52 protein-coding genes and 2 pseudogenes are annotated in these 44,370 nt (G+C 67.9%); 16 read left to right on the top strand and 38 right to left on the bottom strand.

Annotation, left to right across the window (positions count from 1 at the left end):
• Positions 1 to 155: 155 nt before the first annotated feature.
• The 12 genes from UK23_RS50535 to UK23_RS23810 all read right to left on the bottom strand — a co-directional run bounded on the left by UK23_RS50535 (position 156) and on the right by UK23_RS23810 (position 7,891).
• The gene (locus tag UK23_RS50535) at positions 156 to 350 is read right to left on the bottom strand and encodes an HNH endonuclease (RefSeq protein ID WP_231114639.1); all 195 of its coding nucleotides are present in this window, start codon (positions 348 to 350) and stop codon (positions 156 to 158) included.
• 295 nt (positions 351 to 645) lie between these two features.
• The gene (locus UK23_RS23855) at positions 646 to 1,239 is read right to left on the bottom strand and encodes a hypothetical protein (RefSeq protein WP_045313831.1); all 594 of its coding nucleotides are present in this window, start codon (positions 1,237 to 1,239) and stop codon (positions 646 to 648) included.
• Between the two features lie 79 nt (positions 1,240 to 1,318).
• The gene (locus UK23_RS23850) at positions 1,319 to 2,128 is read right to left on the bottom strand and encodes a DUF2786 domain-containing protein (protein WP_045313830.1); all 810 of its coding nucleotides are present in this window, start codon (positions 2,126 to 2,128) and stop codon (positions 1,319 to 1,321) included.
• Between the two features lie 178 nt (positions 2,129 to 2,306).
• Complete coding sequence (locus UK23_RS23845) at positions 2,307 to 2,777, bottom strand: hypothetical protein (RefSeq protein WP_045313829.1); 471 nt, start codon at positions 2,775 to 2,777, stop codon at positions 2,307 to 2,309.
• 78 nt (positions 2,778 to 2,855) lie between these two features.
• Positions 2,856 to 3,131, bottom strand: coding sequence for a hypothetical protein (locus UK23_RS51870; RefSeq protein WP_156213339.1), 276 nt, complete (start codon positions 3,129 to 3,131; stop codon positions 2,856 to 2,858).
• A gap of 116 nt (positions 3,132 to 3,247) precedes the next feature.
• Positions 3,248 to 3,706, bottom strand: coding sequence for a hypothetical protein (locus UK23_RS23840; protein WP_045313828.1), 459 nt, complete (start codon positions 3,704 to 3,706; stop codon positions 3,248 to 3,250).
• 225 nt (positions 3,707 to 3,931) lie between these two features.
• Entirely contained in the window at positions 3,932 to 4,924 is a 993-nt protein-coding gene (locus UK23_RS23835; protein WP_045313827.1) for a hypothetical protein, read from the bottom strand.
• On the bottom strand, positions 4,921 to 5,505 hold the full coding sequence (locus UK23_RS23830) for a hypothetical protein (protein ID WP_045313826.1): 585 nt from the start codon (positions 5,503 to 5,505) through the stop codon (positions 4,921 to 4,923). Before UK23_RS23830 ends, UK23_RS23835 begins: the two co-directional genes overlap by 4 nt.
• Complete coding sequence (locus UK23_RS48875; RefSeq protein WP_052684975.1) at positions 5,502 to 6,722, bottom strand: hypothetical protein; 1,221 nt, start codon at positions 6,720 to 6,722, stop codon at positions 5,502 to 5,504. The genes UK23_RS23830 and UK23_RS48875 overlap by 4 nt, the downstream gene beginning before the upstream one ends.
• The gene (locus tag UK23_RS23820; RefSeq protein ID WP_045313825.1) at positions 6,712 to 6,954 is read right to left on the bottom strand and encodes a hypothetical protein; all 243 of its coding nucleotides are present in this window, start codon (positions 6,952 to 6,954) and stop codon (positions 6,712 to 6,714) included. The genes UK23_RS48875 and UK23_RS23820 overlap by 11 nt, the downstream gene beginning before the upstream one ends.
• Positions 6,951 to 7,553, bottom strand: a complete 603-nt coding sequence (locus tag UK23_RS23815) for a hypothetical protein (RefSeq protein WP_045313824.1) — start codon at positions 7,551 to 7,553, stop codon at positions 6,951 to 6,953. Before UK23_RS23815 ends, UK23_RS23820 begins: the two co-directional genes overlap by 4 nt.
• Positions 7,550 to 7,891: a hypothetical protein gene (locus UK23_RS23810; protein ID WP_045313823.1), complete on the bottom strand. Its 342-nt coding sequence runs from the start codon at positions 7,889 to 7,891 to the stop codon at positions 7,550 to 7,552. Before UK23_RS23810 ends, UK23_RS23815 begins: the two co-directional genes overlap by 4 nt.
• Positions 7,892 to 8,360: 469 nt before the next feature.
• Between UK23_RS23810 and UK23_RS23805 the strand changes: the two genes are divergently transcribed.
• From UK23_RS23805 to UK23_RS23795, 3 genes are all read left to right on the top strand, one after another.
• Positions 8,361 to 8,834 carry a hypothetical protein gene (locus UK23_RS23805; protein ID WP_156213338.1) on the top strand — a complete coding sequence of 158 codons (474 nt, stop codon included), beginning with the start codon at positions 8,361 to 8,363 and terminating at the stop codon, positions 8,832 to 8,834.
• A gap of 281 nt (positions 8,835 to 9,115) precedes the next feature.
• Positions 9,116 to 9,346: a hypothetical protein gene (locus UK23_RS23800; RefSeq protein ID WP_045313821.1), complete on the top strand. Its 231-nt coding sequence runs from the start codon at positions 9,116 to 9,118 to the stop codon at positions 9,344 to 9,346.
• 100 nt (positions 9,347 to 9,446) lie between these two features.
• The gene (locus UK23_RS23795; RefSeq protein ID WP_045313839.1) at positions 9,447 to 10,502 is read left to right on the top strand and encodes an NAD-dependent epimerase/dehydratase family protein; all 1,056 of its coding nucleotides are present in this window, start codon (positions 9,447 to 9,449) and stop codon (positions 10,500 to 10,502) included.
• Here UK23_RS23795 and UK23_RS23790 read toward each other — a convergent pair.
• Positions 10,466 to 11,773: a hypothetical protein gene (locus UK23_RS23790; RefSeq protein WP_156213337.1), complete on the bottom strand. Its 1,308-nt coding sequence runs from the start codon at positions 11,771 to 11,773 to the stop codon at positions 10,466 to 10,468. The two genes, UK23_RS23795 and UK23_RS23790, sit on opposite strands and share 37 nt — an antisense overlap.
• Positions 11,774 to 12,345: 572 nt before the next feature.
• Between UK23_RS23790 and UK23_RS23785 the strand changes: the two genes are divergently transcribed.
• From UK23_RS23785 to UK23_RS23770, 5 genes are all read left to right on the top strand, one after another.
• Positions 12,346 to 12,567 (top strand): hypothetical protein, encoded by a 222-nt coding sequence (locus UK23_RS23785; RefSeq protein WP_045313820.1) that lies wholly within the window; start codon positions 12,346 to 12,348, stop codon positions 12,565 to 12,567.
• Complete coding sequence (locus tag UK23_RS23780) at positions 12,560 to 13,126, top strand: hypothetical protein (RefSeq protein WP_045313819.1); 567 nt, start codon at positions 12,560 to 12,562, stop codon at positions 13,124 to 13,126. The genes UK23_RS23785 and UK23_RS23780 overlap by 8 nt, the downstream gene beginning before the upstream one ends.
• Positions 13,127 to 13,477: 351 nt before the next feature.
• The gene (locus UK23_RS50530; RefSeq protein ID WP_269112301.1) at positions 13,478 to 13,846 is read left to right on the top strand and encodes an RNA polymerase-binding protein RbpA; all 369 of its coding nucleotides are present in this window, start codon (positions 13,478 to 13,480) and stop codon (positions 13,844 to 13,846) included.
• A gap of 168 nt (positions 13,847 to 14,014) precedes the next feature.
• Positions 14,015 to 14,599 carry a NucA/NucB deoxyribonuclease domain-containing protein gene (locus UK23_RS23775; RefSeq protein WP_045313818.1) on the top strand — a complete coding sequence of 195 codons (585 nt, stop codon included), beginning with the start codon at positions 14,015 to 14,017 and terminating at the stop codon, positions 14,597 to 14,599.
• Between the two features lie 35 nt (positions 14,600 to 14,634).
• On the top strand, positions 14,635 to 15,027 hold the full coding sequence (locus UK23_RS23770) for a hypothetical protein (RefSeq protein ID WP_045313817.1): 393 nt from the start codon (positions 14,635 to 14,637) through the stop codon (positions 15,025 to 15,027).
• A gap of 136 nt (positions 15,028 to 15,163) precedes the next feature.
• Here the strand turns inward: UK23_RS23770 and UK23_RS23765 are convergent, their stop codons facing one another.
• Together UK23_RS23765 and UK23_RS23760 are read right to left on the bottom strand one after the other, a co-directional pair.
• Positions 15,164 to 15,376: a twin-arginine translocation signal domain-containing protein gene (locus UK23_RS23765; protein ID WP_082114917.1), complete on the bottom strand. Its 213-nt coding sequence runs from the start codon at positions 15,374 to 15,376 to the stop codon at positions 15,164 to 15,166.
• Positions 15,377 to 15,468: 92 nt separating this feature from the next.
• Positions 15,469 to 16,785 (bottom strand): S8 family serine peptidase, encoded by a 1,317-nt coding sequence (locus tag UK23_RS23760; RefSeq protein ID WP_052684973.1) that lies wholly within the window; start codon positions 16,783 to 16,785, stop codon positions 15,469 to 15,471.
• Between the two features lie 130 nt (positions 16,786 to 16,915).
• Between UK23_RS23760 and UK23_RS52850 the strand changes: the two genes are divergently transcribed.
• Both UK23_RS52850 and UK23_RS23750 read left to right on the top strand, forming a co-directional pair.
• Positions 16,916 to 17,659 (top strand): calcium-binding protein, encoded by a 744-nt coding sequence (locus tag UK23_RS52850; RefSeq protein WP_196777844.1) that lies wholly within the window; start codon positions 16,916 to 16,918, stop codon positions 17,657 to 17,659.
• Positions 17,660 to 17,698: 39 nt separating this feature from the next.
• Entirely contained in the window at positions 17,699 to 20,251 is a 2,553-nt protein-coding gene (locus tag UK23_RS23750) for an AfsR/SARP family transcriptional regulator (RefSeq protein ID WP_082114915.1), read from the top strand.
• 5 nt (positions 20,252 to 20,256) lie between these two features.
• Here the strand turns inward: UK23_RS23750 and metK are convergent, their stop codons facing one another.
• The 12 genes and pseudogenes from metK to pyrR form a co-directional block, all read right to left on the bottom strand.
• The gene (gene metK / locus UK23_RS23745; RefSeq protein WP_045313837.1) at positions 20,257 to 21,459 is read right to left on the bottom strand and encodes a methionine adenosyltransferase; all 1,203 of its coding nucleotides are present in this window, start codon (positions 21,457 to 21,459) and stop codon (positions 20,257 to 20,259) included.
• Positions 21,460 to 21,497: 38 nt separating this feature from the next.
• Positions 21,498 to 22,703 (bottom strand): bifunctional phosphopantothenoylcysteine decarboxylase/phosphopantothenate--cysteine ligase CoaBC, encoded by a 1,206-nt coding sequence (gene coaBC / locus UK23_RS23740; protein WP_045313836.1) that lies wholly within the window; start codon positions 22,701 to 22,703, stop codon positions 21,498 to 21,500.
• A 220-nt stretch (positions 22,704 to 22,923) separates the two neighbouring features.
• Positions 22,924 to 23,202 (bottom strand): DNA-directed RNA polymerase subunit omega, encoded by a 279-nt coding sequence (gene rpoZ, locus UK23_RS23735; RefSeq protein ID WP_045313812.1) that lies wholly within the window; start codon positions 23,200 to 23,202, stop codon positions 22,924 to 22,926.
• Positions 23,203 to 23,204: 2 nt separating this feature from the next.
• The gene (gene gmk, locus UK23_RS23730) at positions 23,205 to 23,801 is read right to left on the bottom strand and encodes a guanylate kinase (RefSeq protein WP_045313811.1); all 597 of its coding nucleotides are present in this window, start codon (positions 23,799 to 23,801) and stop codon (positions 23,205 to 23,207) included.
• A complete protein-coding gene (gene mihF / locus UK23_RS23725) occupies positions 23,798 to 24,115 on the bottom strand; it encodes an integration host factor, actinobacterial type (RefSeq protein ID WP_030471603.1) in 318 nt (105 codons plus the stop codon). The genes gmk and mihF overlap by 4 nt, the downstream gene beginning before the upstream one ends.
• 296 nt (positions 24,116 to 24,411) lie before the next feature.
• A complete protein-coding gene (pyrF, locus tag UK23_RS23720; protein WP_045313810.1) occupies positions 24,412 to 25,224 on the bottom strand; it encodes an orotidine-5'-phosphate decarboxylase in 813 nt (270 codons plus the stop codon).
• A pseudogene (gene carB, locus UK23_RS23715) lies at positions 25,221 to 28,539 on the bottom strand (carbamoyl-phosphate synthase large subunit). The gene pyrF and the pseudogene carB overlap by 4 nt, the downstream one beginning before the upstream one ends.
• Positions 28,539 to 29,681, bottom strand: coding sequence for a glutamine-hydrolyzing carbamoyl-phosphate synthase small subunit (gene carA / locus UK23_RS23710; protein ID WP_045313809.1), 1,143 nt, complete (start codon positions 29,679 to 29,681; stop codon positions 28,539 to 28,541). Before carA ends, carB begins: the two are co-directional and overlap by 1 nt.
• Positions 29,648 to 30,136, bottom strand: coding sequence for a hypothetical protein (locus UK23_RS23705; RefSeq protein WP_045313835.1), 489 nt, complete (start codon positions 30,134 to 30,136; stop codon positions 29,648 to 29,650). Before UK23_RS23705 ends, carA begins: the two co-directional genes overlap by 34 nt.
• On the bottom strand, positions 30,133 to 31,413 hold the full coding sequence (locus UK23_RS23700; protein ID WP_045313808.1) for a dihydroorotase: 1,281 nt from the start codon (positions 31,411 to 31,413) through the stop codon (positions 30,133 to 30,135). Before UK23_RS23700 ends, UK23_RS23705 begins: the two co-directional genes overlap by 4 nt.
• Positions 31,410 to 32,342 (bottom strand): aspartate carbamoyltransferase catalytic subunit, encoded by a 933-nt coding sequence (locus UK23_RS23695; protein ID WP_045313807.1) that lies wholly within the window; start codon positions 32,340 to 32,342, stop codon positions 31,410 to 31,412. The genes UK23_RS23700 and UK23_RS23695 overlap by 4 nt, the downstream gene beginning before the upstream one ends.
• Positions 32,339 to 32,911 carry a bifunctional pyr operon transcriptional regulator/uracil phosphoribosyltransferase PyrR gene (gene pyrR / locus UK23_RS23690; RefSeq protein WP_045313806.1) on the bottom strand — a complete coding sequence of 191 codons (573 nt, stop codon included), beginning with the start codon at positions 32,909 to 32,911 and terminating at the stop codon, positions 32,339 to 32,341. The genes UK23_RS23695 and pyrR overlap by 4 nt, the downstream gene beginning before the upstream one ends.
• 227 nt (positions 32,912 to 33,138) lie before the next feature.
• Between pyrR and UK23_RS23685 the strand changes: the two genes are divergently transcribed.
• Entirely contained in the window at positions 33,139 to 33,627 is a 489-nt protein-coding gene (locus UK23_RS23685; protein ID WP_030471611.1) for a transcriptional regulator, read from the top strand.
• A 39-nt stretch (positions 33,628 to 33,666) separates the two neighbouring features.
• Here UK23_RS23685 and UK23_RS23680 read toward each other — a convergent pair whose 3' ends face one another.
• Genes UK23_RS23680 through UK23_RS23670 form a run of 3 tightly spaced genes read right to left on the bottom strand, consistent with a single transcriptional unit; the run spans position 33,667 to position 35,851 of the window.
• Positions 33,667 to 34,398 carry a helix-turn-helix transcriptional regulator gene (locus UK23_RS23680; protein WP_045313805.1) on the bottom strand — a complete coding sequence of 244 codons (732 nt, stop codon included), beginning with the start codon at positions 34,396 to 34,398 and terminating at the stop codon, positions 33,667 to 33,669.
• On the bottom strand, positions 34,395 to 35,216 hold the full coding sequence (locus UK23_RS23675; protein ID WP_045313834.1) for an alpha/beta hydrolase: 822 nt from the start codon (positions 35,214 to 35,216) through the stop codon (positions 34,395 to 34,397). Before UK23_RS23675 ends, UK23_RS23680 begins: the two co-directional genes overlap by 4 nt.
• Before the next feature lie 44 nt (positions 35,217 to 35,260).
• Positions 35,261 to 35,851 (bottom strand): TetR/AcrR family transcriptional regulator, encoded by a 591-nt coding sequence (locus UK23_RS23670; protein WP_045313804.1) that lies wholly within the window; start codon positions 35,849 to 35,851, stop codon positions 35,261 to 35,263.
• 51 nt (positions 35,852 to 35,902) lie between these two features.
• On the opposite strand from UK23_RS23670, the gene UK23_RS23665 reads away from it, so the two are divergent.
• A complete protein-coding gene (locus tag UK23_RS23665) occupies positions 35,903 to 36,913 on the top strand; it encodes an NADP-dependent oxidoreductase (RefSeq protein ID WP_045313803.1) in 1,011 nt (336 codons plus the stop codon).
• Positions 36,910 to 37,743 carry an alpha/beta fold hydrolase gene (locus tag UK23_RS23660; protein ID WP_045313802.1) on the top strand — a complete coding sequence of 278 codons (834 nt, stop codon included), beginning with the start codon at positions 36,910 to 36,912 and terminating at the stop codon, positions 37,741 to 37,743. Before UK23_RS23665 ends, UK23_RS23660 begins: the two co-directional genes overlap by 4 nt.
• On the opposite strand, the gene UK23_RS23655 is transcribed toward UK23_RS23660, so the two are convergent.
• The gene (locus tag UK23_RS23655) at positions 37,740 to 38,546 is read right to left on the bottom strand and encodes a sigma-70 family RNA polymerase sigma factor (protein ID WP_269112300.1); all 807 of its coding nucleotides are present in this window, start codon (positions 38,544 to 38,546) and stop codon (positions 37,740 to 37,742) included. The genes UK23_RS23660 and UK23_RS23655 overlap by 4 nt on opposite strands.
• A 90-nt stretch (positions 38,547 to 38,636) precedes the next feature.
• Between UK23_RS23655 and UK23_RS23650 the strand changes: the two genes are divergently transcribed.
• Positions 38,637 to 39,341: an SDR family oxidoreductase gene (locus UK23_RS23650; RefSeq protein ID WP_045313800.1), complete on the top strand. Its 705-nt coding sequence runs from the start codon at positions 38,637 to 38,639 to the stop codon at positions 39,339 to 39,341.
• Here UK23_RS23650 and UK23_RS50525 read toward each other — a convergent pair whose 3' ends face one another.
• From UK23_RS50525 to UK23_RS52845, 3 genes and pseudogenes are all read right to left on the bottom strand, one after another.
• A complete protein-coding gene (locus UK23_RS50525) occupies positions 39,342 to 39,515 on the bottom strand; it encodes a DUF397 domain-containing protein (RefSeq protein ID WP_082114914.1) in 174 nt (57 codons plus the stop codon). It lies immediately after the preceding gene.
• Positions 39,490 to 40,335, bottom strand: coding sequence for a helix-turn-helix domain-containing protein (locus tag UK23_RS53905; protein WP_045313799.1), 846 nt, complete (start codon positions 40,333 to 40,335; stop codon positions 39,490 to 39,492). Before UK23_RS53905 ends, UK23_RS50525 begins: the two co-directional genes overlap by 26 nt.
• Positions 40,336 to 40,394: 59 nt before the next feature.
• Positions 40,395 to 40,622: pseudogene (locus UK23_RS52845) on the bottom strand (SDR family NAD(P)-dependent oxidoreductase); the annotation flags it as partial.
• Positions 40,623 to 40,690: 68 nt separating this feature from the next.
• On the opposite strand from UK23_RS52845, the gene UK23_RS23635 reads away from it, so the two are divergent.
• Positions 40,691 to 41,335, top strand: a complete 645-nt coding sequence (locus tag UK23_RS23635; RefSeq protein ID WP_045313797.1) for an HD domain-containing protein — start codon at positions 40,691 to 40,693, stop codon at positions 41,333 to 41,335.
• Here the strand turns inward: UK23_RS23635 and UK23_RS23630 are convergent, their stop codons facing one another.
• From UK23_RS23630 to UK23_RS23615, 4 genes are all read right to left on the bottom strand, one after another.
• Positions 41,336 to 41,713 carry a hypothetical protein gene (locus tag UK23_RS23630; protein ID WP_156213333.1) on the bottom strand — a complete coding sequence of 126 codons (378 nt, stop codon included), beginning with the start codon at positions 41,711 to 41,713 and terminating at the stop codon, positions 41,336 to 41,338. It abuts the gene before it with no gap.
• 80 nt (positions 41,714 to 41,793) lie between these two features.
• Positions 41,794 to 42,213: a transcription antitermination factor NusB gene (gene nusB / locus UK23_RS23625; RefSeq protein ID WP_045313795.1), complete on the bottom strand. Its 420-nt coding sequence runs from the start codon at positions 42,211 to 42,213 to the stop codon at positions 41,794 to 41,796.
• On the bottom strand, positions 42,213 to 42,782 hold the full coding sequence (gene efp, locus UK23_RS23620) for an elongation factor P (RefSeq protein WP_045313794.1): 570 nt from the start codon (positions 42,780 to 42,782) through the stop codon (positions 42,213 to 42,215). Before efp ends, nusB begins: the two co-directional genes overlap by 1 nt.
• 31 nt (positions 42,783 to 42,813) lie before the next feature.
• Positions 42,814 to 43,890 (bottom strand): M24 family metallopeptidase, encoded by a 1,077-nt coding sequence (locus tag UK23_RS23615; RefSeq protein ID WP_045313793.1) that lies wholly within the window; start codon positions 43,888 to 43,890, stop codon positions 42,814 to 42,816.
• 35 nt (positions 43,891 to 43,925) lie between these two features.
• Here UK23_RS23615 and UK23_RS23610 point away from each other — a divergent pair, with 35 nt between their 5' ends.
• Positions 43,926 to 44,336: a B-4DMT family transporter gene (locus tag UK23_RS23610; RefSeq protein ID WP_156213332.1), complete on the top strand. Its 411-nt coding sequence runs from the start codon at positions 43,926 to 43,928 to the stop codon at positions 44,334 to 44,336.
• The last annotated feature ends 34 nt before the right edge of the window (positions 44,337 to 44,370 follow it).

Here is a 44,370-nt window from a genome sequence, read left to right as displayed (position 1 = left end):
TGTATAAGAGACAGTCTTGGACTGGTCGGGCTCGGTCAGCCGGTTCGGCGAACCCAGCGTTGATCAGAGCCGCTGCGCCCTCGTCGTCGTGCTCGAACGTGGCACCTTTGGCACGGCCGCCCAACGCGGCGAGCAGGCGGATACGCAACGGATGGTCACCTTTCGATCAGGCCGGGATGCGGCGCAGGCGGACGGAGCGCGGACGTGCGACGGGCAGCGGCGGCCCGTCCTCCCTCGCGTGCGCTTTTGGTTCGGTGGCACGGCGGGCAGATCCCTTGCAGGTTGCTGTCCTCGTGGTTGTCTCCCGGTTCGATGTGATCGACCTCAGCAGACAGGCGGTATCCGCACACGCGGCACAGCGGATCGCGGCGAAGGATGCGCGCCCGGATTCGGGGCCAGTCAGCAGGGAGACGAGCGGAGCGGTCACTACCGGTCCAGGGCACGCGTAGTGCCCCCTCAGCGCGTCGTCAGCGAGACAGGTCACGCGGGCCGGACTCGCGGAAGGGTGCGGACACGGGAGCGCCCCAACACCGGGGGGAAGTGGTGTTGGGGCGCTCAACCGCTGGGGGCTGCTGGGAGTCTGTAGGGACAGACGTCACCAACATGATCAACGTTACGTTCGCCGCAGGTCAGCGCGCAACGCAATTACCTCTGCTCTTGCGTGACCGTCTTGACGTGGCTCATGGCGGTCGAATACGCGACTCCGACGCGGCGGGCGATCTCGGCGACGTTGGTCTCGCCGCTCGCCACCAGTTCGCGGATCTCCCGTGCGATCTCGGCGCGTGGCTTGGACTCGGTGCGTCCAGGTGGACGGCCGCCTGGGCGGTGAGTCTGTGCGCGTTCCTCGCGCTCGGCTTTGAAGGACTCGACAACGCGGCGCGACCAGTGCAGCCGACCGCAGATGTCCACGCTTCCGGGGACCTTGTAGTCCGTCCAGGTCTTCGTCTCAATCTCAGCGAACGCGGCGCACTCGTTGCGGTCGAACAGGTCGTCCGGATCACCTGGTGAGCCCAGCGCGGCCCCGGCGGGAAGGTCCGGGACAGGCTGCCCGGTGGCGTAGGCGCGGGCCTGTGCGAGGTCCCAGAGGTCCGGCTGTCCCTTGCCGCGCCCGCCGCTGGTGATCTTGTCGGGGTGGCCGGGTTGTGCCCACGGCCGGACGCGGCGTGCCTGGTCGGTGCTGAGCCCGTGCAGTCTCGCGATGCCCGCCGTATCGACGGCTTCACGTCCGGCATGAATCACCCTGAGTCTCCCTCCTGAGGTTGTGGCGTCAGTGTGCCAAGGCCCCGGCCCCCTCGCGGGGGCCGGGGCTCTGTACTGGTTAGTTCTTGGCGGTCACGGCTTTCTTGCCGCCGTTGACGCGGGTCTGACCCGTGTCAGCGGTGCGGCCGTCGCGGCGACCGGCCATCGCTCCGGCCGCGCCGAAGCTGTCCGCCCGGCCCTTCCCGATGGTTGCGGGCGGGAAAAGCTTGTCGAACCGGGCCTTGACCCGCTCTGCATCGGTCACCAGGACGAGCGCGCCGACTTCGCCGACCTTCTCGGCGGCCTGAGCGCGGGTGCCCTCGATCTTCTCGCCGACACCCCTACCGAACGCGGCGAGGTAGGACCGGAAGAACACGCGGCGCTCGATGTTGGCGTTCGCCGCCGTGTCGAACTGGTCGCGGACCGTCTTCATGTACTCCTTGGCCGCCTTGTGACCCATCGTCTCCGCCTGGAGCAGCAGCGACGGCAAGAGCAGTTCGAGCATGGTCACGGTGGAGGCGGTACCGACGATGTGAACCCAACGGTTCTTGCCGTTCATCACGTTGCCGACGGTGACGGCCTGGCACCCGCTGGCCTCGGCGACGCGGTAGACCAGCGAAGCGCGACCCTTGCCGTGCCAGCCCTGACCCGAGACCTCGAACCGCAGGTGCTTCGTCGCCTCCGGCTTCTCCTCGTTCTTGTGACGAACGATCGCGGCGTCGAGGGCGTACTTCTCCATCAGCTCGTAAGCCTTGGCGTAGAAGGTCTGCGACTCCTCCTGAGTGGCGGCGGAGTCTTCGGCCTTGGCGAGCAAGCCCCGGACCTTCTCCATCATCCGCGCCTTGGCGTTGCGGGCGTTCTCGGCCTTGTTCGTCTTGGTCGTCGCCATGATTCCGTCCTGTTCCTTCGCGGTGGATTCTTGTTGCGGGAGAGGGGTTCCAGTTCCCCTCCCGACAAGAAAAACTCTACCGCCAACGCTGCGCAGACGCAACCGCGGAGTGAGGCGGGTCACCACGAAAAGGGGGCCGGACGATTCGTCCGGCCCCCGTACTGCGGAACCCAGCCTGTCAGGATGCGACGGCGTAGGTAACGCCGGTCCGGATCTGTCGCAGGACTTCCGCCATCACGCCCTGGACTGACAGGTCAGACGGCACCAGGAACACGCCGATTTCCATGTCGTACCAGGGAAACTTGACCTGATTGCGCGCAAGAGCGTGCTTCGCGTGCTCCCAGACTCCGGGGCAGGCCTTCTGTCGCAACTCGCGTTCAAGGTCGTCAATCCCATCCGGCGCGTCCTCGTCCTGACCGTCCGAGATGGACCAAACTTCGCAGTAGGAGCACACATCTTGCGCGCACAGCTCTTCCGAGAACACCCAGACGACTTCCAGCCCGTCCCGATCGCTCGGCACCACTTCGCGCACCACGTCCGTGTACTCGCCCCCTATCGCGGTGTACTCGGACGGCTCACGGTAGAAGTAGATGCCGTAGGCAAGACATCCTTGCGGGGACTGGCACTCAATGTCGGCAAGATCAGTCATTCGCTTCGTTCCTTACGGGTCGCGGTGAGACCGTCGCCGGACGGGGTTCCAGGTCCGTCCGGCGACAGCGGATCTCGTTTAGTAGCAAGCGGCGACGCGTGCTGCGCACGTCGCGCGCAGCACTGCGAGGGTTTCGGCCAGGTTCGCGTCGTCGGTGTCCCACAGACGGCCCGGCTTGACCGTGATCACGTCAACGCCGACGTAGAGGTGAACTTCGGTGTGAGGATTGCGGGACAGCACAGCCGTGGCGATTCGCTCGGCGTACCGCCACCCGTCCGACTCCTGATGAGCACGCCCCTCGTCGGCAATGCCGTCCTGTGTCTGGACGTACCAGGGGTACCAGCTTGCCCTCAACGGTTTCTCCGATCGAAATGCACGCGCGCGGCACACACGCGATGTGTCGCGGCGCGGAAAGTGTTGGGAAGTAAAGGGGTGTGCCCCACCAAAGGGGCACACCCGACGTCAGTCAGCTAGCGCGGGTCCATTGCGTCGAACACGTCGATTGCCGCCGTCAACGTCTTCTGAACGTCGCCCCAGGCCGTGAAGTCGGTGACTTCCCAGACGAGCGGGCCGTACTGGATTCGCACGTGCGCAGGGGTGTGGATGGTGCGTCGAACTCGCGTGGTCGACCGTGCGGGCACACCGGGGAGGTCCACCAGGAGGTGCGCCCGGTACAGGCCGGGGTTGCCACCCACGTGCAGGTCCTCGTAGTAGCCCGGAAGGCCGTCCATCTCGTCTTCGGCGATGGTCCAGGCGTAGTGCAGTTCGTTGATCGCGTCGAGCGAGTGCACGCGGAGCGTGATGTCCCCCAGGCGGACACCAATCGTCGGCTTCTCGTTGCCGACGTCGAACACGTCGATCCTGCACAGCACGTGACCAGAGGTCCGAGCCTTGATCTCGGACACGTTGCTACCAGTCGGGTTGATCACCCTGACAGCTCCTTATGTCGACTTTCGCGGTGGGTGTCGGGATCGGGGTTCCAGGTCCGTTCCTGACAAGAAAAACTCTACCGCGAACAGTGCGCAGTGGTCAACACCGAATGTCCCGCTACACTTGTGGCTGCTCCTTACCTTCGCGGTGGAGCAACTGGCGGGGCTCGAAGGTTCCAGCCGTCCGGGCTCGCTCGGAAGGTCTTCGGCCCCGCCGCCCATCTCCTACGCCGCCCGCGCCGGGCCGCGCCTGCGCTGCCAGGAGGCCAGCACGTCAGCCCGCGCGAACAGCGGCCGGGCCTTCGAACCGTGGTTGGTCCACTGGTCTTCGTGCCTCCAGCGGCGCAGCGTTCCATTTGGGACAGTCAGCCACACCGAAAGCGACGCGAGATCCGACAGCGGCGTTCCGAGCGCGTCGCCCAGCATGTCCCAAAACGCGCGGGGCCAGCTCGTACCGCAGGCACGGCAGGTGATCCACTCGCCGCCCAGCCGGGCGCGCAGGCTCGCGCCGCATTTGCGGGTGGTGTCCTGGTCGCGCACCTTCACCGGGCAGGCCCCAACCGGGACGGAACGTTCCTGGAGGCCGAGCGCGCCGCGCAGCTGGTGGCGCAGCTGGCCGGCCTCGGCGCTCAGGTCCGCCACCCAGTACTGACGGGTGATCCAGTCCATCCACTTGATCAGGAAATGTGCTTCTCCCGCAACGGTTCGCTGGGCGAAGCCGAGCGTGATCGAGATGGCGTTGCGCGCTTCGGTGAGCTTGTCGAGGATGCCGACCGCCCACACCTGGTTCGCGGTGTGATCGAGCCATCCAGCCAGTAGCCCGCCCTCGCGGCGCACGGACTCAGTGATTTCGCGCGGGACCAGGCCGGTGTCCTCGCGGACGTTGTCCGCCCACGAGGCGAGCACGTCGAGCACGGGCAAGGGGTCGCCCTCGTCTTCCTGGCGGCTGCGCGGGTCGCTCATCGACAGCACGCCGTCCCGTGCTGGGGAGCGGGACCCGAATCCGGGACTCCCGCGTGTGGAGCCTTCCGTGACGCCCGGCAACAGTGCCTCGTCCAGCAGGGCGTACAGCTCGACGATTTCGAGCAGTGCGGTACGCAGTTCGGCGGCGCACGGGTCGCAGGTCAGGTAGCCGGACTGCGCGGGCCACGGGTCGCCACCGGGAGCACGGCAGCCGAGCACGCACAGCGTGATGGTGTTGGCAGTGGTGGTGATCATGCGGGGATCTCCTTGCGGGGCAACGTGTCTGCGGCCTGCTCGGCCTGGTCGTGCTGCTCGGCGGCCAGCTCGGTGCGGGAGGCGTGCACGCCCTTGCGCAGTTCGCGGTTCTCCGGGCGGCCCTTGCGGGCTGTTCCGGTGCGTCGGCACGGCATCCCGGCCGCCGCTCCGCATTCCAGTACCGGGCACGCCACGGTTAGGGCGGCGGTGTGCTCGTCAGGGCGCTTCCAGCCCATCGCGGCGCGGATCGCCGCCATGTGCGTGTTGGACGCGCGGGCCGCCTCGTCCGGATCGGGGCGCGCGGTGGACTCGGCTAGGACCCGCTCGTTCAGGACCAACCGGCGAGCGCGCCGGATGTGGCTGATGAGGTCGTGCGGCCTGGGCGCAACCGAGCTGAACTCGTTGTGCACGACCAACGCGGCCAGACACTCCGGCAGCGAGTAGCCGGTGAGCGATGCGCGCCACATCGCGACGGCCTCGTGACCGGCGCTGATGCGGTGACCAGCCGAGAGGATCATTCCGAGCAGGGTGGACACCTCGGCGCGCGTCATCTGCCGTGCCGCTTGCACGAGGCCGGTCATGCCGCCGCTCCCGAGAGCAGCACGCCCATCCCGGACGTTCCGCCGCCCGCTGCAGAACGGAGCAGGCGGCCCAGCTCGGTGTCGTCGCCGTCCTCCGTCGCGTAGTGGGCGGCGAGAGCGAACGCCGAGGCAACACGCTCATCGGAATTGCGCGGCGGCCTCGAGAACTCTGCGGCGTCGATCTGGGGTGCGCGCATCGCTTCGCCGACCAGCTCGGCGAGCAGCCCGACGCCGAGACGCTTCCCGGACCACAAGCGCAGGCCCGCCACGACGGCAGCGGCCCCGATGCCCTCGGCCAGCAGTGCGGCGACCTCGGTCACGAGCTTGTCGGCGACCTTCGCGGGCTGTCCGGGCAGGACCTCGGCGACGAGTCGCGCGGCGTCCTCGCGCGTAGGCGCGCTCTCGTGTGCGCGCGCGTCGCCGCCAACTGAGGAAGCACTCAACAGAACAGGAACAGAGCACCCCTTCCCCCCTCCCCCTACCCCCAGAGCCTTGCCTGAAGGGTTCGAGGAAGGGTTCCGGGCAGGGTTGTCCGAGCTGGTTGTGACGGTCTCGTGCGGGCGGAGCTCCGGCGCGGCGGCAGGCTGGACGTCGGCCTGGTCGACGTGCTCGACCAGCGCGGCGGCGGGCGCGGCGGCAGGTCGCGCCGGCCTCGTGGCCCGCCGCGCCACCGAAGCCGCGGAACCGGGCCGCGCGGCGGCCGTGCCCTTCGTGGCCTTCGCGCGGCGGCGCTCCTCCATCACAGCCTTGACGGCGGGCGGAAGGGTGGGCGCTCCGGCCAGCAGGGCGGCGGCGGTCATCTCCGGGGCCGGGCCGGTCACCTCAACCGGCAGACGGCGCAGCTCGGCGGCCAACGCCGTGCGCAGGACGGTCGAGGTGATCGCGAACGACTCACGCAACGCGGCGGCGAGCACCTGCGGTTGCTTCCAGATCCCATCACGGCGGATCAGCGACCGGACGAGGACTTCCTCCGCGTCCCGGTCGACGACGAGGAAGCGGCGGGCGTCCAGCTCGGCCAGCGCCGCCGACACCTCCTCGGCGGCGAACGGGAGCTTCTTCGTCCAACGGCGCAACCGCAGGGGCAACAGACCGGCGTAGGTCAGCTCACGCTGACTGAGCAGGAAGACGTAGAGCAGCATGGCGGGGCCGGACAGCGCGTTCCAATCGTCGTCGTCCTCCCAGATAGAGCATTCGATGCGGGCGTGGTCACGCGCCACGAGAAACGACCTCCTGTAGGGGGTTCACGGGCAGCCGCAAGCGCGCACGGATGCGCGCGGCGGTGTAGGTGGTCAGGCCGAGTCGGGTTGCGATCTCGGCATCGGGAAGGCTGCGGCGGTGCAGCCAGGTGACCGCGAGTTCGCGGGCACGGGTGGTCAGCTCGTCGGCGAGCAGGTCACCGCGCAGGCAGCGGCGGGCGTTCTCCGCGTCGGCGTGCAGCTCGGGTGTCACGACGCGGCGCGGGGAACGACTTCCTGTGGGCCGTCGTCTTCGCCGCGGCGCCCGCTGAGGCCGGCTGCGGCGCGCTCGGTCGCGGCGTCCTCGGCGTGCTCCAACGCGGTGACGTCGACCGCGTAGACCGGCTGGGGCTTGCCGCCGTTGCGGGCTTCGGTGTCCGAGCACCGCACGTACTGACCGGTGGGCCGTAGGAGCTTGACCGCGACGAGGCGTTGCACGGTTGCGCCCACCACGCCCGGCCGTACCCAGCTGGGCAGGTACGGACGCCAGCCGTTCGCGGTCGTGCGCCAGAGCGGATCGCTTCCGGCGTCGCGCAGGATCGCCGAGACGACCGCCTCGACGTGCTGGCGGTTGCTCGGGTCGATCACCATCAGCGAGCACACCGCCGCGACCACGTCATTGCGGCCGGGGCTCTGGGCGATCGCACGGCGGGCGATCGTGCGCACGGCCTGGTCCAGGTCGTGACGCGTCCACCAGATCTCTTCCGGGTCCGCGCACAACGGGTGCACGCCCCGGCCTGAGACATCGTTGAGCGAGTACCCGCACACCCGGCACAGCCGGGCCGTGTGGGCGAACTGCACGCGGCGGCTCACGATGCCTTCCTCATCCGCACGAATCGCCGCGTCTCGACGATGTCGAGGCACTGTTCGTAGACGTCGGGGAAGTTCTTCTTCAGGATCGCCTGGTCCAAGACGATCGACGTGACGCGCTTGTAGGTGACGACCGGGACGCTGGCCACGGTGCCAAGCTCGGTCTTGCCCAACGCGTCCTTGATCTTCTTGTGCAACGCCTTGCGCGCGGCGTTGAGCTTCGAGAGCTGGTCGTCCACCTGGTCGAGCAACACCAGTTCGGCGGCCAGCTCGTCCAGCGAGGTAGAGGGACCGTCCAGTTCGGACGGGACGGACGTGGTTGCGTTCTGTGACTTGGACATGGGACGGCCGCCCCCTCGACGGCCGGGAACTGCTCGGGAAACGGGGACTCGGCGAATCGCGTCGCCGGACACCACGCCTCGGTGTCCGGCGCGGCCTCTCCCGGCAATCCAGCGAGCCAGCAGGGCCAACGCGTGCGTGGTCGTTCTTCGAGCAGCGCGAATACAGCGCATGTCGCCCCCCAGGGAACAGACGCTCAGGTCACCCGGTTGGGCGACGAGGTCAGTGACGTTCGGTAACTCCACCTTGATCACGCGGCGCGCGGGTGTCAAGTTATTACGCCAAACTTGTGCAAACGCCGTATTTCTTCCACTCACTGGAAGTTCATGGAACGATCCGACTTCGGTCGGTCGCGCACGTGCGGCAGATGGGGCAAGATCCACCCCGAACGGGGCCGAATGATCATCTTGTCCGGCCCGCGCACGACGGACGCCACCAGCGATGACGCGGATGGCGTTCAAGGGAGATCGCATGGCAGCAGACGTGACCGAGGACGCCACAGCACTACCCGGTGACAAACCGGAACGGCCCTCAGCGGTTCTCGCGATGGTCAACAGCGCACTCGCCAGACTCAGGGCGGACGATCCGGCTCTCACCAACATCGCCGAGCTTGAGCGACGGCGCGGCCTGCCCAAAGGCGCTCTCGCGAGCCCTCTCAAACCCACAAACCTGGGCCGCGTGCCGCGCCAGCCGACCATCCGGACCATGGCCGCCGCGCTGAACCTCAACCCCGCCGAGCTGGGCCAGGCGTTCATGGTCGACTACATGGGCGACGGTGACGAAAAGACCGTCCACCAACAGCGCGCCGCCGACCTCATCGGCGAACTCTCAACGCCCTTGCAACGCCTCGGCATCCGGCAGCTCGAACTCCTCGTCGACCACCACCGCGCCTGCGAGGCCGCCACCCTGTCTCCGGGTGCCAACGAGTCCGCCGCCTCGTCCTGAACCGCGTCTCTACGTGGTCCGGCTGAGCCGTCTACGTGTAAACCCGTAGGCAACCGCACAGAGCACCGAACGTCTCCGTGTAAACACTTATGTCGCAGATCTCCACGTAGATGAGGGTGTCTGGGTGGCGCGACACCCCCGTTGCACGGTTGAGTAGTTGAAGACAAAACGACATGATCGAACATGGTGCCGCCGCACGCCCTGGGGAGGGAGCGCGCGGCCCAAGCGGCAACGCCCGGCGCACCGCGCGCCATCTGGGGGGCGTTCGCGGAGAGGAAGCCGTGGACAGACAGGCAGAGAACGAGTTCGTCGAAGTCGTGGACGGCCAGACCGTCGACATCGCACTACAGGACAGCGCAGACGGCATGGTCGCCGTCCACTTCCGCCCTGGGCTGATCCTCACGCCCAAGCTTGCGGCAGTCATCAGCCGCGCCTACCACGACAGCAAGAATCCCGGCATCGTGCGCCCCCGCAACGAGGACGAACAGCCGCCGGACGCCTGCGCCGGTTGAGCGTGGCGATCCGTGGGGGCGCCTCACGCCGGCCTCTGGACGCGCCGCGCGGCGTGACCCACATGGCGGTCTGCGGCGGGGATTGACCAAGATGGTGGTCATGAGCGTGGACAAGAGCGTGCTTCTTCTTGGCGGGTCCTGGTTCTTTGGTGTCCACCTCGCCGAGGAGGCTCAGGAACAGGGGGCCGAGGTGACGACGTTCCGGCGCGGCATCTCGGGGCGAGACGTTGACGGCGTCCGCACGGTGCGTGGCGACAAGACGAACCCCGATGACCTGAAGCGTCTAGCGGCGCACGGGCCTTGGGACCTCGTCGTGGACTCGATCGGGTTCGTGCCGCGTGAGGTCCTGGCGATGGCACGTGCACTTGAACCTGTGGCCAACCGGTATGTGTTCATCTCATCGGTTTCGGCATACGAGGGTTGGCCGACCGAACCTCTGACCGAGGCGTCCGCCGTGCTGGAGTGCCCAGCTGACGCTGGCCCGGACTACGGGGTCGACCGCGACCCCGGCCCCACGAAGTACGGCTTCACGAAGGCGGGATGCGAACGCGCCGTGTTGCAGACTTTCGGCACTGACCGCACAACCATCATCCGGCCCGGCGTCATCCTCGGACCCCACGAGTACGTCGGTCGGCTGCCGTGGTGGTTGCGCAGGTTCGAGCGAGGCGGGCGGGTGCTTGCCCCTGGCAACCCGGACCGTTCGATTCAACCGATTGACGTTCGCGACGTCGCCGCGTTCGCCTTGCACTGTGGAACGGCGGCGGTTTCGGGAACGTTCAATGCCACAGGCACGGGCGAGGCGACCTTCGGAACGTTCCTGCGCGCATGTGCGGATGTCACGAAATCAGCGGCCGCGGTCTCGTGGGCGGACGAGGAATTCCTTGTGCAGCAAGGGGTTCGCCAGTGGGAAGAACTGCCGTTGTGGCGGACCTATGCCGGTGCTTGGGACGTCGACGCCACCAACGCACGCGCTCATGGTCTCGTCACCAGGCCACTTGAGGAGACCGTGCGGGATACCTGGCAATGGTTGAACACGGGCCACATGATCGAGCACGAGCGCGCGGCCGAACTCGGTATTGCGCCCGAGCGTGAACAGCAGATCCTTCGGGCATGGGACGACTACCGAAAGTCGTCTCCAGTGCCGATCGAGAGCTGATCCGTTCGCTCTTGTACCTGAGTGGTGAAAACGGCGATCTGCTCTGTGATTCGCCCCGCCTCCAACGCGCCCATGAACCTGCGGGCGCCGAGGAGGCGTCCCAGGTTGCTGAGACGGCGGTTTAGGGCCTCCGTCCGCCGCTGAGGTTCGAGGTCGAAAACCGGCAACAGAGCGTCCTCGGCACCGGCAAGGTCGCCCTTTTGGGTGCGAGCCATGCTGAGGTCGATGGTCGCTCCGAGTGCGCCTGCGCCCCACCGCTCGGACTCCGGCGCTGCAGCGAACAGGTCCAGTGCGTCCAAGGCGGCGGTCTCACCACGCTCCCCATCTCCCAGCGCTACATAGGACGCGCCAGCGCAGAGAGCATGTCGAGAGCGGTCAAAGCCGAGTTCGCCCCCGACGCGGTCCAGGAACTCATCGCCCCCAGCCCGTTCGAGTTCTTCGGCGGCGCGGCCGAGTGCCGTTATCACCTCTCCACGCGCGCCGATGAGAGCCAGCGCTCGTGCCCGCACGGAGTGGAGGCGCGCTCGCGCGGTTCCAACCGGTGCCCACTCAAGAGCCTCTGTGGCGATCCGCACCGCTTCGTGCGGATCGCCGCTCCAGAGGTTGATGGTCACCTCTTGGGCGCGAAGCCAGGCGGAGAGCGAAAGTTCCTCGATGTTCTCCGCGTACAGATCAGCGGAGTTCAGGAAGCTTCGTGCGACATCGTCAGCGCCAAGGTCCCAAGCCACTACAGACAGCAGGCCGTTCGTCTGTCCTGCCAAGAGGAAGAGTTCGGCTTTCTGCTTCAGCTTCTCTGTCAGTGTGATCTGCTCGTGCACGTTGTCGCGAAGGTGAACGAGTTCGGCAAACATCTCCTCAGGTGGAGTGACCATGTACCGCCGAGCGGCACTGCGTGCATCCGAGTGCAGGTTCTTCAACGTGCGAGGGTTCACCACCGCTGCCGCCTTCAACGCCCGGCTGGACGATTCACGACCAGCTGTCACAAGGAACTCCCTAGCTGAACTTCTCCGATACACCGGACTGGAACCGGACGGCGGCCCGAAAAGTTGCTCGATCGGCTCGCCAAACCACGCGACGAGGACTCGGCAGGTAGCTGGCAAAGGCAATCCGCTCGTTCCCGTGTACCACCGTTTGAGCGTGGCTTCGGTGAGACTCGTCTTCTCGCCCAGCTCTTTCGCCTTGGCGATAAATAGCCCTACGAAGTCGGCCTTGCTGAGATGCTTCTCCTGCGCCAACTGTCCGAGCCGCGTGCGCGGCGGCGGTAGTGCCATCGGCCGGTCCTCCGTTCCGTCTCTAGCGTAGATGCTGGCAGTAGGCAGGCAGTCACACCAGGGGCGTCGTGCACCCCTGATGAGCCCCAGATGAGCCCCCCGTGATCTCCTCCTGTGCCCTCGATCATGACGATCGTGAAGGCATGACCACAGTTATGACCTGCGCCAGACCTGGCGGGACCTAGCGCGGAGGTCTCGCCATGAATGGGGGCAGCGCCGAGCGTTCAGAGCCGCGTAGTTGCGTGCTCCGCTCGTCGTCGTCCTTGGCGGCAGCCGGAATAGCACCCCTCAATCGCGATTCTGGCTGCCGCCGTCGTATCCGTCCGCTTTGTCAACCTCCGGTTCTACTTCAACAGGTAGGTAGTTCCATGTCGCCCCCCAGTGAGATTTTGACGGCGCTCGATCACGGGATCGGCGTATACGGCCGCGCAAGCGATTCCGACAGGAGGGCGGCAGAGAAGCGGATTGCCACAGAAAGTAGAACGTTGGGTGCGTGTCAGCGCGCAAACGGACCGGCTGGACTCGGTCTGGTTGCCGCCTTGCTGATGGAACTGTTCGGCGCCCTATTCGCAATGGGTGGCGCAACCGTGCTCGGCTTGATCCTGCTGGGCATCGGTTTCGCCGTTGCGTGGAGCAGCGGAATGGCTGCGTGGCTCTCCTGCCGCGACGTGGCGGAGGGCGCCGCAGGCGCACTTATTCCGATGCCACGGGTCAGCGAGAACGCGGCGGACAGCACCAGCCGGCCGAGGCGCACGACTCGCCGCGGAGACGACGAGGTGTCCGCAGGTGGCTGACGGCGTTGGGTACGGCAACCTGTGGACGGGCGACAGTGACTCGGAAGGATTCCGAGAGCTTGCCAACGTGTCCACCTTGTTTGGCCGGTACGTTCAGTCCCACCTCCTTTGGGTGCAGGACGACCCACGCCAGGGTTGGGCCGCGAAGGACGAACGCGCGCTAGGCAAAGACCTCGTCCGCATTGGCCGGGCCATGCAGGAGAACGCAGATGACCGGTCAACAGCTATGCAGGTGTATGGCCCGGATGTCTTGCACTTTCTCGCAGATCTCAACCCAGACGAACGTGTTGCGCTTGACGAGATCGCCACGAGAATCAACGGCGCCACGTTCGCCGTAGAGATGGCCGTGAACGACCTTGTCCGTGCAGGAGCGATCGACGCGTGGCGCGGAACGTTCAGGCCAAAGCAGCCATTGCCTCCCACGTTGTTCGCTATCACGCCGAAGGGCCGCGAACTGGTAGGAGGCGAAGCACCCAGCAAAGAGGAAAACGGGCCGCGCCTCGTCGAGCCATCTACTCAACGCCCGGCGATAGGCGCTGGTGACAGTGCGCAGCAGTAGACCGCCGCCGTTCGAAGAAGAAGAGCTAGGCCTAGCTCTTCTTCTGATGTGGCAGGACCCCACGCGTGCGTGGCATCCCGCTGATGACCTGTTTCCGAACCTCGCTCCGACGTCGCTGGCCTCGGTCCAGAACATCGTGGGCTACCTGTACCTACGGCGGTTCGTCGATGCCGTCCCAGACAGGCAACGTGTCGCCTACCGGTTCACAGAGCACGGATATCTAAGAGCAAGCGAACTACTGGCCAACCTGGCGAGGAAGTCTCAAGCGCTGCGCGATCGCCTCGTTGACGCCGGGTTTGTACCGCCTGGGCCCATCAGCCAACAGTCATTTTCTCTACACGACAAGGAGAAGTGAGTTTGCCCGGAGCACATCGAAGGACGTTACTAGGCCGAAGACCTGAGCAGCGCGGCCCTCAGCACTACCAGGGGGAAGTTGGCCCCAACGAGCTGGCCTTCCGGGTGAAGGTCATCTACCGGTGCCCTAAAGATCACGACTTCTATGTGATGCTCGCTGCTGACGCTGAATCACCAGCGAGATGGGAATGCGCCACCCATGGGGTTGAAGCCGACCATGCTGTTGCACCTCAACCGGAGAAGTGGCAGAAGCCGCCCCGCACTCACTGGGACATGCTGATCGAGCGCCGCAGTATCCCTGAGCTCGAAGAGCTTCTGAACGAACGATTGGACGCCTTGCGCGCATCGCGCTCGGTAGCGACCTGAGGTTCAGCTCCTCCGCGTGGGTGGTCCTTTAACTCGTCGGGGCGAATGTTCCGCTTCTGGACCACACCCATAGGAGAACGAGTGAGCCGATCAGTTAGTGCTGATCAGCGGCACCCGGATGCGCTGGTGTGCCGTGCCACGATCGAGAACCAAGGATGAGGGGGACGAGTGGCGACTAAGACCGGCAGTGGTCTTGGGGGCTTGATCCTGGTGGGTGCTCTGGTTGCGCTGGTGGCGACAGAGCCGGGACAGCAGATCCTGAAGGACCTGGGGGTGACCGGCGAGGCGGCTCCAGCGGACATGCTGGTCCCTCCGGATCAGGTAGACCGCGTCAAGGAGTGCACGCCTGAGGTCCTCACGAAGGACAAGCGATGCAAGAACCTTGCAGTCCTTCCGGTGGACGCCGCGAGGATGCCGAACATTGCGCTCCACACGAAGCTGGCGTGGGCGGCTGGGCATCCTGCCCTGTTGCACCGTGGCGAGGTTGGCAGCGGAACAGCAAACCGAGCGCTGGCGTGCACGGCAGCGGTCAAGGCTCAGTACAAGCCGAACTCATGCGACGAGTACCCGCACGCGTCATCTCAGGAAGGCGGAGCGAACGCAAGTACCGCTGGTGTGCCAGCAGGCGAGCAGCGAATCCAAGGGGGCATCGTCAACGCAACGTACTCAACGAACAACCTGCAACCTGGTGATGAGTTCCTAGTCGTCATACTCAACACGGCCAAGATCCCAGCCGAGTACGCAAAGGGGTAACTGTGCTCATCGCCCGAGTGCCTGTCATTCCAGGCATGTCACAGATCGTCATCGGCGACCGGCGGCCCGGCCGGGACAACCTGCCGGAGTGGGACGACGACTCAAACGCCAAGGGGATCGCTGTCTCGGCCGGTGCCGTCTGCATCGCAACTGCGGACCGCGCTGATTTCGTGTTTGTCGACTTCCGGAACGACGAACCGTCGTCGACCGAACCGACATGGTTCGAAGGAAAAATGCAACTCGGTGCAATCAGCGCAGCACCGCCCGACGACGTTCCCGCTTCCGTGCTTTGGTTGCCAGGTGACACCGCCTGGCGGGTCGTGATCACTGGCGACAGCGCTGAGCAGGAGGACCTTCGGCACGTCACTGTGTACCTCCCTGAACTGGCAGACGCGAGGTACCCCGACGGCCCTTGGACGCGGGACTAGTTACAGAATGTGATCTTTGCCCCAGCGGGCGACCGTGGCTGAAATGCCGGGTGCGCAGTGTCGCGGATCTTCTCCGGGACAAAGCACCCGGCATTTTGCGTCCGTTTCGCTCGTCGCTGACGTCCAGCAGCCACGATTAGGCTGCGCTGACCAGCGGATATGCATTAACAGGGTGAGCGAACTTGACGAACGAACGGTTCTCCTGCATCAACAGCACGACGTGCTTGATCGCGCGCAACCCTCCCGTGCGGGGCTCGCGGGCCAACGCGGCGTACACCGACGGCGGCAGCAGCGTGCCGGCTCCAGCAGCAGCGACGGCAGCCATGAACCCACGACGAGAGAGCGACATAGAAGGAGTTTCTAGTCTCAGCACGTGTCGCGGAACCGACCCACGTATGAACAAAGGCCCCGGACGCACCGGAGCCTTGTTCACACTCACAGTCAGGGCGCGGCGATTGCGGCAGCCACGCTGGCCCGAGCGTCCAGCAGCCCCTTACCGCACTGAGCGGCAGGCGGCAGCGCTTTTGCCTTCAGGTGCAACAACACCTGCGCGGGCGTCAGCAGCGGCTTGGCGTGTTGCACCCGTGCGTGCTGCATCAGCGCCACCACACCGGCGACGTGCGGGGTCGCCATCGACGTGCCCTGGTAGTGCTTGTAGATCGACCCGGCCGGTACGGTCGCGCCGGCATTCATCGTCGACAACACACCGTTCGCCACCACGGGAGACGTCTCGCCGCCCGGCGCGCAGATCTCGACCGAGGCACCGAAGTTCGAGTACGACGCCCGGTTGGCCTGCCGGTCGGTGGCACCCGTGGTGATCACACCCGCGCAGTTGGCCGGAGTGGCCCCGGAGGCGTTCACGGCGTCGTTGCCCGCAGCCACGACGACGGTCGCACCGTGCACGTTGCGTGCTGTGTTGATCGCGTTCTGCAACGTCACCGGGCAGGACGCCGACGGACCGCCGAGCGACAGGTTGAGCGTCCTGGCCGGGAACGCGTTGGCCGGAACTCCCGGCACCGCGCCACCTGCCGCCCACACGATCGCCGCCGCGATGTCGGCGATGGTGCCGCCGCACATGCCGAGCACGCGCACCGGTACGACCTTGGCCGACGGCGCGACGCCCGTGCCACCGGTCGCGTTGTTGCGCAACGCGGCCACGGTGCCCGCGACGTGCAGCCCGTGCCAGCTCGACGGCCGCGCGGGACCGCACGTGCCGGTCGTCCAGTCGCCCTGGTCCATCGGGTTGGCGTCGCGGCCGTTGCCGTCCCGCGCGGTAGCGGCGTTGCTGATGAAGTCGTAGCCACCGACGTAGTTCGCGTTCATGTCAGGATGCGCCGTGCGGCCGGTGTCGATCACCGCGACCCGCTGGCCCAGGCCGGACGGTCCCTGGTCCCAGGCGGGCGACAGGCCGATGCCGCCGACCGCCTCCCAGTAGTGCCACTGCTGCGGCCACAGCGGGTCGTTCGGCACGGCCGTCGCCTGGAGCACGATGTTCGGCTCGGCGTACTCGACGTCACCGCGCGCCAGCAGCACTCTGATCGACTCCGCGGCGTCCCTCGACGCCAGCACCTCCGCGCCGTCCGACGAGTCCGCGACGGCACGAGTGCGCGACTTCTCCAACGCGTCACCCCGCGAGGCACCCTCGCGGAACTTGACGATGATCTCCTGCTCTGGCTCCTCGTCCTGCGCCACCGCGCTCAGCGGCGTCACCGTCAGCGCCATCACGGCGCCCAGCAGGGCTGCGATGCCGGCTCTCATGATCTCCCCTTCCCACGAACTGACGGCGAGAAGGAGAAACCGGCGCGGTTGTGGCCCGGATGCGGCCGCCACAACAGATCCACAACAGGACCCGCGTACCCACGTGCACACCAACTTCGAGGGGGCCGACATGCTTCAGCTCGTCGTCGCGGCAGCACTCGCCGCGTCAGGAACCGCCGCCGCACCGGAGCCCGCGACGACGGCGCGGGTCGAGGCCGGCAGGCTCGTCATCAGCGGGGCGCCCGCGCGCGCCAGCCAGATCCACGTCGACGGCACCACCATCAGCGATGCCGGCACAATGCGGGCGGGCACCGGCTGCACGCGCCTGTCGGCCTCACGAGTCCAGTGCGCGCAGGCCACGAAGATCGTCATCTACCTGGGCGACCGCGACGACACGGTCCTCTACGACAGCGCGGTGCCCACCGAACAGCACGGCGGCGACGGCAACGACTCGCTGCACGGCGGCTCCGGCGCGGACGTCCTCGAAGGCGGAGACGGCGACGACACGATCACCGGCGGCCTGGGCCCGGACAGCGTCTACGGCGGCGACGGCGACGACGTGCTGGACGAGCCGTCCACTGACGCGGGAGGCAACTTCCTGCAGGGTGGCTACGGCAACGACAAGATCGACGGCGCCAAGGCGAACATGCGCGACCGGGCGGACTTCAGCGACCACGCAGAAGGCATGACGATCGACCTCGCCGCAGGCACGGCCACCCGCCCCGGCGAACTCGACGAGCTCAAGAACGTGCAGGACGTCAACGGCACCCAAGGCGACGACACGTTGTCCGGCAACGCCTGGCCCAACCGGATGGCAGGGCTCGGCGGCAACGACACGTGCACGCAGGGTCCCTTCGACCAGTGCTTGCCGTGACGTGTGTATCAAGGCCCGAAGTCGAAACTCCGCTGATGCGTGGAGCCATTAGACGTCCGCCTGCTCGGGCCCCTCGAAGTCACCGGGCCAGGCGGCGTGCTGCGCCTCGCCGGCACGCGCCAGCGCTCCCTCCTGGCGCTGCTGGCGTTGCGCGCACCCTCGGTGCTCCCCGCAACGCACCTGATCGACGCGTTGTGGGGCACCGAGCCTCCACTGACGGCCCTGCGCACTCTTCACAGCCACATCGCGCGCGTCCGTAGCGCATTGGCGGCCATCGGCCTGACGGACGTCCTCGTCACGACGAGCGCCGGATACGCACTCCGCATCGACCCATCGCACGTTGATGTCACACGCTTCGAGCGCTCCCCCTCACCCCGTGCGGCACTGGCGTTGTGGCGCGGCGACCCCCTGATCGACTGCGAAGTCTTCGAATGGGCGTCCGCCGAGATCACCCGCCTGCACGAAGCCCGCCTCGCCACCGAGGAAGCCCTGGCACAGCAGGAAATCAGCCGAGGCGCCTGCGCAACGGCGGCCGCGTCGCTCGAACGGCTCGTCGTCAGCCACCCGCTCAGAGAACGCTTCTGGGAACTCCTCGCCGATGCACAACTACGTGGCGGCCGACGCGCAGACGCACTGAGCACGGTCCGCCGAGCCCGCAACGTCCTCGTGGAAGAGCTCGGCGTCGACCCCGGCCCAGGCCTGCGCGCCATCGAGGCCGAGGCGCTGGCGTGCCCGCCTCCCGACGCCAGGACAGGTCTCATCGGACGCCAGCGCGAAACCCTGGACGTCATGCGGCTGCTGGAGAAGACCCGGCTCGTCACACTCACCGGCCCGGCGGGCTGCGGCAAGTCCCGGCTGGCCCAGCACGTGACCCCACTGTCCACAGTGGTCGATCTGACCTCCGCCGCGAACGCGGAGGACGCCGTCGCCGCGGCGTTCGGCATCACCACCCGCGAACTCGGCTCACTCGGCAACACCCTGGTGCTGCTGGACAACTGCGAACGCCTCACCGCGAACTGCGCGGCGTTCGTCGAACGACACCCACGGCTCCGAGTCCTCGCCACCAGCCGCGAACCCCTGAACGTGCCGGGCGAAACCGTCTACCCGATCCCTCCCCTGGCCGTGCCCGATCCGGACGTCCCGCGCTCCCTCACCGAACTCGCTGCCTACGACGCCGTACGACTGTTCCTGGACCGCGCCGCCCACACGTACACCGACGCCGATGCCCCCGCGATCGCGCAGCTCTGCGCCGCTCTGGACGGCCTGCCGCTGGCCCTGGAACTGGCCGCCGCCCGCACGTCCGTCCTGACACCAGCCCAGATCGTGCGGCGCCTGCGCGACCGCTTCGGCCTGCTCGGCCCGTTGCGAGCCGCCATCGCGTGGAGCCACGACCTGCTGACGTCCTCGGAACGCACGCTGTTCGCCGACCTCGCGGTGTGCGCGGGCGGCTTCCCGGCAGACCTGGTCGAAGCACTCGCCAGCACGCTCGACGCGTTGACCGGCCTGGTCACGAAATCCCTCGTCCGCGTGTCCCGCGTCGCCGGCGAAACCCGTTTCTCCATGCTGGAGACCGTCCACGCCTTCGCCCTCGAACAACCCACGGAGGCCCACGCCCGCGCCGCCGGCTTCTTCCTGCGCCTGGCCGAACGAGCCGAGGCCGACCCGACCGGCACGCTGCTGAGCGAACTGCGCGTCGAACACGCCAACCTCCAGCGCACCATGGACTTCTTCACGCAGATCGGCGACACCGGCAAGATCCTGCGCCTGGTGGTCGCCCTGAACCGCTACTGGCACCGCACCGGCAACTACGCCGAGGGCCGCCAGTGGCTCACCATCGCGCTGCGCGGCTCAGGCCCGTTGCGCGGCAAGGCTTTGGCCTCAGCGGCCGCCCTGGCGCTGCTCGAATGCGACTACCGCGAGGCCGTCCGCTACGCCCGAGACGGCCTGGAAGCCGACCCGTCCCAGGCCGGCCGCCTGCACCGGCTGCTCGGCTCCGTCGCCCGCGAACGCGGCCACTACGAAGCCGCCCTGCACCACTACCAGGAAGCCGCGCGCGCTTCGGAGACCCCGCTGAACGCCGCCTACGCCCGCCAACTCGCCGGTGCCACGTCCTGGCTCGCCGGTGACTTCGACGTCGCAGAGGCCGCTCTTCAAGCATCACTGAAGTCACTGCGAGAACTCGGCGACAGACGCGGCGCCACCTCCTCACTCGCCTACCTGGGCGCCGTCGCCTGGTACCGGGGTGACTCCACGCAGGCCCGCCGGCTCCTCGACGAAGCGCTGGACACGTTCGGCGAGCTGGAGTTCAAGGAGGGCATCGCCTGGGCCCTCAACCTGCTCGGCGTCGTCGAACAGGGCACCGGCAACCCCGTCACGGCCCGCTCGTTGCTGGAACGCAGCCTCACCCTGCACCGCGAGCTGGGCGACCGCTGGCGGGAGGCGAGCGTGCTGGAGGCGCTGGGCGACGTCACCCACGACCGGTCGCTGCGTCTGCGGGCAGCGGCGATCCGGGATGCCATCGGCGCGCCGGTTCCGGCCGTGGAACGCGGAACGACCCGCCTCCCCGAGGGGAAACGGGTCGTTCCGGCCTAGGAAATTCAGGCGCCGGCGGCGTTGCGCAGGGCGTCGGCGCGGTCCGTCGACTCCCACGGCAGGTCGACGTCGGTGCGGCCGAAGTGACCGTACGCGGCCGTCGGGGCGTAGATCGGGCGCAGCAGGTCGAGGTCGCGGATGATTGCGGCGGGCCGGAGGTCGAACACCTCGGTGATGGCCTGCTGGATCTTCTGCGGGTCGACGGTCTCGGTACCGAAGGTCTCGACGAACAGACCCACCGGCGCGGCCTTGCCGATCGCGTAGGCGACCTGGACCTCGACGCGGGTGGCGAGGCCTGCCGCGACGGTGTTCTTGGCGACCCAGCGCATGGCGTACGCGGCGGAGCGGTCGACCTTCGACGGGTCCTTGCCGGAGAACGCGCCGCCACCGTGACGGGCCATGCCGCCGTAGGTGTCGACGATGATCTTGCGGCCGGTCAGGCCCGCGTCACCCATGGGGCCGCCGATGACGAAGCGGCCGGTCGGGTTCGTGAGCAGGCGGACGTCGGTGGTGTCGAGGCCCAGCGCGTCGATCTCGGGCGCGACGACGTGCGTGCGGAGGTCGACGCCGAGGAGCTTCTCGAGGTCGATGCCGTCGGCGTGCTGCGTCGAGATGACGACCGTGTCCAGCCGAACCGGCTGGTCGCCCGCGTACTCGATGGTGACCTGGGTCTTGCCGTCCGGGCGCAGGTACGGAACGGTGCCGTCCTTGCGGACCGCGGTCAGGCGGCGCGAGAGGCGGTGCGCGAGGGCGATCGGCAGCGGCATGAGCTCGGGCGTGTCGGTGCACGCGTAGCCGAACATCAGGCCCTGGTCGCCGGCGCCCTGCTTGTCGATCTCGTCGGCCGCACCCTCGACGCGGTTCTCGAACGCGGTGTCGACGCCCTGGGCGATGTCCGGGGACTGCGCGCCGATCGCGACGTTGACGCCGCACGAGTGGCCGTCGAAGCCCTTCGCGGACGAGTCGTAGCCGATCTCCAGGATCTTCTCGCGGACGATCGTCGGGATGTCCGCGTAAGCCTCGGTGGTGACCTCACCCGCGACGTGGACCTGGCCCGTGGTGACCATCGTCTCCACGGCGACGCGGGAGCGCGGGTCCTTGGCGAGCAACGCGTCCAGGATCGAGTCGCTGATCGCGTCGCAGATCTTGTCCGGGTGTCCCTCGGTCACCGACTCACTGGTGAACAGCCTGCTGCTGTGCTGGCTCACGGACACTCCTTATTCGCTGTCATGACGTCCCGAAAAGCTTACTGAGGTTCAGTGGAGCGGGCGGTAACTGCGTCCCACACCACGGACGCCAGTTGTGCTTTCGATCCATGTGGTATAGGAGTCTCGCTTCCGTCGGCTGAGAGCAGCCAACCGGCGTTGTTCTCCTGCTCGAACGCCAAGCCGGCGCCGACCGCGTTCACCACGAGCAGGTCGCAGCCCTTGCGCCGGAGCTTGGCCCGGCCGTAGTCGAGCACCGAGGTCGTGTCGTCGCCCGTCTCCGCGGCGAAACCGACGATCAGCTGACCCTCCCGACGTGCGGAAACGAGTTCCACGAGGATGTCGGGGTTCTTGGTCAGGGTGATCGGGTCGGGGTCGGCGGAAGTCTTCTTGATCTTGTGCCCGGTGAGCGATGTGGGGCGGAAGTCGGCCACCGCGGCGGCCATCACGATCACGTCCGCGTCGGCCGCGACCTTGTGCATGGCGTCTTTGAGCTCCACCGCGGAGCCGACCCGGATCAGGTCCACGCCGGCGGGGGTCGCGAGGTCGGCGGTGTTGCCCGCGACCAGCGTCACCCTGGCGCCGCGCTGGGCCGCGACCCGTGCGAGCGCATAGCCCTGCTTGCCGGACGAGCGGTTGCCGATGAACCGGACCGGGTCGAGGGGTTCGCGCGTACCGCCGGCGGAGATCGCGACGTGCACGCCTTCCAGTGTCCGCTCCAGCGCGTCGCGGCGCACCAGCAGCAACCGGGCGAGCTCGACGATCTCGGCGGGGTCGGACAGACGGCCCTTGCCGGTGTCCTTGCCGGTCAGGCGGCCGGACGCGGGCTCGGCGACGATGACACCCCTGCTGCGCAGCAGCTGGACGTTGTGCTGGGTGGCCGGGTGCTCCCACATCTCGGTGTGCATCGCCGGGATCAGCAGAACGGGGCAGCGCGCGGTCAGCAGGGTGTTCGTCAGGAGATCGTCCGCGAGGCCGTGGGCGGCCTTCGCGATGATGTTCGCCGTCGCGGGGGCCACCACGACGAGGTCGGCGTTCTGCCCGAGCTTGACGTGCGGGACCTCGTGCACGTCGTCGAACGGGTCCGCGGTCACGACCTGGCCGGACAGCGCCTCGAACGTGGCGGCTCCCACGAACTTGAGCGCGCCCTCGGTGGGGACGACCCGCACGGAGTGACCGGATTCGGTCAGCCGGCGCAAAACCTCACAGGCCTTGTACGCGGCGATGCCCCCACCAACCCCAAGGATGACCTTGGGCTTAACGGGGGCATCAGCAACGTCATGCGAAGCGGGATTCAAGGACTCTCCTGTGAGCAACGACCGGCGAGGTCACGCCTCACATCGGAGGAACCCCGCTGGGGGTCCGGGGGCTTGCCCCCGGCGTGGGGTGTGGGGGCTCGGCCCCCACAAGACACTAGAAGGCGACATCGGTCTGCGCTTTCCGCAGACAGACCCCTCCCAGAGCCTTCTACTCGCCCTCGGTGTGCTCGAGGAGACCAGCGTGGATCTCCCGGAGAGCGATGGAGAGGGGCTTCTCACGCGGGCCCGGCTCGACGAGCGGGCCGACGTACTCGAGCAGGCCCTCGCCGAGCTGCGCGTAGTAGTCGTTGATCTGGCGGGCACGCTTCGCTGCGTAGATCACCAACGCGTACTTCGAGCTCACCTGCTCAAGCAGGTCGTCGATCGGCGGGTTGGTGATGCCCTCCGGAGAACCGGTCAGATGACCGAGCTCGGTGTGGGTGATCACTCTCAAACTCCTGAGATTCGTGGTCCGACCATCAAGGATAGCAAGTCGGCCGCGGCCGACTGCACGTCGGCGTTCACGACGACCTCGTCGAACTCCTTTTCGGCCGCCATCTCCTCGCGGGCGATCTCGAGTCGGCGTTCGACGACGTCCGGATGTTCGGTGCCTCTGCCGGTCAGCCGGTCCACCAGGTGCTCCCAGGACGGGGGCATCAGGATGACCAGCTGAGCGTCCGGCATTGCCACGCGGACCTGCCGCGCGCCCTGCAGCTCGATCTCCAGCAGGGCGGGGCGGCCGGCGGCCAGAGCTTCTTCGACGGGCCTGCGAGGGGTTCCGTAGCGGTTGCCCGCGAAGTCGGCGTGTTCGAGGAACTCGCCCGCGTCGACCATCTGCTGGAACTTCTCGTGGTCCACGAAGTGGTAGTGCACTCCGTCGACCTCGCCCGGCCTCGGCTTCCTGGTGGTCGCCGAGACGGAAAAGTAGACATCGGGTTGCTGCCTGCGCAGCTCCGCCAGGACGCTGGATTTACCGACGCCCGACGGCCCGGACAAGACGGTGAGGCGGGGGCGGGCAGAACCCGCCCCCGCCTCGGTGCCAATCACTCTCCGCTGAACTCGGAGAGCAGGGCCTTGCGCTGACGGTCACCAAGACCGCGCAGGCGACGGCTGGGAGCGATCTCGAGGCGCTCCATGATCTGCTGCGCGCGAACCTTGCCGACGCCCGGGAGGGCCTCGAGCAGCGCGGACACCTTCATCTTGCCCAGGACCTCGTCGCTCTCGGCGGCCTTGAGCACGTCCGTCAGGGTCGTGCCGCCGCGCTTGAGGCGCTCCTTGAGCTCAGCCCGAGCGCGACGAGCGGCAGCAGCCTTCTCCAGCGCTGCGGCTCGCTGCTCCTCGGTAAGCTGGGGAAGAGCCACGATTTCCTCCGTGGTGTGGATTCTTTTCGGATCGGTGCCGCGACCGTACAAGCCGCAATTGCCTGGGGACAACGTGACCCAGTCAGGTAAATCTTCAGCGGCCTTGAGTGATGCGGCGGGTGGTAGTAGTACCAACACCCTCCGGCGGCCTGATCACTGCCTCCGGCAACTCGTCGCCCACGTTACGTGTGCTATGAGGCCGGTGACCAGCGGGGCAGCCGGTGGCGTGGACCCTACCAACACATGTTTCCCCAGGTGAGCGCGCCACACCCCTAAAAGTTGTGGCGCGCCCCTCCTCAGAGGCTCTCCTGGACCCTCTGCACGGCGCTGACCAGCGACGACACGTCCGGACCGTGCCGCAGAACATCTCGTGAAGAAGTCGGAAAGACGTTGCGCATGTCGGGTCCGAAGAGCCGTTTTAGATCAGCCACGGAGCCGCCCTGAGCGCCGAAACCGGGCGCGAGGATGGGTCCGTTGAACCCGGAGAGGTCCACATCCGTTTCCCCGATCGTGGCACCCACGACGAGCCCAACATCGCCGCACGGAGAAATGCCGGAATTCCGAGCGGTGGCGAAATCGATGATCGTTCGCGCCACGGTTCGCCCGTCCGGAGCAACCGACCGCTGGACCTCGGCACCCTCCGGGTTGGACGTCAGCGCCAGCACGAAGACGCCGCGGCCGTTCGCACGGGCGGTGTCCAGCGCGGGCTGCAGCGACCCGAAGCCGAGGAACGGCGACACCGTCACGGCGTCCCCTGCCAGCGGCGACCCCTCGCCCAGGTACGCCTCGGCGTAGGCGGCCATGGTCGAGCCGATGTCGCCGCGCTTGGCGTCCACCAGCACCAGCGTGCCGGAGTCGCGCAGCTCGGAGATCACCCGTTCGAGCACGGCGACGCCACGCGACCCGTAGGCCTCGAAGAACGCCGCCTGCGGCTTCACCATCGACACCCGGCCGCCGAACGCCTCCACGGCCGTCAGAGCGAACCGTTCGAGCCCCTCAGCGGTCCTGGACAGGCCCCAGGCGTCGAGCAGCGAAGGATGCGGGTCGATCCCCACGCACAGAGGCCCGTACACCTCGACGGCTTTCGTGAGCCGTTCGCCGAAAGTCACGAGCCCTCCCTCAGAGCGGCCTGGAGCGCCTGCAGCGGCTGGACCCCGATGTCACCGCGGATCAGCGCCTCGATGCCGTGCACGGCCGCGGCAGCGCCCTGGATCGTGGTGACACAAGGGATGTCCTTGGCCACAGCGGCGGTGCGGATCTCGTAACCGTCGATGCGCGGGCCGCTGTTGCCGTACGGCGTGTTGAAGATCATGTCGATCTCGCCGGCCAGGATCATGTCGACGACGTTGCCCTCGCCCTCGAAGTGCTTGCGCACCTCGGTGCACGCGATCCCGTTGCGCTTCAACACCTCCGCCGTGCCCGAGGTCGCCAGGATCTGGAACCCGAGGTCGGCGAGGCGCTTGACCGGGAAGATCATCGCGCGCTTGTCGCGGTTCGCGAACGACACGAACACCTTGCCCGACGTGGGCAGCGAGCCGTAGGACGCCGTCTGCGACTTCGCGAACGCCTTGCCGAACGACGAGTCGATGCCCATGACCTCGCCGGTGGACTTCATCTCCGGGCCCAGCAACGAGTCCACGCCGTGGCCCTCGGGCGTGCGGAAGCGGTGGAACTGCATCACGGCTTCCTTCACCGCGACCGGCGCGTGCTCGGGCAGCCGGGCGCCGTCACCGACCGCAGGCAGCAGACCCTCGGCCCAGCAGACCCTCGGCCCGCAGTTCCGCGATCGTGGCGCCCAGCATGACCCGGGAAGCCGCCTTCGCCATGGAGACAGCCGTCGCCTTGGACACGAACGGCACCGTGCGCGACGCACGCGGGTTCGCCTCCAGGACGTACAGCACGTCGTCCTTGAGCGCGTACTGGACGTTCAGGAGCCCGCGCACGCCGATGCCGCGCGCGATCGCCTCGGTCGAGCGGCGCACGTTCTCGATGTCGGAGGCGCCCAGCGTGATCGGCGGCAGCGCGCACGACGAGTCGCCGGAGTGCACGCCGGCTTCCTCGATGTGCTCCATCACGCCGCCGATGAACACCTCGTCGCCGTCGCACAGCGCGTCGACGTCGATCTCGATGGCGTCGTCGAGGAACCGGTCGACCAGCACCGGGTGCTCGGGCGTCACCTCGGTCGCGCGGGCGATGTAGCCCGACAGCGACTCCTCGTCGTACACGATCTCCATGCCGCGCCCGCCGAGCACGTAGGACGGTCGCACGAGGACCGGGTAGCCGATCTCGTCCGCGATCTCCTTCGCCTCGCCGAACGACGTGGCCGTGCCGAACTTCGGCGCGGGCAGCCCGGCCTCGGTCAGCACCTTGCCGAACTGGCCGCGGTCCTCGGCGAGGTGGATCGCCTCTGGCGTCGTGCCCACGACCGGCACACCGGCATCGGACAGGCGCTGCGCCAGGCCCAGCGGCGTCTGGCCGCCGAGCTGGACGATCACGCCCGCGACCGTGCCCGACTGCTGCTCGGAGTGCACGACCTCCAGCACGTCCTCGAACGTCAGCGGCTCGAAGTACAGCCGGTCCGACGTGTCGTAGTCCGTCGACACGGTCTCCGGGTTGCAGTTGACCATGACCGTCTCGTACCCGGCCTCGCGCAACGCCATCGCCGCGTGCACGCACGAGTAGTCGAACTCGATGCCCTGCCCGATGCGGTTCGGACCGGAGCCCAGGATCAGCACCTTCGGCTTCTCCCGCTGCTCCGCCACCTCCGACTCGGCGGCGGGGTCGAGCTCGTAGGCGGAGTAGTGGTACGGCGTCTCCGACTTGAACTCCGCCGCGCACGTGTCGACCGTCTTGTAGACCGGACGCACGCCCAGGCGGTGCCGCAGCATGCGCACGCCGTCCTCACCGGCGAGCTCCGGCCGCAGCACGGAGATCTGCCGGTCGGACAGACCGGCTCGCTTCGCCTTGCGCAGCAACGGTTCGTCGAGCACTGGAGCGTCCAGCAGCTCCGTGCGCAACGTGCCGAGCCAGGCGATCTGCTCGATGAACCACGGGTCGATCCCCGAAGCCCGGTACACGTCCTCAATGGACGCACCCAGCCTCAGCGCGCGCTCGACCGTGTACAAGCGTCCGTCATGTCCACGTTCGAGCTGCTTCAGAGTCGACTCGAGCGTAACGCCTTCCGCGTCGGGCTGAGTCCAGAAACCGACCGATTTCGTTTCCAGCGAACGCAGCGCCTTACCGAGCGCCTCGACGAAGTTCCGGCCGATCGACATCGCCTCGCCGACCGACTTCATCGTGGTCGTCAGCGTGGGGTCGGCACCGGGGAACTTCTCGAAGGCGAACCGGGGAGCCTTCACGACCACGTAGTCGAGCGTCGGCTCGAACGACGCCGGCGTCTCCCCCGTGATGTCGTTGGTGATCTCGTCGAGCGTGTACCCGATGGCGAGCTTCGCGGCGATCTTGGCGATCGGGAAACCCGTTGCCTTGGAAGCAAGAGCCGACGACCGCGACACGCGCGGGTTCATCTCGATCACGACCATGCGCCCGTTGTCCGGGTGGATCGCGAACTGGATGTTGCAGCCACCGGTGTCGACGCCGACCTCGCGGATGACCTGGATGCCGACGTCGCGCATGTGCTGGTACTCGCGGTCGGTCAGCGTCATCGCGGGCGCGACCGTCACCGAGTCACCCGTGTGCACGCCCATCGGGTCGATGTTCTCGATCGAGCAGATGACGACCACGTTGTCGTTGCGGTCGCGCATGAGCTCGAGCTCGTACTCCTTCCACCCGAGCACGCTCTCCTCGATGAGCACCTCGGTGACGGGAGACTCCTCAAGCCCGATGGCGGCGAGGCGCTCCAGCTCCTCCTCCGTGTACGCCATGCCGGAACCCAAGCCGCCCATGGTGAACGACGGCCGGATGACGACCGGGAGGCCGAGCTCGGCAACGGTCTTGCGAACCTCGTCCATCGTGTTGCAGACGGCGGAACGCGGGACCTCGGCACCGATGCGGCGCACCAGGTCCTTGAAGATCTGCCGGTCCTCACCGCGCTGGATGGCGTCGATGTCCGCGCCGATCAGCTCGACGTCGTACTTCTCCAGCACACCGCGCTCGTGCAGCGCGATGGCGGTGTTCAACGCGGTCTGCCCGCCCAGCGTCGCCAGGATCGCGTCCGGCTTCTCCTGCGCGATCACCTTCTCCACGAACTCGGCCGTGATCGGCTCGATGTACGTGGCGTCGGCGAACTCGGGGTCGGTCATGATCGTCGCCGGGTTGGAGTTCACCAGGCTGACCCTGATGCCCTCCTCCCGCAGCACCCGGCACGCCTGCGTGCCCGAGTAGTCGAACTCGCACGCCTGACCGATGACGATCGGGCCGGAGCCGATGACCAGGATGTGCTTGAGATCAGTCCTCTTCGGCATCAGCGGGCCTCATTCATCAGCGTCACGAACTCGTCGAACAGGGGCGCCGCGTCGTGCGGACCGGCCGCCGCCTCGGGGTGGTACTGCACGGAGAACGCCGGCGCGTCGAGCAGCCGGACGCCCTCGACGGTGCCGTCGTTGGGGCAGTAGTGGGACAGCACGGCCCGGCCGAACTCCGAGGAGAACTCCTCCCCCGGAGTGCCCTCCAGCGCGAACCCGTGGTTCTGCGAGGTGATGGCGACCTTGCCGGTGGTCACGTCGATCACCGGGATGTTGATGCCGCGGTGGCCGTAGCGCATCTTGTACGTCCCGCGACCGACCGCGCGGCCCAGGATCTGGTTGCCGAAGCAGATGCCGAACAACGGCAGCTTGCGGCCCAAAGCCTCGCGAGTCAGCGCGATCGCGTGGTCCTGCGTCGCCGGGTCACCAGGACCGTTGGACAGGAACAACCCGTCCGGGCTGACCGCGAGGATGTCCTCGAACGATGACGTCAACGGCAGCACGTGCACCTCGATGCCGCGCGCAGCCATCATCCGCGGGGTGTTCGACTTGATGCCCAGGTCGAGCGCCGCGACGGTGAACTTCTTCTCGCCGATCGCCTCGACCACGTACGGGCTCGAAGTCGTGACGTCCACGGCGAGGTTCGCGCCGACCATCTGCGCGGAAGCCTTGACCTGCTCCACCATCGACGCGTCGTCGGACAGGTCGGAACCGGAGAACACCCCGGCCCGCATCGCGCCCTGCTCGCGGATGTGGCGGGTCAAAGTCCGGGTGTCGAGGCCGGAGATGCCCACCACGCCCTGCTTCGCCAGCTCCTCGTCCAGACCGCGCTTGGACCGCCAGTTCGACGGCGTGCGCGCGGGGTCGCGGACCACGTACCCGGCGACCCAGATCTTCGACGACTCGTCGTCCTCGTCGTTCCAGCCGGTGTTGCCGATCTGCGGCGCGGTCTGCACCACGATCTGGCGGTGGTAGGACGGGTCCGTCAGGGTTTCCTGGTAGCCCGTCATGGCCGTGGAGAACACGACCTCGCCGAGCGAGACGCCGGTCGCTCCGTACGCCTCACCGCGGAAGACGCGACCGTCTTCCAGCACCAATGCCGCGTTCGTCACGCCTTGCCTCCCACGAGTGCTACTACCCATTCGTCGTAAACGTTCTTGTCATCGCCACGGAAACCCGTGTCGAAGAGATGGCCTTCGTTCTCCCACTGGACCACCAGCAGGCCTTCCTCGTTGAACATGACCTTCCCGGCGAGGCCCCGGTCCGTGCGAGCGTCCCGGATGGACCCGGCGGGGATGAAGATCGGTGTCGCACCAACGCGTTCGATCGCGACGCCCTCCGGCACCAGCGACAGCGTGGCTTCGGCGCGGTGACCGATGTCGCCGACCTGGATGCGGTCCTGCCAGTTGCCCGCGTTCGTCGTTCCGATGTAGACGCCCGTGGTCGCGAGCTTCGCCTCACCCAAAGTCGCGGGCGTGGCGGGGAACGCGGGCAGGTCGGCCTGCTTGACCTGGCGTCGCTTCCAGCCGTGCCACATGCCGTACACACACAGCGCGAAGAACAGGAAGACAGCAAGTACGAGCAGCACGCGGGTCATTCGGCAATCCTTCCCGCCAGTGCGGTGACACGGCCACGCAAGATGGTCGCCGTCACCGCGCCGGGCAGCTCCATGCCCTCGAACGGGGTGTTGCCCGCGATGCTCGCGAGCTCCGCGCCGTTCACCGTCCACGTCGCGTCCGGGTCGACCAGCACGAGGTTCGCGGGCTCACCGACCGCGATCGGACGGCCCTGGTCGGTCAGTCCGGCGATCTCGGCGGGCTTCTCGCTCATCACCCGTGCGACGCCGCGCCAGTCCAGCAGGCCGGTCTTCACCATCGTCTCGACGACGATGCCGAGGGCGGTCTGCAGTCCGAGCATGCCCGGCCGGGCCGCCGACCACTCGCAGTCCTTGTCCTGGATCGCGTGCGGGGCGTGGTCCGTGGCGACGCAGTCGATGGTGCCGTCGGCCAACGCTGCGCGCAGCGCGTCGACGTCGGACTGGGTGCGCAGCGGCGGGTTGACCTTGTTCACCGGGTCGTAGGTGGAGAGCCGGTCGTCGGTCAGGATCAGGTGGTGCGGGGTGACCTCGGCGGACACCTTGGTGCCGCGCGCCTTCGCCCACTTCAGGACGTCGGCCGTGCCGGTGGTGCTGACGTGGCAGACGTGCAGCTTCGCGTCGACCTGCTTCGCGAGCAGACAGTCGCGGGCGACGATCGACTCCTCGGCTGCAGCGGGCCAGCCCTGCAGACCGAGCCGTGACGCGTTCTCGCCCTCGTGCGCCTGAGCGCCGATCGTGAGACGCGGTTCCTCGGCGTGCTGGGCGATCACAGCGCCCAGGGCCTTCGAGTACTCGAGGGCCCTGCGCATGATCAACGGGTCGTGCACGCAGTGGCCGTCGTCGGAGAAGACCTTCACGTTGGCCTTGCTCTTGGCCATCGTGCCCAGCTCGGCGAGCTTCTCGCCCTTGAGCCCGACGGTGACGGCGCCGACCGGGTGGACGTCGACGAGGCCGACCTCCTGGCCGCGGCGGGCGACGTGCTCGACGATGACGGCGTTGTCGGCGACCGGATCGGTGTTGGCCATGGCGAAAACCGCCGTGTAGCCACCGAGAGCGGCCGCACGCGAACCGGTTTCGATGGTCTCGGTGTCTTCGCGGCCGGGTTCGCGCAGGTGGGTGTGCAGGTCGACGAAGCCCGGCAGCAGAACCGCGCCGTTGCCTTCGATGACCTCCGCGTTCTCGTCCGTTCCTTCGGCGATGACGCCGTCACGGATCAAGATGTCTTGCGGTTCCCCCTCGCCGTAGGGCCTAACTCCCTTGAGCAGCAAGGGCTTCACGCGTTTTCCTCCTCGTGGGCGAGCAAGTGGTACAGCACGGCCATGCGCACGTGGACACCGTTGCGGACCTGCTCGGTGATGGCGGCCTGCGGGCTGTCGGCGACGACGGAGGCGATCTCCATGCCGCGCAGCATCGGGCCGGGGTGCAGCACGACGGCGTGCTCGGGCAGCAGCTTGAGGCGCCGCTCGTTGAGGCCGTAGGCGATCGAGTACTCACGGGCACTCGGGAAGAACCCGCCGTGCATCCGCTCGGCCTGCACGCGCAGCAACATCACGGCGTCCTGGGAGGCCAGCTCGGAGTCGATCTCGTGCGAGACCGTGACCGGCCACTTCTCCACGCCCGTCGGGAGCAGTGTGGGCGGCGCGACGAGCGTGACCTCGGCGCCGAGTGCGGTCAGCAGGTGCACGTTCGACCGCGCGACCCGGCTGTGCAGGACGTCGCCGACGATCGCGACCCGGCGGCCGTCGAGGCTGCCGAGCCGGTCGCGCAACGTGGCCGCGTCGAGCAGCGCCTGCGTCGGGTGCTCGTGCATGCCGTCGCCCGCGTTCACGACGGACGTGTTGGTGTGCTTGAGCCAGCCGGCGAGCCGGTGGGCCGCACCGGAAGCCGGGTGCCGCACGATCACGCAGTCCGCACCGGCGGCCTGCAGGGTCAGCGCGGTGTCCCGCAGCGACTCGCCCTTGCTGACGCTGGAACCGGAGCTGCTGACGTTGATCACGTCCGCGGACATCCACTTGCCGGCGATCTCGAAGCTGACGCGGGTGCGCGTGGAGTTCTCGTAGAACATCGTGATCACGGTGCGTCCGCGCAGGGTCGGCAGCTTGCGGACCTCACGGCCGAGCAGCGCCTCCTTGAGGCGGTCGGCGGTGTCGAGGATCGCGATGGCCTGGTCGCGGTCGAGACCGTCGGTGGAGAGCAGGTGCTTCACTTCAGCACCACTCCGTCGCGGCCGTCGAACTCGTCCAGCATCACCACGACGTCCTCGGTCTTCGAGGTCGGCAGGTTCTTGCCCACGTAGTCCGCGCGGATCGGCAGCTCGCGGTGGCCGCGGTCGACCAGCACGGCGAGCTGCACCGCGCGGGGACGGCCGTGGTCGCGCAGGGCGTCGAGCGCGGCGCGGATGGTGCGGCCGGAGAACAGCACGTCGTCCACGAGCACGACGAGCTTGTCGTCGATGCCGCCCTCGGGCAGCTTCGTGGCTTCCAACGGGCGGGTCGGGCCTCGGCGGAGGTCGTCGCGGTAGAGGGTGATGTCGAGCGTGCCCTCGTGGACGTGCCTGCCGGAGAACTCGGCGATCTTGGCGGCGAGCCGGCGCGCGAGAGGGGCTCCCCGGCTGGGGATACCCATCAAGACGACGTCGGGTGCGCTCGGTGCATCGAGAGCGGTCTTCTCGATGATCTGATGGGCCATTCGGGCGACAGTGCGCGCGACATCACCGGCCGAGAGAATCTCGCGATCCCCGGCCGGATCCGTCGCGCCACGTTGACGTGACGCCACGGCTGGACCTCCTTCCCCGCCTCACTGGACGGGTCCTTAAAGGACGTCGGACACCTATGAACAACTAGGCTGACCTGCACCGTATCACCTACGGACGGTCAACCATCCGAGTGGTGTACCAGGCGTGGCGCGCGTCTCTCCCTGAGATCAGCCTGTCTCTTATCGATCTAAGCCTCCCCGCAGCACGGCCGTACTGCTGACGGGGCGAATGAACGGAGAACCGCCACATGGGCGACTACGCCAAGGCGCTGGGGGCCAAGCTCCGCGCTATCCGCCAGCAGCAGGGTCTGTCCCTGCACGGCGTCGAGCAGAAGTCCGGCGGTCGCTGGAAGGCCGTGGTCGTCGGCTCCTACGAGCGCGGTGACCGCGCGGTGACCGTGCAGAAGCTGGCCGAGCTGGCCGACTTCTACGGGGTTCCCGTCGCCGAGCTCCTGCCCGAGGGCCGCGTGCCGTCGGGTGCCGAGCCGGCCACCAAGATCGTGATCAACCTGGAACGGCTCCAGCAGCTGCCGGTCGAGAAGGTGGGCCCGCTGGCCCGCTACGCCGCGACGATCCAGTCGCAGCGCGGTGACTACAACGGCAAGGTCCTCTCCATCCGCACCGAGGACCTGCGCTCGCTCGCGATCATCTACGACATGACGCCGGGCGAGCTCACCGAGCAGCTCATCGACTGGGGCGTGCTGCCTCCCGAGGCCCGCCCCGCGAAGGAAGACTGAGCTCTCACACGTTTGGAGCAGCGGCTCCCTCACGTCCTGTTAGTCGCCCTGAGGACGCGAGGGAGCCGTTGCTGCATTCAGGGGATCGAGCATCTCCGGTCGGGTGGCGCCCGCAGCCGCCGAGCCCCGCAGCAACTCGCTCAGATCGTGACTCTGCGCATGCTCACTGGTGGTCATCGCCGCCGTGATCCGATCGAGTCGGAAACTCCGGCCGGCCTGACGTGTCCGGCACCACGCGATGAGGTACCAGCGGCCGTCGGTGGTGAGCAGGCCGGCGGGTTCCACGACCCGATCGCTGGCCCGTCCGGACGCGTCGGTGTAGGTCAGGCGCAGCACGGTGTTCGTGTCCAGGGCCTGGTGGACCGCCGCCCGGACCCGAGCATCGGTTCGCGACGGCAGCGCGACGATGCGGGCGGCCAGCCCGGCTGCCGCGGTCGTCGCGGGACCGTTCAGCACCGCCGCGATCTTCTGGAACGCCGTGCGGGCCGCGTTCGAGCCGTCGGCGCCGGCGAGCGCGGTGGCCAGCACCGACGCCTCTTCCGGGGTGAAATGGATCGGCGGCAGGGTCATCGCCGGGTCGATCGACCAGCCACCACCACGCCCCGGCGTGGTCCGCACCGGGACGCCGGTCTCCATCAACGCCTGCAGGTCGCGCTGCACGGTCCGGGTGCTGACCTCGAGCCGAGCGGCGAGCACCGCGACGGTCAACGACCTCGGTGCCGCCGCGCGCAACTCCTCCACCAGCGCGTACAGCCGGGCAGTGCGGTTCACAACCCCGATCCTGCCAAGAACTCCCGCTCGCGACGCAGTTCCCGTTCGGTGATCGTCAGCGGGTACAGCGTGAAGCCGTGCAGCGCGCCCGCGACGACGCTCAGCTCCACGGGCGCCTCCCACCGCCGGGCCAGGCGCACCGAGTCGTCCAGCAACGGATCCTCGGCGCCGACGACGATCCGGGCGGGTGGCACGCCGGTGAGGTCGGCGAACACCGGCGAGATCTCCGGGGCGCGGCGCCGCTCGGCCGTCATGCCGGGGGTGAACAACTCGTACGTGCGCCTCAACCTGTCGGTGTTGGGCTTCGAGAGGTCGTACGCGCCGAAGACGAGGTTCGCCGCCTTGAACACGCCAGGCAGGCGTAGCAACGTCAGCACGCTCAGGTGGGCGCCCGCCGACTCGCCGCCGATCAGCAACCTGTGCGTGCCGAACTCGGCCGCGACCCACCGCGCCGCGGCTTCGCAGTCGTCGGGCGCGGCGGGAAACGGGTGCTCCGGAGCCAGCCGGTACTCGACGCTCACCACCGCCAGGCGCGTGTCGACCGCGAGCTTCCACAGCCGCTCGTCCTGCCCGTCCGCGGAGCCGAACGACCAGCCGCCGCCGTGAATGTGCAGGTAGACGCCCTCGACGTGGTCCGGCGTGAACACCCTGACCGGCACGCCGTTCGCGCTGCGGTCCTGGCCTTGCGGCAACCTGACCGGCGGTGTGTCGCCGCCGAGCCGGTTGCGCCGCAGGACCTCCAGAGGGCGATCTACCTGTTTGAACTTCCGGTTGAACTCCAGGGTCTCGGCGAGACAGTCCTCATCGGTGATCTTCATGTCGAGGACGGTCGCACCCGTCCGCGACACCGTCCTGTCACCCTTTACGAGCCCGGTGACGTGGCGTCCAGCACAGTGAGGGCGTTGCGGACGCCCTGCTCCAGGACGTCGTCGGCGAGCTGCCGGTCGGCCAGGGCGCGGGAAAGCTGCAGCGTCCCGATCATCAGGGCGAAGACGCCGAGGACCGCGGTGCGCGCCGACGGCGGATCGTGCGGTGCGAGCCGGGCGGCGATGTCGTCGACGAGTGCCACCACGCTGTCGGTGTACGCCTGCTTCGTCGGATCCGCGCACCGGCCGATCTCCTCGAGCAGCGCGGCGGACGCGCAGCCGTCCTCGGGGTTGTCGCGGTGCTCTGGTGAGAGGTAGGCCCGCACGATCTGGTCGATGCCCTCGCGGCCGGGCGCGAACGAGGCGAACCACTCCCGCTGTGCGCTCAGCTGGTCGGTGACCGCGGTCGCGACCAGGTCTTCCTTGGACTCGAAGTGGGCGTAGAAGGCTCCGTTGGTCAGCCCCGCGTCCTTCATGAGCGTGGCGACCCCCGAGCCGTCGATGCCGTCGCGCTTGAGCCGGCGACCCGCGGTTTCGATGATCCGCTGCCTGGTCGCCTGCTTGTGCTCTCTCCCGTACCGCACCATGCGCCCCATTGTAGTATGGTCGTAATTCAATACGAGCTGGGAGTCAGGGACATGCGCGCGTTCATCGTCGATCGCTACGGAAAAGGCGGCACACTGCGATCCGGCGAGATGCCGGAGCCCGAGGTCGGAGCACACGACGTGCTGGTTCAGGTGCACGCCGCGAGCGTCAACGTGCTGGACGCCAAGATCAGGAACGGGGAGTTCAAGCTCTTCCTGCCCTATCGCCCGCCGTTCGTCCTGGGCAACGACGTGGCCGGGGTCGTCGTCCGGGCCGGGCCCGCGGTGCGGAAGTTCGGCGTCGGCGACGAGGTCTACGCGCGGCCGGACAAGGACCGGATCGGCACCTTCGCCGAGTTCATCTCCGTCAGCGAGAACGACCTGGCCCTGAAGCCGAAGCGGCTCACGATGGCCGAAGCGGCTTCCGTCCCGCTGGTCGGCCTGACCGCCTGGCAGGCGTTGATCGAGATGGCCGGCCTGCGCAAGGGGCAGAAGGTCTTCGTCCAGGCGGGCTCCGGCGGTGTGGGCACCTTCGCGATCCAGCTGGCCAAGCACGTCGGCGCCACCGTGGCCACGACCACCAGCGCGGCGAACACCGGCTTGGTCGAACGTCTCGGCGCGGACGTCGTGATCGACTACCGGACCGAGGACTTCGAAACCGTCCTGCACGACTACGACGTGGTGCTGCACAGCCAGGACGACGCGACGCTCGCGAAGTCCCTGCGCGTGCTGAAGCCGGGCGGAAAGCTCATCTCGATCTCCGGCCCGCCCGACCCGGCATTCGCCGAGGAGATCGGGAAGCCGTGGATCCTGCGGCCCGCGACACGCGTCCTGAGCCATCGGGCCAGGAAGGCGGCCAGGCGACGCCAGGTCGGTTACTCGTTCCTCTTCATGCGGGCCAACGGAGAGCAGCTCCGCGAGATCACCTCGCTCATCGACGCCGGGGTCATCACGCCGGTCGTGGACCGGGTCTTCCCGTTCGACGCGACGAACGAGGCCATGGCGTATGTCCAAAGAGGACGCGCGAAGGGCAAGGTCGTCATCGAGATGCAGGAGCCACGATGATCACCCGCCATGCGGACGCACCGACCAAGACCATCGACGCCGGCGGGGTGACGTTCGCCTACCGCGAGCTCGGCCCGCAGACCGGTGTCCCGGTGGTCTTCCTGACCCACCTGGCCGCGGTCCTGGACAACTGGGACCCCCGTGTCGTCGACGGCATCGCCGCGAAGCACCGGGTCATCACGTTCGACAACCGGGGCGTCGGCGCGTCCACCGGTTCGACACCGAGCACCATCCAGGCGATGGCCGCGGACGCCGTCACCTTCATCCGGGCCCTGGGCCTGGACCAGGCCGACCTCCTCGGCTTCTCGATGGGCGGCATGATCGCCCAGGTGATCGCCCAGGACGAACCCCAGCTCGTCCGCAAGCTGATCATCGCGGGCACCGGGCCCGCCGGCGGCAGGGGCATCAGGAACGTCACCAGGATCTCCCACCTCGACACCGTCCGCGCGCTGCTCACCCTCCAGGACCCCAAGCAGTTCCTGTTCTTCACCAGGACCGCCAACGGGCGCCGGGCGGGCAAGGAGTTCCTGGCACGCCTCGAGGAGCGCAAGAACAACCGGGACAAGCCGATCTCCCTGCGGTCCTACGGCGCGCAGCTCAGGGCCATCCACCGCTGGGGCCTGGAGCGGCCGGCCGACCTCTCCGGCATCCGCCTGCCCGTGCTCGTCGCGAACGGCGAGAGCGACCGGATGGTGCCGTCGTCGAACTCGACCGACCTGGCCCGGCGCCTGCCGGACGCCCGGCTCACGCTCTACCCCGACGCCGGGCACGGCGGCATCTTCCAGTTCCACGCTGAGTTCGTCGAGGAAGCCCTGGAGTTCCTCGGCTAGACAAGAGCGGCGAGCTGCTCCTTGTCCTGGATCACGTGAATCGCGACGATCTTGTCGTCGCGCACCGTGAAGGCCATGGCGGAGAACAGCACGCCGTCGACCCACGTGACGAAGCCGGCCTCGCCGCCGATGAGCGCGAACTGGACCTCCGCCATCGTCGCGAACTTGCGGAACATGCTGGCCCGCCCGGCCACCGTGCGGCCGCCGATGACCTCCAGCGCACCCGCCTTGAGCGTGACGTCCGGGTGCAGCACCGACACCAGGCCCTCCAGGTCGCCTTCGCGCGACGCCCTGAGGAACGCGTTCACCACTTCCCGCTGCTTCGGCAGGTCGACGTTCGGCTGCGGCCTGTCCTGCACACGTTTGCGCGCCCTGGACGCGAGCTGACGCGTGGTCGTGGGCGTCTTGTCGATCAACGGCGCGATGTCGTCGAACGGCACCGCGAACATGTCGTGCAGCACGAACGCCAACCGCTCGTCTGGCTTGAGCGCGTCCAGCACCACCAGCATCGCGAGCCCGACCTCGTCCGCGGCGACGGCCAGGTGCTCGGGTTCCTCGCGCGTGTCGATCACCGGGTCCGGCATCTCGAACGCGTGCTCTTTCCGGTCGCGCAGCATGTTCAGGCACACCCGGCCGACGACGGTCGTCAGCCACGCGGCCGGGTTCTCGACCTCGCTGGTGTCGGCCTTCTCGACCCGCAGCCACGCGTCCTGCAACGCGTCGTCCGCCTCGGCGAACGAGCCCAGCATCCGGTGCGCGATCGCCCTCAGCCGTGGACGTTCCTGCTCGAACTGCGCGATCAAAGCTTCCCCCTGTGGCCTGGCACACACGCTGTCACGTTCCTGGGCGCTCCTGGGTCAACCGGGCAAGAGCATCCCAACTGGAGGGTAATCATGAAGATCCTCGTCACCGGCGGCACCGGCACACTCGGCAAGCACGTGGTCCCGATGTTGCGCGCTCAGGGCGCGGAGGTCGTGGTGTTGAGCCGCGGCGACGGCGACCTCACCTGCGACCTGATGACCCAGGTTCCGCAGATCGACGCCGACGTCGTGGTGCACCTGGCCGGCGGTCAGAAGGGCGACGACGTGGCAACCCGCAACCTGCTCGCCGCGTGCTCGGGAGTTCGCCACTTCGTGTACATCTCGGTGATCGGCGCCGACACCGTGCCGCTGGCGTGGTTGCGCACCAAGCTCGTGTGCGAGGAGGCCATCGCGGCGTCGGGCATCCCGTTCACGATCCTGCGCGCGGCCCAGTTCCACAACCTGACGCTGACCATGGTGCGGGCCATGGCGAAGCTGCCGATCGTGCCGGTGCCGGGCATGCGACTGCAGCCGGTCGACGCCCGCGACGTGGCCGAGCGGATCGCCTCGCTCGCTCTGGGCGCGCCGGCCGGTCGGGTGGCCGACCTGGCCGGACCTGCCGTCTACGACATGAAGCAGCTCGTGCAGGACTACCTGACCACGGCGGGCAAGCGGCGGCTCACCGTGCCGGTGCGGTTGCCGGGCAAGGCCGGGAAGGCCTACCGGGGCGGGCAGAACCTGACCTTGGACGGCGACCACGGCACCCACACGTGGGAGGAATTCCTTGCGGCGAGCTGATCAGACGGTCGCGACGAACGAGCGCCAGGCGGAGGTGCTGAACTCCAGCACCTCACCGGCCTGGTTCTTGGAGTCGCGGACGAGCGCGTCGTGGGAAAGCGAGACCTCGACGCAGTCCCCTTCCGGCGTCCCGTTGCTGTAGCTGCTCTTACGCCAAGAGCGATCCTGGATCATCGAGTTCCTCTCGCGGTTGACCGGCGTACTCCGCCAGCATGCTCCGCGATTGTCCCTCATCCAAGGCGACTCCATCCAGCCAGTTGAAGATCATCCTCGTACGTGCAATCGCTCCTGGATCCTGCACGAACACCTGAGTCAGATCGGTCTCGCTGTAGGCGATGGGCATCGCCTTGGCGTACTCCCACAGCCGCAGACCAGCGGAGTTGACGAACTCGTCGGCGGGCACGATGCGGATGAAGAGCGCGCGGGTCAGCAGTCGTTGATACTGAGCCTGCATGACCTGGGCGTCACCGATCTGCTGCCGCAGCGCTAGTTCATGGATGTAGAACACGCAATCCGGCCGATCGTGTCGCCGCAACACCGCCTGCCGATCGATTCGAGCTTGGACAAGGGCGGGAATTCGTTCCTCGGCCACGCCTGCGGCTCGGTACACGGCGGCCGCGTACTCGGCGGTTTGCATGAGGCCGGGCACGGTGAGCGTGTCGTAGTTGATCATCGTCGTGGCGGTTGATTCAGCCATGGCGAGAGTGCGAACGTTGTCCGACACCTGGACGATGTATTCCTCGAAAGCGTTGCGGTAGCGGCGTTTGAAGTCCAGGAAGTAGTCGGTGTCCTTGCCGCACATGGTGAGCAGCTGAACGAGGTCGATCTCGCTCGGCCGTGCCTTGCCGTGCTCGATGTTGGAGACCTTGCTGGGATCCCAGCCGAGTTGGACGGCCAGTGCGTGGCCGTTGAGGTTCGTGGTGGACTCGCGCAGGCGGCGCAGCTCGTCGCCGAGATCCCTGCTGTACGCGGTGGAGGGAGTGGAAGAAGCCATGCCGCCGACGCTAAATCTTGTTCTCAGTCCACGAAACTGGCTCGTTCGGGTGAAAACAGTTACCAGGGCAAAGGACCGCTGGCGGTGAAGAATCCGCCGGTCGGTCCGTCCGTGCCGAGCGTAGCAAGTCGCACGATCACGGCGGCGCAGATGGTGAGGGATCCGGCCGCGCTGCTGACGTTGACGACGCGCGGCGCCGGGGAACGCCGCAGCAGCGGGAGCATCGCGTTGGTCACCGTGATCACGCCGAAAACGTTGGTGCCGAACACTTTCCGGACCACGTCGAGGTGGCCGAAACGGTCCGGCGGCCGCGTAGCCGATGCCCTTGTTCTGCGACAGGTAAGATCTCGGCAACGTGACCTCCTCTGACGCAGAGCTCCTCGCCGATCGCACCCCGCTGCCGTCCGATCTGGACTCCCGGCTGCGTGAACACCTCACGTTCCTGATCGAAGTCGATCAGCTCAAGACCATCCTGCGCGCATCACCTCTCGCGGCGGCGGACCGGCGCGAGAACGACGCGGAGCACTCGTGGCATCTGGCGTTGATGGTCATGGTGCTGGCCGAGTACGCCGACGAGCCGATCGACGTCGGCCACACGATCAAGCTCGTCGTCGTGCACGACCTGGTCGAGATCTACGCGGGTGACACCCCGATCTACGACACGAAGCTCGGCGAGAGCCAGCAGGAACGCGAGGAAGCCGCGGCAGATCGGTTGTTCGGCATCCTGCCCGACGACTCGGGGCGTCAGCTCAGGGCGTTGTGGGACGAGTTCGAGGCACGGCAGACGCCCGAGGCGCGGTTCGCGAAGGCCATCGACCGGTTCCAACCGCTGCTGCTGAACTGGATGGCCAAGGGCGGCACGTGGCGCACGCCCGGCGTCACCGCGAACGACGTGCGCAGCCGCAAAGCAGCGATCGGCGAGGGGTCGGCGGCGCTGTACGACGCGGCCATGCAGCTGATCGACGAGGGCGAGCGCCGGGGCTGGGCCCGCACGAGTTGATCAGCCCGTCGGCGTGGCCGGATAGCCCTGGTACGAGCACCAGTCCGACCTGTCGAACCTCTTCGGGTACTCGAGCACCCTGGTCGCCCGCGCCGCCCACGTCACGAGCCACGGATCGGCGCTTTTCCCGGCCACGGAGATCGCCTCGCGCAGCCGCGGATCACCCCACTCGGGCTTGGAGTGGCCGAACGTGCAGTACAGGACCTCCAACATGAGCGTGCGCACCGGGCAGTCCTGGTCGGAGACGAGCTCCAGCAGCAGCGGCAGGAAATCGAGATGCGCGAACAGGAGGTCGAAGTCCTGGGAAGGCTCGTCCTCGCCGCTGTAGGCCCAGGCACGTACCTCGTCGACGGTCGGGTTGGAGTAGTCAGCGAACACGGCCGAATGCTCGCACGGCACAGCGGGCCTCCCGAAACGAGTTCCGGGAGGCCCGCTGTGTCGTGCGGAGAACTAGAGAGCTAGAGAACGGCGCGCAGCTGGTCCGCGATGACCGCGATCCGGCCGAGCACACCGTTCACGAAGCGCGGCGAGTCGTCCGTCGAGAGGCCCTTGGCGAGCTCGACGGCCTCGTCGATCGCGACCGCGTCCGGCACGTCGGCCGCCCACAGCAGCTCGTACAGACCGATCCGCAGCACCGCGCGGTCGACCGCCGGCATGCGCTGCAGGGTCCAGCCCTCGGCGTGCTCCGAGATCAGGTCGTCGATGCGCGGGCGGTTCGCGTGGACGCCCTCGACGAGCGTCACCGTGTAGTCGTTCACCGGGGGGACGTCCGGGGAGCCGACGCGTTCGGCCAGCAGCGTCACCGGGTCGGTACCCAGCAGGTCGGCTTCGTAGAGGAAGTCGACCGCACGCTTGCGGGCCTTGCTGCGAGCGCCCATCAGGACTTGTCGCTGATGCGGCCGAGGTAACGGCCGTCGCGGGTGTCGACCTTGATCTTCTCGCCGGTCGTGACGAACAGCGGGACCTGGATCTCGGCGCCGGTCTCCAGCGTGGCGGGCTTGGTGCCGCCGGTGGAGCGGTCGCCCTGCAGGCCAGGGTCGGTGTGCTGGATCACGAGCTCGACCGAGGTCGGGAGCTCGATGAACAGCGGGACGCCCTCGTGCGTGGCGACCATCGCTTCCTGGTTCTCCAGCATGTAGTTGGCGGCGTCACCGACGGTCTCGGACGGAACCGGGATCTGGTCGTAGGTGTCACCGTCCATGAAGATGAAGTCGGTGCCTTCCTTGTACAGGTAGGTCATGCCGCGCTTGTCCACGGTGGCGGTCTCGACCTTGGTGCCCGCGTTGAAGGTCTTGTCGACGACCTTCCCGGTCAGCACGTGCTTGAGGGTCGTGCGCACGAAGGCGCCACCCTTGCCGGGCTTGACGTGCTGGAACGCGGTGACGGTCCAGAGCTGGCCGTCGAGGTTCAGCACCAGGCCGTTCTTCAGGTCGTTCGTGGTGGCCACGGGGGAATTTCTCCTGTGTTGGACGGGGGTGTCAGACGACCACGAGTTCCTTCGTGGTCAGGGTGAGGAGCTCCGGCCCGCTTTCGCGCACCACGAGGGTGTCCTCGATGCGGACCCCGCCCCGCCCCGACAAGTACACGCCGGGCTCGACGGTGACCGCCATACCAGCCGAAAGTGTACCGTCACCCACCTTCGACAACGCCGGTGCCTCGTGGATCTCGAGCCCGACGCCGTGCCCGAGGCCGTGCAGGAACTCGTCGCCGTGCCCGGCCTTCTCGATCACCTCGCGCGACGCGTGGTCGACGTCGCTGACTTGGACGCCCGGCTTGAGGGCGTTGTGTCCTGCTTGTTGCGACCGCGCGACCAGGTCGTACAGCTCTCGCTGCCAGTCGGCGGGCTTGCCCAGGACCAGCGTGCGGGTCATGTCCGAGTGGTAGCCGTCGACGAGCGCGCCGAAGTCGAGCTTGATGAAGTCGCCCGCGTGCAGCGTGGCGTCTGTGGGCGCGTGGTGCGGCACCGCCGAGTTCGCGCCGAACGCCACGATGGTCGCGAACGACGGGCCTTCCGCGCCGTGGTCGAGCATGCGGCTCTCCAGCTCGCGGGCGACCTCGCGTTCGGTGCGGCCCTGGCGGAGTCCGCCGTGGCCGATCAACGCCGCCAGCGCCCGGTCCGCCGCCGCGCACGCCATCCGCAGGGCCTCGATCTCGATCTCGTCCTTGACCAGCCGCAGCTTCTCGACCAGGCCACCTGCCCTGGTCAGCTCGGCCTTCTCGGCGGTGCTCCTGAGGGCTTCGAGGCCGTCGACCGTGACGTGGTGGCTCTCGAAGCCCAGCTTGCCCTTGGCCTTCTTCGCCAGCGCCGCGTCGCACGGCCGGTCGATCAGCCGCTCCAGGTCGGGCACCTGCTTGGCCGACTGGGTGAGGTACCTGCCGTCCGTGCAGAAGACGGTCTTGTCGTCGCTCACCGCGTCGATGAGCACGGCTCCATTCGATCCGGTGAACCCGGTGAGGTACCGGACGTTCAGGAGGTTCGTGACGAGCAGCGCGTCCAGACCCGTGGCCTGGAGCTCCTGGCGCAGTGCGGTGCGGCGTGCGGCGTACGACGACATGTCTCGCAGCGTACGGCCAGTCCTAAGCTGTCCGCATGCGTCCTTGGTTCGTCCGTGCGTTGTGGATGGGGTTGCTCCACGGAGCCGTGCAGACCGGTGTGTCGGCGGTGGCGGTCCGCAGCCCCGAGGCGACCTCGGTCCGCCCCATCGCTCTGGGGTTGCTCGTGGCCGCCGCGGTGATCTGGGGCGCGGTCGACCGGCTGCGCGAGCTGCCGTCGCCGGGCATGCAGTGGTTCATCGCCTCCTTGATCGCCGGGCCGTTCGCCGGCGCGCTGGGCGTGATCGGGTCGGCGTTGCTGGTCGACCAGACCGGCCAGGAGGCGCTGTGGGTGGCGTTGACGGGTGGGGCGGCCTTCACGGCGTTGCTCGTGCTGGCGCCGGCGGGGCTCGGGCTGCTGCTGGGCGGGTTCCTCGTGTCGAAGGACTCGTCAACGCACCACGGCTAGACGGCTGATTCCAAGGGGTCGGCTCTGTTGGCGT

The sequence above is a fragment of the Lentzea aerocolonigenes genome (assembly GCF_000955955.1).
Classification (GTDB): Bacteria; Actinomycetota; Actinomycetes; order Mycobacteriales; family Pseudonocardiaceae; genus Lentzea; species Lentzea aerocolonigenes_A.
Note: the sequence above shows the minus strand (reverse complement) of the source record. Positions and strands in the feature narration are given on the sequence as shown.

Bases quoted from the DNA above. Each gene is read 5' to 3' on its own strand.
- UK23_RS23650 (WP_045313800.1), top strand. From the start codon at position 38,637: ATGAAGATCCTCGTCACCGGCGGCACCGGCACACTCGGCAAGCACGTG.
- UK23_RS23810 (WP_045313823.1), bottom strand. From the start codon at position 7,891: ATGTCCAAGTCACAGAACGCAACCACGTCCGTCCCGTCCGAACTGGAC.
- UK23_RS23675 (WP_045313834.1), bottom strand. From the start codon at position 35,216: ATGAAGATCACCGATGAGGACTGTCTCGCCGAGACCCTGGAGTTCAAC.
- UK23_RS23610 (WP_156213332.1), top strand. From the start codon at position 43,926: ATGCGTCCTTGGTTCGTCCGTGCGTTGTGGATGGGGTTGCTCCACGGA.
- UK23_RS23760 (WP_052684973.1), bottom strand. From the start codon at position 16,785: ATGAGAGCCGGCATCGCAGCCCTGCTGGGCGCCGTGATGGCGCTGACG.
- UK23_RS23830 (WP_045313826.1), bottom strand. From the start codon at position 5,505: ATGACCGGCCTCGTGCAAGCGGCACGGCAGATGACGCGCGCCGAGGTG.
- UK23_RS23770 (WP_045313817.1), top strand. From the start codon at position 14,635: ATGTCACAGATCGTCATCGGCGACCGGCGGCCCGGCCGGGACAACCTG.
- carA (WP_045313809.1), bottom strand. From the start codon at position 29,681: ATGGGTAGTAGCACTCGTGGGAGGCAAGGCGTGACGAACGCGGCATTG.
- UK23_RS23705 (WP_045313835.1), bottom strand. From the start codon at position 30,136: ATGACCCGCGTGCTGCTCGTACTTGCTGTCTTCCTGTTCTTCGCGCTG.
- UK23_RS23765 (WP_082114917.1), bottom strand. From the start codon at position 15,376: ATGTCGCTCTCTCGTCGTGGGTTCATGGCTGCCGTCGCTGCTGCTGGA.
- UK23_RS23845 (WP_045313829.1), bottom strand. From the start codon at position 2,777: ATGACTGATCTTGCCGACATTGAGTGCCAGTCCCCGCAAGGATGTCTT.
- UK23_RS23615 (WP_045313793.1), bottom strand. From the start codon at position 43,890: ATGTCGTCGTACGCCGCACGCCGCACCGCACTGCGCCAGGAGCTCCAG.
- UK23_RS23665 (WP_045313803.1), top strand. From the start codon at position 35,903: ATGCGCGCGTTCATCGTCGATCGCTACGGAAAAGGCGGCACACTGCGA.
- UK23_RS23805 (WP_156213338.1), top strand. From the start codon at position 8,361: ATGGCAGCAGACGTGACCGAGGACGCCACAGCACTACCCGGTGACAAA.
- UK23_RS23835 (WP_045313827.1), bottom strand. From the start codon at position 4,924: ATGATCACCACCACTGCCAACACCATCACGCTGTGCGTGCTCGGCTGC.
- UK23_RS23660 (WP_045313802.1), top strand. From the start codon at position 36,910: ATGATCACCCGCCATGCGGACGCACCGACCAAGACCATCGACGCCGGC.
- UK23_RS23850 (WP_045313830.1), bottom strand. From the start codon at position 2,128: ATGGCGACGACCAAGACGAACAAGGCCGAGAACGCCCGCAACGCCAAG.
- UK23_RS50525 (WP_082114914.1), bottom strand. From the start codon at position 39,515: ATGATCCAGGATCGCTCTTGGCGTAAGAGCAGCTACAGCAACGGGACG.
- UK23_RS23795 (WP_045313839.1), top strand. From the start codon at position 9,447: ATGAGCGTGGACAAGAGCGTGCTTCTTCTTGGCGGGTCCTGGTTCTTT.
- UK23_RS23785 (WP_045313820.1), top strand. From the start codon at position 12,346: ATGGGTGGCGCAACCGTGCTCGGCTTGATCCTGCTGGGCATCGGTTTC.
- nusB (WP_045313795.1), bottom strand. From the start codon at position 42,213: ATGGGCGCTCGCAGCAAGGCCCGCAAGCGTGCGGTCGACTTCCTCTAC.
- UK23_RS23685 (WP_030471611.1), top strand. From the start codon at position 33,139: ATGGGCGACTACGCCAAGGCGCTGGGGGCCAAGCTCCGCGCTATCCGC.
- UK23_RS53905 (WP_045313799.1), bottom strand. From the start codon at position 40,335: ATGGCTTCTTCCACTCCCTCCACCGCGTACAGCAGGGATCTCGGCGAC.
- UK23_RS23790 (WP_156213337.1), bottom strand. From the start codon at position 11,773: ATGGCACTACCGCCGCCGCGCACGCGGCTCGGACAGTTGGCGCAGGAG.
- UK23_RS52850 (WP_196777844.1), top strand. From the start codon at position 16,916: ATGCTTCAGCTCGTCGTCGCGGCAGCACTCGCCGCGTCAGGAACCGCC.
- UK23_RS23670 (WP_045313804.1), bottom strand. From the start codon at position 35,851: ATGGTGCGGTACGGGAGAGAGCACAAGCAGGCGACCAGGCAGCGGATC.